Origin of the sequence: Streptomyces sp. NPDC092370, assembly GCF_044755265.1 — a bacterium.
Classification (GTDB): domain Bacteria; phylum Actinomycetota; class Actinomycetes; order Streptomycetales; family Streptomycetaceae; genus Streptomyces.
The window spans coordinates 110,705-165,353 of sequence record NZ_JBIVQO010000014.1; the positions used below are offsets into that span (position 1 = coordinate 110,705).

Genomic DNA, 54,649 nt, shown 5'->3' on the forward strand with positions numbered 1-54,649 from the left:
ACTGACCGTACCCGTCGGCCACCGCCTCCTCCCCTCACTCCCCCGCTGCCCCACACCGAACCCAAGGTAGGGAAACTTCGATGACGTCGACCCCCGAGGCCCCGGCCGCTCTGGCCGAGCTGCTGCCCACCCTGTTCACCGGGATGCCCGGCGCGTCCTTCTCCGAGCGGGAGCTGGTCTTCCAGCCCGTCAACGCCGACGGGCGCTCCCAGGCCGAGATGGTCCCGCTCTACACGGTCAAGGAGACCGGGGAGGGCGGACCGGCCGCAGCGATCATGCGATACCTCCCGGGCTGTGAGGCCCCCGCCCACCGGCACCCCGGCTACGAGATGATCTACGTGCTGAGCGGTGAACTGGAGACGGACGACGGCACGTACGGGGCCGGCAGCCTGCTGGTCATGCCGCCGGACAGCGTGCACGCGCCGCGCAGCCCCAAGGGTTGCCTCGGCCTCGTCGTCTGGGAGCGGCCCGTCCAGGTGGTGTGACCGCGCGGATGGTTTCCCGGATCCGAGGGGGGAGGCCGGCGGGAGGTTTTTCCGCCGGCCTCCCCGTTCAGGGTTCGTACGAGGGTCAGGCGTGATGGCGGGAGCGGTGAGCCGCGGCCTTGGCCCGGTTGCCGCAGCGCGTCATGTCGCACCAGCGGCGCGAGGAGCGGTGGGAGCGGTCGACGTACAGCCGGGTGCATCGGGGCGCTGCGCACTCCTTGACCTGCCCGGACGGCTGGGTGAGCAGTTCCACGGCGTCTCGGGCCAGCGTCGCCAGGACGGCGCCCATCGTGCCGTGCCGTACCACCGTGCCGTCGGGCTGCAGCTCGTGGCGGACCGGGACGCGGGTGGTGGCGCGGTTGAGCACGGCGCAGTCCTCCGCCCCGAGGGAGGAACCGCTGCCCGAGGCGAGCACCAGGCGGTAGATCGCCTCGCGCAGCTGCACGGCCGCGGCCAGGTCCGCCTTGGTCACCGATGCCGGTGCGTCCAGTACTCCCGAGGCGGCGGTCCAGTCGGCGAGGTCGGCCGGGGTGACAAGGAGGTCCAGCGGGTCGTCGCGTCGGCTCTGGACCGTGCCGACGAAGTCAAGGGCCACGCTGCCGCTGACGAATGCGAACTTCATCCCTAGAGAGTAACCCCCACAGCCCCGCTGCGATTAACCCCACAGTGCGGTTACCCTCCCGGCGCAAGTGACCACATTGACCAGTTACCCAAGTCATCTGTACCGTGCCGCATAACCCCTGCTGCCGGTTACTCCCGAGCGAGAGGCCACCTTTGCAATGGAACGCGACGACTTGAAACTCGCCGAGGCGGAAGGCGAAGTACCGCCAGCGGCGACGCCCGAGGCCACCGCGGCGCCGCCCTGGGTCTCCGCCACCGTCCCCGCCGTCTTCGTCGTCCTGTGGAGCAGCGCGTTCATCGCGGCGGTGATCGGCACCGACGCCGCACCGCCGCTGTTGCTGACCTTCTCCCGTTTCGCGATCGCCGGCGTCCTGCTCGCCGTCGTCGCCCTGGTCTCGAAGTCGCCCTGGCCCAAGGGCAAGCTGCTGCTGCACGTCGTCGTCACCGGTCTGCTGATGCAGGCCGTGCAGTTCGGCGCCTTCTACACGGCCATCGGCGCCGGGCTGCCCGGCGGCGTGGTCGCGCTGATCCAGGGCTTCAACCCCGTGCTGATCGCCCTGATGGCCGGCTTCTTCGTGGGTGAGGAGATCACCCGGCAGCAGTGGCTCGGCTTCGCCATCGGCGGTGCCGGTGTCGCGCTGGCCGTCGCCGGCGCGCTCGACTTCTCCACCAGCGCCATCGTGCTCTCCTTCGTCGGCCTGCTCGGCCTGAGCGCCGGCACGGTCTACCAGAAGCGCTTCACCCAGGGCGCGGACGTCCGCAGCAGCACCGCGGTGCACTTCCTGGCCAGCGCGCCGGTGATGCTCGTGATGACGCTCACCCTGGAGGACCCGAAGGTCACCGACTGGGGAGCGTTCGGCGGCTCATTGGCCTGGATCGTGCTGATCAACTCCGTGGGGACGTTCCTGCTGCTCAATTTCATGCTCAAGAAGCAGGCGGCGAGCCGGGTCGGCACCCTCTTCTTCCTCACCCCGGCCGTAACCGCCCTCCTGGCTTGGCTGGTCATCGGCCAGACACTGAACCTCTCGGCGATCATCGGCCTCGTCCTCGGCGGGGCCGGCGTCCTCCTCGCGGCGCGCAAGTAACCGACGGCCGGCGCGCGCCCGTAGCCGCTCGACTCGCCACCCCCGCGCTGACGTTCCGCCCGCACGACACGTTCGACGCATCCGACGATGCAGAGAAGAGAAGCAGCCATGACCATCAAGGTCGCCATCAACGGATTCGGCCGCATCGGGCGCGGCTTCCTGCGCGCCGCGCTCACCCATGGAGCGGATCTGGACGTCGTGGCCGTGAACGACCTCACGGATGCCGCGACACTCGCCCACCTGCTCACCTACGACAGCACCATGGGCAAGCTCGCAGCCGAGGTAGTGGCCGAGGGCGACGCGCTCGTGGTCGACGGCCGCCGGATCGCCGTCCACGGGGAGCGCGAGCCGGGCAAGCTGCCCTGGGGCGAGCTGGGCGTCGACGTGGTCGTGGAGTCCACGGGCATCTTCACCGACGCCAAGAAGGCCGCCGCGCACCTCGACGCGGGCGCCCGCAAGGTCCTCATCTCGGCCCCCGCCAAGAACGAAGACCTCACCCTCGCGTACGGCATCAACCACACGAGCTACGACCCCGCCGTCCACCACATCGTCTCCAACGCCTCCTGCACCACGAACTGCCTGGCCCCGCTCGCCAAGGTGCTGCACGAACGGATCGGCGTGGAACACGGGCTGATGACCACCGTGCACGCCTACACCCAGGACCAGAACCTGCAGGACGGCCCGCACAAGGACCCCCGGCGCGCCCGCTCCGCCGCGCTCAACATCGTGCCGACGTCCACCGGCGCCGCCCAGGCCATCGGCCTCGTCCTGCCGGAACTCAACGGCAAGCTGGCCGGCCTGTCGCTGCGGGTGCCGGTGCCGGTCGGCTCACTGACCGACCTCTCGGTCTACCTGTCGCGGCCGACCACCGTCAAGGAGGTCAACGAAGCCTTCGCCGAGGCGGCGGCCGGGGAGCTGGCCGAGGTGCTGCGCTACAGCGACGCCCCGCTCGTCTCCACCGACATCGTCGGCGACGCGGCGTCTTGCGTCTTCGACTCCAAGCTGACCACGGTGACGGGCGACGGCCGCCACGTGAAGGTGTTCGGCTGGTACGACAACGAGTCCGGTTTCTCGCATCGGGTCGTCAACGTCGTGCGCCTGCTGGGATCGCGGGGCTGACCACCCCCGTCGTCCACCACCACGGCCGCGTCCCGCGCGGGTGCCCTGACGCACCGCGCGGGGACGCGGCCGTGCGGCTGCATGCCGCGATCGTGTCCCGCGGCCGTGCATTCCTGTCCGCCCGTGCGGGGTCCGAAGCTCGTGGTCAGTCGGTCACGCGCCAGGCGACGCCCCGGCCCGCCCCGAGTTCACGCGAGAGCAGGGTCGCCACCTCGCGCACGGCCACGGCCTGCCCCTGCCGGCCGGCCTCGGTCAGGAGCCGCTCGGCGGGGCCGACGATGCCGATCGCGCCCGCCGGATCGCCGTACCGGTCGAACACCGGCGAGGCGATGCCGGCCTCGCCCAGCGTGCTCTCCTGGTCCTCCAACGCGTAACCGGTCTGCCGGATCTCCTCCAACTGGTCGGCGAGCACAGCGGGGTTCACCACGCTCTTCCCGGTCAGCCGGGCCAGGGGGCCCGCCAGCAGTTCCTTCTGCCGCTGCTGCGGCAGGAACGACACGAGGGACTTGCCGAGTGCGCAGGTGTTCCAGGGAATGGTGGCGCCGAGTTCCAGGATCTGCGCCCCGCTGCCGTGCCGGAAGGCATGGTGCACGACGAGCATGTGCCGGTCGTCGTCCAGCACGGCGACCCACACCGCCTCGCCGGTGCGCTCGGCCAGGGTTTCCGCCCAGGCGACCGAGCGGGACCGCAACTCCTGTGTCTCCAGGTAGGAGTGGCCGAGGCGGAGCAGGGCCGCCCCGAGGAGATACTTGTTGGTCTCCTTCTCCTGACGCACCAGGCCCTCGGCCTCGAGGGTGCGCAGCAGCGCGTGCACAGCCGGTTTCGAGACGCCGATCCGCTCAGCGAGCTCCGTGACGCCCAGGCGGGGGCCCGACGACGACAGTTCCCGCAGGATGCGTGCCGCACGCTGAACGGACTGCACCATTTTTTTACTCGCATTCAGTATTGCAGAGCACCGTTCAGAAAACATACCACTCCTGTAGCTGGCGCTCCCCCGGACTTCCGATGCGCACACATCTGCTTGCGGCCGCGACGAATGCGCACGTTCGCCGACCCCTTTGTGATCGGGATCAATGCGAGTGCCAGGGCAGCGGACGGTCTGTGGAGGTATGCGGTCCACGTGTGACCGACGGGTGCACCCTCGGCGACCGGACCACGCCGGACGCATCGGTGACCACCGCCGCGGCGGTCGGCCTGTTCCCGCGCCTCCGGTGTCGGCCCCGGCCACCGCCCCGTGCCGGTTCACGGATCGCACCGGAATTCCTGATTTCTCGATGGCGCGGATTTGCCCGGGAGTTGAGTTACTTGGCGAAAGACCCAAGGGGACCGTCGTACGCCTCGTCCTGAATTCCCGGCGACTTCACCTGGCCCGGGTCACACCGGCCCGTCGTCCGATGGTCGCGGCCAGCACCGACGGCAGCAGAAACGCCGCCGCGGCGATGACCGCGGACAGGTGCAACCCGCCGATCATGTCGCCCGCCGTGCCCATGAGCGTGCCGAAGAGGGCCACGCCCCAGGCGCTGCCCACCTGACGGGAGACGTCGAACACCACTGACGCCACCTGGGCCTTGTCCGCGGGACTCCCCGAGCCAAAAAAAACCCCAGGTCAGCGGCTATCTGACCTGAGGTTTCTCAGAGCCGCCTTCGGGATTCGAACCCGAGACCTACGCATTACGAGTGCGTTGCTCTGGCCATCTGAGCTAAGGCGGCGCGCTGTCCGCACTATGGTGCGATCAGCAACGACGGTAAGTCTACACAGTTTCCCAGGGTGCTCCGCACCAGCCCCGGAGGCAGGCCTTCCGGGGCTGGGATCACGGCTATGAGCAGCGCTTTCCGTCCGTGGGCGGGGTGCCGCGCAGGAGGTAGGCGTTGATCGTCCGGTCGATGCAGGAGCTACCGCGGCCGTAGGCCGTGTGGCCGTCGCCCTCGTAGGTGAGCAGGCGTCCCGAGGAGAGCTGGCCGGCCAGGGCCCGCGCCCAGCGGTACGGGGTCGCGGGGTCGCGGATCGTGCCGACCACGACGATCGGCGCCGCGCCCTTCGCTTCGATGCGGTGCGGCTCGCCCGTGGCGTGCACCGGCCAGTACGCACAGTTCAGGGCGGACCACGCCAGGCCCTCGCCGAAGACCGGCGACGCCTTCTCGAACTCGGGCAGCGCCCTGCGCACCTCCTCGGGGGTGGCGAAGGAGGGTGGCAGGTCCAGGCAGTTCACCGCCGCGTTGGCGAACATCAGGTTGCTGTAGGCGCCGTCGGCGTCCCGCTCGTAGTAGCCGTCGGACAGGACGAGGAGTCCGGAGCCGTCGTTCTCCTTCATCGCGCTCGTCAGCGCCTCGCGCAACTGGCCCCACGAGCCCTCGTCGTACATGGCCGCGATCACACCCGTGGTGGCGAGCGACTCGGTGAGCTTGCGGCCGCCGGCGTGGCCGGTGGCGGCGGGGCGGGTGTCCAGCTTGTCGAAGAACGCCTTGAGGTTCTCGCCCACTTGCTCGGGCGAGGTGCCCTTGCCGCCCAGCGGGCAGTCCGTGTGCCGCACGCAGTCCTTGGCGAACGACCGGAACGCCGTCTCGAAGCCCGCCGTCTGTTCGAGGTTCAGCCGCCGGGCCGGCAGCGACGGGTCCATCGCGCCGTCCAGCACCAGCCGGCCGGTCCGGTCCGGAAAGAGCCCGGCGTACGTCGCCCCCAGGAAGGTGCCGTACGAGGCGCCGACGAAGTTCAGCTTCTTGTCGCCGAGTGCCGCCCGCACGATGTCCATGTCCCGGGCCGCCTCCACCGTGGACACATGACGCAGCAGCCGGGGCGCGTCCGCGCCGCAGCCCTCGGCGAACGTCCGGTACGCCGTGACCAGCCCGTCCGCCTCCTTTCCGTCGTCGGGCGTGGTGTCCGTCTGCGTGTAGGTGTCCATGGCCGGTCCGTCCAGGCACTCGACCGGCTCGCTGCGGGCCACGCCGCGCGGGTCCACCGCCACCATGTCGTAGCGGGCGCGCACCTCGGCCGGGTAGCCGATGCCCGCGTACGCCTGCACGTAGCCGATCGCCGAGCCGCCCGGCCCGCCGGGGTTCACGAGCAGCGAGCCCAGCCGCTTTCCCGGGCCGGTGGCCTTCTTGCGGGTGACGGCGAGACGAATGTCGCCGGAGGACGGCTTGGCGTAGTCCAGCGGCGCCTTGAGGGTGGCGCACTCGAAGCCCGGGGCGCCGCAGCCGCGCCAGGCCGGCTTCTGCCCGTAGTACGACGACAGCGCCGCGGGGGTGGCCTGTGGCAGTGCGAGCAGCGCCGCCTCCGCCGCCGCGGAGGCGGAGGACCTCGTCGCGCTCCCGGAGGAGCACGCGGAGACGAGCAGCGCGGTTGCGGCGAGCAGACCGGCGGCGGTCTTGGCCCGGTTTCGTGTCCTGCGGTGGAGGCCGCCGGAGCCGGGGGCGGAGCGGGGGATGCGCCGTGTGTACATCCAGCGAGCGTAACTCTGGGCAACGGACTGAGCGCCCTGCGTGTACGCCGTGCCTCGTACGAGTTACGGCGTCAACCCGGCGTGCGGCTCGTGCGGCGGTCGGCGCTCTCGTCCTGCCGGCCCTCAGCCCGCTCTGAGCGCCATCGTCATCGCTTCCACCGCGAGCAGCGGCGCCACGTTGCGGTCGAGAGCGTCGCGGCAGGCGCCGATCGCCTCGATGCGGCGGAGTGTGGACTCCGGGGAACCGGAGCGGGCGAGGCGCTCCAGGGCGTCCTCGGCGTCCGCGTTGGCGATCGCCACGCGCGAGCCGAGCTGGAGGGCGAGGACATCCCGGTAGAAGGCCGTGAGATCGGTCAGGGCCAGGTCGAGGCTGTCACGCTGCGTGCGCGTTCTGCGGCGCTTCTGCTTGTCCTCCAGGTCCTTCATCACGCCCGCGGTGCCGCGGGGCATGCGCCCGCCCTGGACAGCGCCGAGGGCGGCCTTCAGCTCCTCGGTCTCCTTGGAGTCCATTTCCTCCGCGAGCTGCTTGGCGTCCTCGGCGGCCGCGTCGACGAGTTCCTGGGCGGCCTTGAGCGCACCGCCGATCTCCTCGACGCGCAGCGGCAGCCTGAGTACGGCGGCTCGGCGCTCCCGCGCGGCCGGGTCGGTGGCCAGGCGACGCGCCCGGTCGACATGGCCCTGGGTCGCGCGGGCAGCCGCGGCGGCGACCTCCGGCTCGATGCCTTCGCGGCGGACGAGCATGTCGGCGACGGCGTCGACCTTGGGCGTGCTCAGGTTCAGGTGGCGGCAACGGGAGCGGATGGTCGGCAGGACGTCTTCGATGGAGGGGGCGCACAGCAGCCAGACCGTGCGCGGAGCGGGCTCCTCGACGGCCTTGAGGACGGCGTTGGCCGACTTCTCGTTCAGCCGCTCGGCGTCCTCGACGAGGATGATCTGCCAGCGGCCGGTCGCCGGCGAGGTGAACGACTTGCGGACGGTGTCGCGCATGTCGTCGGCGAGGATCTGCGTGCCGACGGCGGCGACAGTGGTGACGTCGGCGTGCGTGCCGATCAGTGCCGTGTGGCAGCCGTCGCAGAAGCCGCAGCCCGGGGAGCCACCGAGGGCGCGGTCCGGGCTGACGCACTGGAGGGCCGCCGCGAACGCCCGCGCCGCCTGGTTGCGTCCGGCACCGGGCGGTCCTGTGAACAGCCACGCGTGCGTCATCTTCGACGCCTCTGGCGGCGGGGCGCCGGTGGTGGCCGCGGTGACCAGGGCGTCGGCGTCCCGAGCGGCGGCGGCCAGCTGCTCGCTCACCCTCTCCTGCCCGACGAGGTCGTCCCACACCGTCATGGGTCACACCGCCCTTCCGTCACGTTCCGCGTCGCGAGATCCATTGTGGGGGCGACCACTGACAACGCCTGCCGCCCCCCACCCGGCCCCGCGGTGGCGGAGTCCGGGCTCCCGCGTCCGTCCGCCGGAGGCGTCAGCGCCCCCGGCCGCCCCTGCCCCGTCGTCCACGCCCCTCGTCCGGCTCGTCGTCGTGCGGTCCGAGCAGCTCGTCCGCCAGCGAGGGCAGATCGTCCAGCGGCGTCTCCTCGGCCCAGTCGGACCGGCGGCGGCGCGGCGTCCCGTCGGCGTCGACCTGGGGCATCTCCCGCGTCCGGTCCTCGGTGCCGTCGGGCCGGGCGGCCGGGGTGTCCTCGCGGAAGTACCCGGGCGGCACCCGGTCCGCCGGCTCCTCACCTCGTACGGGCGGCAGTACGGCCGTCTCCTCGGCGTCCCCCGGGCGGACCGGAGGCAGTACCGCTGTCTCGTCGGCCGCAGCGGCGTCCCGGTCGCGCACCTGCGGCAGCACCTCGGTCTGGTCACCGGCCGACGGAACCGGCGGCTTCGGCAGCTCGGCGGTCACCTCCGCCTCGGATTCACCGGAGATCCGGTCCGCACCACGCTGTTCGTCCCGCACCGGGCGCAGCACCGTCGTGTCGTCACCCGCGCCGCCGGGGGCCACCACGGGCGTCGGCACGGTCGCCGCGTCCTGAGCCGGGGCCACCGAACCCGCAGTGCGCCTCGGGGCCGAGCTCTTGGGGCCGACCTCGGCCGCGGCGGCCGCCGCCTCCGCGAGCCGCCGTGCCTCCTCGGCCCGCAGCAGGGCCTGCTCGGCCTTGCGCTGCTTCTCCAGGCGGAGCGCCTCGGCCTCGGCACGCAGGCGGGCCTCCTCCTCGGCCTGCTTGCGGCGACGCTCCTCCTCGGCCTTGCGGCGGGCCTCCTCCTCGGCGCGGGCCTTCTCCTCCGCGAGAAGCCGGGCCCGCTCCTCCTCGGCCTTCCGACGGGCTTCCTCGGCGCGGCGCCGGGCTTCCTCCGCCTGCCGTTCGGCCTCGCGGCGCTGCGCCTCCTCCAGCTCGCGGCGCTTGCGCTCCTCCTCCTCGGCGCGCAGCTTGGCGAGCTGTTCCTGGCGCTCACGCTCCAGGCGCTCCTCCTCGGCCTTGCGGGCGGCCTCTTCCTCGGCCTTGCGGCGGGCTTCCTCCTCGGCCTTCCTGCGCGCCTCCTCCTGGGCCTTGATCTCGGCCTCGGACAGCGGCAGCACCTGGTCGAGCCGGTGCCGGATGACGGTCGTGACGGCTTCGGGCTCCTGGCCGGCGTCCACCACCAGGTACCGCCCGGCGTCTGCCGCGGCCAGGGTGAGGAATCCGGCGCGCACACGCGCGTGGAACTCGGCGGGCTCGGACTCCAGCCGGTCCGGCGCCTCGGTGAACCGCTCGCGGGCGGTCTCCGGCGCGACGTCCAGCAGCACGGTCAGATGCGGCACCAGCCCGTTCGTCGCCCAGCGGTTGATGCGGGCGATCTCGGTCGGCGACAGGTCGCGGCCGGCGCCCTGGTAGGCGACGGACGAGTCGATGTACCGGTCGGAGATGACGACGGCGCCGCGCTCCAGGGCGGGCCGTACGACGGTGTCGATGTGCTCCGCCCGGTCGGCCGCGTACAACAGCGCCTCCGCGCGGTGGGACAGGCCCGCGCTCGACACGTCCAGCAGGATCGACCGCAGCCGCTTGCCGACCGGCGTCGCCCCCGGCTCGCGTGTCAGCACGACCTCGTGGCCCTTGCCGCGGATCCACTCGGCGAGCGCCTCGGCCTGCGTGGACTTGCCGGCCCCGTCGCCGCCCTCCAGGGCGATGAAGAAGCCCGTGGCCGCCGTTTCAGGCTCCGGGTCGTCGCCGCCGAGCAGCGCGTCCTTCAGGTCCTGCCGCAGGGGCACGCCGGAACGGTCGTCGACCTTGGCCAGCACCAGCGCGGCGACCGGCAGCAGCAGGGCGCCGGCCAGCATCAGCGTGAAGGCCGCGCCGCCGTGTGCGAAGACGAACTTGCCGCTCTCCAGCCGGTGCGGGCCGATCGCCGCCGCCACCACCGGGGCGATCACCGCGCCGAGCGCCACGCAGACCCGCACGACCGCGTGCAGGTGCTCCGTCGTGCGGAGTCGGCGGTACTCCTCGGTCTCCTGGTCGAGCAGGGTGTGGCCGATGTTGGCGGACATGCCCGCGCCGACGCCGGCCAGGGCGAGGATCAGCAGCACGGTGGTGACGTCCGGGACCAGTCCGGCGGCCAGCAGGGCGACCCCGGTGAAGGCGATCGTCAGCGCGAGCAGCCTGCGGCGGGACAGGGCGGGCATGAGGGCGGGCGCTGTGCGGATCCCGACGACGACACCGCCGGTCAGCGCGGCCGCGAACAGGCCGTAGAGCACCGGGCCGCCGCCCAGGTCCTTGGCGTGCAGCACGGCGACGGCGACCGCGGCCGACACCGCCGCGGCGACGGCGGCGCAGGCCAGGACCAGCAGCGGCATCGCGCCGGTGCGGCCCTTGTCGGTGCCGGTGCCGGTCTTCGGGCGGCGCAGCCCCTCGAGCGGCGACCGCGCGCGCGGGGTGCGCGTGCCGGGCAGTTCCAGGAAGGTCAGCACGGACAGGGACGCGGCGAAGAGTCCGGCGGCCACGTAGGAGGCGAGGGCCGCCTGGTGCTGGCCGAACCAGTCGATGCCGGCGCCGAGAAGGTTGTTGAACAGGGACGCCACCACCAGCGTGACGGCCGCGAGGGGGATCGCCACGAAGCCGGTGCGCAGCGACAGGCGGCGCAGGGCGTCCATGTGGTCGGGCAGGGGCCGGACCGTCGCGCCCTCCGGCGGCGGGGCGGGCAGCAGCGCGGGAGCCGCGCTCTCGCGGCACACCGTCCACAACCGCTCGGCGACCCCGGTCACGAAGGCCGTGACGAGAAGGACGGCCAGGGCGTCCTCGGGCATCCAGTCGATCCACAGGGGCGCGACGATGAGCAGCGCCGCGCGCAGGCCGTCGGCGCCCACCATGGTCCAGCGGCGGTCCAGGGGGCCGTCCTGCGAGGTGAGGGCGGTGAGCGGGCCGAGCAGCACGGCGCCGAACAGGAGCGTCGCGAGGATGCGCACCCCGAAAACGGTCGCCACTGCGAACGCCACGCCCCGGTAGCCACCCCCGAACGAGCCTTCGGCGACGGCCGCCTGGAGTGCGAGGACGACCAGCACGAGAAGGGCGAGGGTGTCCCCCACACCCCCCACGAGTTGTGCGCTCCACAACCGCTTCAGCTGCGGTCGGCGCAGCAGGGCGCGGACGGCACGCTCGCGGGAGTCCGCGACCAGGGCATCGTCGGGGGCGGGCTGAGGGGCCGTTGGGTGGTCGGCTCGCGTCATGCGTTCAGCCTATCGGGAGCCACCGTCACCCTGGAGGGCGCGGCCTGGCATGCGCACGCCCCGACACCGAAGTGTTGCCGGGGCGTTCGCTTTCCGAACCCCGGGCGAAGATCCGGACGCAGTGGTCCGGATTCCGTACAGGGCCCGAACGGCCTCAGTCCTCCGTGGACTTGGCGGCCGTCGCCGTCTTGGCGGCCGTCTTCTTCGCGGCGGTGGTCTTCTTCGCGGTCGTGGTCTTCTTCGCCGCCGTCTTCTTGGCCGTCGTCGCCTTCTTCGCCGGCGCCTTCTTCGCGGTCTTCTTCGCCGGCCCCTTGGCACGCTTCTCGGCGAGCAGCTCGAAACCGCGCTCAGGAGTGATGTCCTCGACACTGTCGCCGGAACGCAGGGTCGCGTTGGTCTCCCCGTCGGTGACGTACGGACCGAAGCGGCCGTCCTTGACCACGACCGGCTTCTCGCTCACCGGATCGGTGCCCAGCTCCTTCAGCGGCGGCTTGGCGGCCGCCCGGCCGCGCTGCTTGGGCTGGGCGTAGATCGCCAGTGCCTCCTCCAGCGTGATCGTGAAGAGCTGCTCCTCGGCCTGGAGCGAACGCGAGTCGGTGCCCTTCTTCAGATACGGGCCGTAGCGGCCGTTCTGCGCGGTGATCTCCTGGCCCTCGGCGTCGACGCCGACGACACGCGGCAGCGACATCAGCTTCAGGGCGTCGTCGAGGGTCACCGTGTCCAGGGACATCGTCTTGAACAGGGACGCCGTGCGCGGCTTGACCGCGTTCTTGCCCGTCTTCGGGGTGCCCTCGGGGAGGATCTCCGTGACGTACGGGCCGTACCGGCCGTCCTTGGCGACGATCGTGTGGCCGGTGGCGGGGTCCGTGCCCAGCTCGTAGTCACCGCTCGGCTTGGCGAGCAGTTCCTCCGCGAGGTCGACGGTCAGCTCGTCCGGCGCGAGGTCCTCGGGGATGTCGGCGCGCTGGTGCTGCTCGGTGTCCTTCTCGCCACGCTCGATGTACGGACCGTAGCGGCCGACCCGCAGCATGATGTCGTTGGCCACCGGGAACGACGACACCTCGCGCGCGTCGATCGCGCCCAGGTCCGTCACCAGCTCCTTGAGGCCGCCGAGGTGGTCGCCGTCGCCGTTGCCGGCGTCGGCCGCGACGCCGCTGACCGTGCCCTCGCCGAAGTAGAACCGCTTCAGCCACGGCACGGACTGCGCCTCACCGCGGGCGATGCGGTCGAGGTCGTCCTCCATCTTGGCGGTGAAGTCGTAGTCGACGAGCCGCCCGAAGTGCTTCTCCAGGAGGTTGACCACGGCGAAGGACAGGAAGGACGGCACCAGGGCCGTGCCCTTCTTGAAGACGTAGCCGCGGTCGAGGATCGTGCCGATGATCGACGCGTACGTCGACGGGCGGCCGATCTCTCGCTCTTCGAGCTCCTTGACCAGGGACGCCTCGGTGTAGCGGGCCGGGGGCTTGGTGGCGTGCCCGTCGACCGTGATCTCCTCGGCGCTCAGGGCGTCGCCCTCGAGGACCTGCGGCAACCGGCGCTCGCGGTCGTCCAGCTCGGCGTTCGGGTCGTCAGCGCCCTCGACGTAGGCCTTCAGGAAGCCGTGGAAGGTGATCGTCTTGCCGGACGCGCTGAACTCGACGTCCCGGCCGTCGGCCGCGGTGCCGCCGATCTTCACCGTGACGCTGTTGCCGGTGGCGTCCTTCATCTGGGAAGCGACGGTCCGCTTCCAGATCAGCTCGTACAGCTTGAACTGGTCACCGGTCAGGCCGGTCTCGGCGGGAGTGCGGAAACGATCACCCGAGGGGCGGATCGCCTCGTGCGCCTCCTGCGCGTTCTTGACCTTCCCGGCGTACGTCCTCGGCTGCGGCGGCAGGTATTCGGCGCCGTACAGCTGCGTGACCTGGGCGCGGGCGGCGGAGACCGCCGTGTCGCTCAGGGTCGTGGAGTCCGTACGCATGTAGGTGATGTAGCCGTTCTCGTACAGCTTCTGCGCGACCTGCATCGTGGCCTTCGCGCCGAAGCCGAGCTTGCGGCTGGCCTCCTGCTGCAGCGTCGTCGTACGGAACGGGGCGTACGGCGAGCGGCGGTACGGCTTGGACTCGACGGAGCGGACGGCGAACCGCGTCCGCTCCAGGGCGGCGGCCAGAGCGCGGGCGTTCGCCTCGTCGAGGTGGAGGGTGTTCGGGCTCTTCAGTTGTCCCAGGGAGTCGAAGTCGCGGCCCTGCGCGACCCGCCTGCCGTCGACGGTCTGCAGGCGCGCGACCAGCGACGACGGGTCCGACGAGTCTCCGGCGCGGCCGGTCGCGAAGGTGCCCGTCAGGTCCCAGTACTCAGCCGAACGAAACGCGATGCGCTCGCGTTCCCGCTCCACGACGAGTCGTGTGGCCACCGACTGGACACGGCCCGCGGACAGCCGCGGCATGACCTTCTTCCACAGGACCGGCGAGACCTCGTAGCCGTAGAGGCGGTCGAGGATGCGGCGGGTCTCCTGGGCGTCGACGAGCTTCTGGTTGAGCTCGCGCGGATTGGCGACGGCGGCCTGGATCGCGGCCTTGGTGATCTCGTGGAAGACCATCCGCTTGACCGGGACCTTGGGCTTGAGCACCTCCTGGAGGTGCCAGGCGATGGCCTCGCCCTCGCGGTCCTCATCGGTGGCGAGGAAGAGTTCGTCGGACTCCTTCAGCAGGTCCTTGAGCTTCTTGACCTGCGCCTTCTTGTCTGCGTTGACCACATAGATCGGCTGGAAGTCGTGTTCGACATCCACACCGAGGCGGCGAACCTCGCCGGTGTACTTCTCGGGCACCTCGGCGGCGCCGTTGGGAAGGTCGCGGATGTGCCCGACGCTCGCCTCGACAATGTATCCGGGACCGAGATAGCCCTTGATCGTCTTCGCCTTGGCAGGCGACTCGACGATGACGAGTCGGCGGCCGCCCTTCGCGGTCTCGCTGGTCGGGGACAACTTCGCTCTTCTCTCCGGTCGACGCTGGGGCCTCCCCGGAGTCGCTCACCGGGGCTGGGTACGTGGTGACGCTGCGGAGTGTGACGGTACATCCCGTCCCCGTGTCAAACGGGAAAAGCCCGCAACGGCCACTCGAACGGTAACCCGACTACCACCAATCCTGCCGCCCGGAGTGCCCGGAGCAGGCCGGGCCCCATGCGGAGTGCTACCGACCGGTCACCGGCGGGCACGCCTGCGGTGCCCGCCTCAGAGGCGGCTGAAGCACCACGTTCCGATCGCCAGGGCGAGCACCGACACGACCCCCGAGAGGGCCGCGGACGGGACGGGCCTCACCCCGTGGGCGACGGGCCTGTGCCGACCCACACAGATCGCGGTCCACACCAGCAGCCCGCCTCCGAACAGGGAGAACACCACTCCCGCGAAGATCGCCGGTTCGCTCTCCATGGCCCGCCAGTGCCCCTTTCCTCCGGTCCGCCCAGTGTCAGCCCCGGGAGGCTGACACGGGCGGGCGGCGGGCAGGCGAACCCGAGGTGAACACGGGCGCGGCACAGCAGTGGATCAAGGGCGTCCGGTTCCTCACGGTCGTCTCGGACGAGGTGTCCAAATCGACTCGAATTTGTTGGCGAGCCTCCTCTACCGACCCGATGAAGCGGCTCTGGCGAGGGATCTCCTCGGGGTGGAGGCGGCGCGGGCGCGGCGGGCGACGCTCGCGGTCCAGGACACCTGGGCGCCCCGGCCGCCCTCTCAGCGCACCGGCTCCAGGTACCCCTGCTCGACCAGCAGCCGGATCTGGGCCGGTGTGCGGTCGCGCAGCAGCACCGGGTCCTCCCCGATCAGCTGGGCGATGGCGTCGAGGATGCGGCCCGCGCTCATCGTGCCGTCGCAGACACCCGCGAAGCCCGCGCCGACCGTGTCCACCCGGGTCGCCCGGCGCATGCCGCGGTTCTGGCGCAGTACGACGTGCTCGGGGTCCTCGGCCCCCGGCAGCCCGACCTGTTCCTGCACGACCTCCGCGGCGAGCCGGAAATGCCCTTCGAGCAGCGCGGCGTCGTCGTGGTCGCGCAGGTGGTCGAGCCGGTCGAAGTGGGCCCGGATCGTGTCACCGAGCGGCTGCTCGACCGGGTGCGGCCACTCCTCCACCGTGATCGAGGGCACGGCCGCGTCCGTCCTGCGCAGGGTGATCCAGCCGAAGCCGACGGCCTTCACCTTGCGCGCCTCGAACTCGTCGAGCCATGCGTCGTACCGCGCCTGGTACTCCGCCGCGTCGCCCCGGTGGTCGCCGGCGTCACGCAGCCACAGCTCGGCGTACTGGTTGATGTCCTGCACCTCGCGCTGCACGATCCACGCGTCGCAGCCGCGGGGCACCCATGACCTGAGCCGGTCCTGCCAGTCCTCCCCTTCCACGTGCTGCCAGTTGGCGAGGAACTGCGCGAAACCGCCCTCGGTCAGGCGATCGCCCGCTCCGTGAACGAGCGTGCGACACAGATCGTCCCCGCCCATCCCGCCGTCACGGTAGGTGAGCCGCGCACCGGGAGAGATCACGAAGGGCGGGTTCGAGACGATCAGGTCGAACGTCTCGTCGCTGCGCACCGGCTCGAAGAGGGATCCCTCGCGCAACTCGGCGGCCGCGCTGCCGGACAGCGCCAGCGTGAGGACGGTGATGTGCAGGGCACGCGGGTTGAGGTCGGTGGCCGCGACGCGCGTGGCGTGCTGCGCCGCGTGCAGGGCCTGGATGCCGGATCCGGTGCCGAGGTCGAGCGCGGCGGCGACGGGCGTGCGGACGGTGATGCCGGCGAGGGTCGTGGAGGCGCCGCCGACCCCGAGGACGACCCCTTCCTCACGCCGGCCGATGCCGCCGGCGCCGCCGACCGCGCAGCCGAGGTCCGAGACGATGAACCAGTCCTCGCCGCCGGGTCCGCCGTAAGGCCGGACATCCACCGTGGCGGCGAGTTCGCCCCCGCCGGCCCGGGCCAGCCAGCCGCTCTCCAGGCAGGTGTCGACGGGCAGGACGTCCGCCGCGCGCGCGTGCGGCACGGGCTGCTGGAGCAGGAACAGCCGGACGAGCATCTCCAGCGGTGTGTCCCCGCGGGTCGCCCGGAGCGCGGGCACGGTCTCGCTCCGGGCGAGCGCCGCGTACGCGGGGGCGCCGAGCAGGTCGAGCAGTCCGTCGGCGGTGAAGGAGGCCGCGAGCAGGGCGTCCCGGAGCCGGGCGGCGACATCGGGGCGGTCGGAGGCGGGCAGCGGGGGCAGGGGTGATGGGCTGGCGTTACTCACGCCCCCATTGTGGCCGCCGTTACGGGAGTCGCACATGCCCGTGCCGGGGTATCGCACGGAGTCGCACATGCCCGTGCCGGGGTATCGCACGGGTGCTTGCGGGAACACGCGGACACCGTCCGCGGCGAGCACGACGGTGTCGGGTCTGCCGTGCGTGCTCTCGTGCGGCCGGGCACGTACGTGCACCCGGCACATCAGCCGCCGCCGGTGCGGTCGCCACCGGGCCAGCCGCCGGGCTCCCGTCGCCCCGGCGCGACTGCTCCGTCCCTCAGCTCTGGGTGGCTCCCGCCGACGCCGTGGCCGCCTTGCAGCTGGACTGCCGGGCCATGGCCTGGCCGACCTCGCCCTCCTCCAGGTTCCTGAGGGCGTCGTTCCCGCTCTGGCTCAGCTTGTCCAGCTCGGTGGCGATGTCCTTCAGGCCGTCGGCGAACTTGCCCTGGTCCTTGGTGTCGAGCCCGTCGACCTGCTTCTTCAGGGAGGCGTACGAGGTGGAGATCGCGTTGAGCTCCTTCACCGCGTCCTGCTGCTTCTTCTCGCCGTTCTCGACGTCCGGCGCCCCGGCCTTGTTCACGGCGGTTCCGATCGCCTTGTAGGCGTCGGACATGTCCTGGAAGGCCTGCGCGTCGGTCTTCTGGACGTCCTCCGGCGTGCTGTTGTCGGAGGTCTCCTTCTGGATCGCGGCATTGGCCGACTCGATCTTCTTGGCCTGCGGCTGCACGGCGTCACAGACCTGCTTGGCCCAGGAGTCCAGCTTGTCGTTGCCGTCGTCGCCGCCGCAGCCCGACAGCGCCAGTACCAGTACCGCACCGCCGGACAGTGCGGCCGCGAGCTTCTTGTTCACCGGTTTGGTCCCTTCCATGGCTCTCGGCCCCGGAACATACACGCCGGATGCACGGCAACCACACGGCGAACGTCTATTAAGACCGTTTTGTAACCTTTTGCACCAAGCGAGAGAAGGCTCACGCGTGATCGTGTACCCACAAAGTGAGGGCGGGCGACGCGTCAACCCGCGCCGCCCGCCCGCACCTTGAGCTGGGGCTCGAAGGACCTCCCTACGAAACCACCGCCGGATCGGCTGACTTCGGTTCCGTCCCGGCGTTGTCTTCGTCACCCATGGCGATTCCCCGCCGCTTCGACACGTACACCGCCCCGACGATCACGACGAACGCGAGGGCGGCGATCAGGATCCGCACCCCGATGCTCTTGTCCGGGCCGTAGGAGAACTTGATCACCGCAGGCGCGATGAGCAGGGCCACCAGGTTCATGACCTTCAGCAGCGGGTTGATCGCGGGCCCCGCTGTGTCCTTGAACGGGTCGCCGACCGTGTCGCCGATCACGGTCGCCGCATGAGCCTCCCCACCCTTGCCTCCGTGGTGGCCGTCCTCGACGAGTTTCTTGGCGTTGTCCCAGGCGCCACCGGAGTTGGCGAGGAACACCGCCATCAGCGTGCCCGCGCCGATCGCGCCCGCGAGGAACGCGCCGAGCGGGCCGACGCCGAGCGTGAACCCGATGAAGATGGGCGCCAGCACGGCCAGCAGACCGGGGGTTGCGAGCTCGCGCAAGGCGTCCTTGGTGCAGATGTCGACGACCTTGCCGTACTCCGGAGTCTCGCTGTAGTCCATGATCCCGGGCTTCTCACGGAACTGCCGCCGCACCTCGTAGACCACGGAACCCGCCGACCGTGACACGGCGTTGATCGCCAGCCCCGAGAAGAGGAAGACGACCGCCGCGCCGGCGATGAGACCCACGAGGTTGTTGGGCTGCGAGATGTCCATCATCAGACTCATCGGGGCGCCGTCCCCGCTGAGTCTCTCGCCCACGTCCCGTGCGCCGGTGAAGATCGCGTCGCGGTACGACCCGAACAGCGCCGCCGCCGCGAGCACGGCCGTGGCGATGGCGATGCCCTTGGTGATCGCCTTGGTGGTGTTGCCGACCGCGTCCAGGTTGGTGAGCACCTGCGCGCCCGCGCCCTCGACGTCACCGGACATCTCCGCGATGCCTTGCGCGTTGTCGGAGACCGGGCCGAAGGTGTCCATCGCGACGATCACACCGACCGTGGTGAGCAGGCCGGTGCCGGCCAGTGCCACCGCGAACAGCGCCAGCATGATGGACGTGCCGCCGAGCAGGAAGGCCCCGTACACCCCGAGGCCGATCAACAGGGCGGTGTAGACGGCGGATTCGAGACCGACGGAGATACCCGCGAGGACGACGGTGGCCGGGCCGGTGAGCGAGCTCTTGCCGATGTCCCTGACGGGGCGGCGGGTGGTCTCGGTGAAATAGCCGGTCAGTTGCTGGATCAGGGCAGCGAGCACGATGCCGATGGCCACCGCGACCAGCGCGAGGACCCGCGGATCGCCGTCCTTGCTCAGGATCGCGGTGTCGGTGACCCCGTCGAGCTCGGAGAACTTCCCGGGCAGGTAGACGAAGACGGCCACCGCCACCAGCACCAGCGAGATCAGCGCGGAGATGAAGAACCCGCGGTTGATGGCGCTCATGCCGCTGCGGTCGGCGCGCCTGGGCGCCACCGCGAAGATGCCGATCATGGCGGTGATCACGCCGATCGCCGGCACCAGCAGCGGGAAGCCGAGCCCGGCGTCGCCGAAGGCGGCCGAGCCCAGGATCAGCGCGGCCACGAGCGTCACGGCGTACGACTCGAAGAGGTCGGCCGCCATGCCCGCGCAGTCGCCGACGTTGTCGCCCACATTGTCGGCGATGGTCGCGGCATTGCGCGGGTCGTCCTCCGGAATGCCCTGCTCGACCTTGCCGACCAGGTCGGCGCCGACGTCGGCGGCCTTGGTGAAGATGCCGCCGCCGACACGCATGAACATCGCGATCAGCGCGGCCCCGAGGCCGAAGCCCTCGAGCACCTTCGGCGCGTCGGCCGCGTACACCAGCACCACGCAGGAGGCGCCGAGCAGGCCGAGACCCACCGTGAACATGCCGACCACGCCGCCCGTGCGAAAGGCGATCTTCATCGCCTTGTGCGAGACGGTGGTCAGATCCTTTTCCGGCTCCCCTTGTGCGGGGGTGGCTTCACGCGCCGCCGCGGCGACACGCACATTGCTGCGTACGGCGAGCCACATGCCGATATAGCCGGTGGCTGCCGAGAACGCCGCTCCGATCAGGAAGAACACCGAACGTCCGGCACGCTGATTCCAGTCGTCCGCGGGCAGCAGCATGAGCAGGAAGAACACGACCACGGCGAATACGCCGAGCGTGCGCAGCTGACGGGCCAGATAGGCGTTCGCGCCTTCCTGGACCGCTGCCGCGATCTTCTTCATGCTGTCGGTGCCCTCGCCGGCCGCGAGTACCTGGCGCACCAGGACGCCCGCGACCGCCAGTGCCGCCAGTGCCACGACCGCGATGACCACGATGAGAACGCGGTTGCCATCAGTCAGTACGGCGGCTGCGAGGTCGGTGGGATGGCCCGACTGTTGTGAGAGGGAAAGCCCCGCCATTCGTCCTCCTTGACGCTTGGGCTGAGCTCAAGATGTGGACGGGATTGTAGGTACCGGAACCTGATCAAAACAGAGCGCGATAAAGGGAATTGGTCTTCCGAGGTAATGCCTTGAAAGCATTCTGAGCCGCCGTGGAGCACGCGAATGATCGTGAACGAATTCACGCGATGAACGGCACAGGAACCACTGTAAGTGCGAGCACTGACACCCGCACATGACGAAGGGCCCCACGGGTGGGGCCCTTCGTCAAGAACAGGGGTTGCGGTGGCGGGGTCAGACCAGAATCGTCGGCGGCGGTGTGGTCGGCCAGGTCATCTTGATCAGCCCGCCGTGCTCGCCCGCGCTGACCTCGACGTCGTCGACGAGTCCACTGATGACCGCGAGGCCCATCTCGTCCTCGTCGGCCTCCCCGCCGGAGTCGCCGGGTCCGCGCTCGCCGGAGACCGCGTGCGGGGCCTCGTCGCCGACCTCGATGGAGAACTGCTTCTCCTCCTCGATCAGCAGCACCTTCACCGGTGCCGAGATCCCGCCGGTCTGGTGCAGCCCGACGGCTCGGGTGCACGCCTCGCCGACGGCGAGCCTGACCTCGTCGAGGACGGCCTCGTCCACTCCGGCCCTGCGCGCCACCGCTGCCGCCACCAGCCGGGCGGTCCTGACGTGCTCGGGCAGCGCGCTGAAGCGGAGCTCAACGGTGGCCATGCATCCCCCTCGCAACTACGGGCGTGCTGTCGGGAGGCTCCGGGCCGGCGAAACCCGGGCCCCCTCGCTTGTCACTTCTGCCGAATGCCGGCCGGCCCGGGCACAGGGCCCGGGACCGGTGTCAGTCGGTGGCCGCAACCGCTTCCTCGACCGAGGTGTGAATCGGGAACACCTTGGTGAGACCGGTGATGCGGAAGATCTTCAAAATGCGCTCCTGGTTGCAGACCAGGCGCAGGGAGCCCTCATGGGCCCGCACACGCTTCAGGCCGCCGACCAGCACGCCGAGCCCGGTGGAGTCGAGGAAGTCCACGCCCTCCATGTCGACGACAAGGTGGAAACTGCCGTCGTTCACCAGCTCGACCAACTGCTCGCGCAGCTTGGGCGCGGTATATACGTCGATTTCGCCACCGACCCTGACGATCGTGCGATCGCCCATGGTTTCGGTCGACAGGGACAGGTCCACGGATCCTCCAGCACCTTGCTATCGAGCGGTCGCCCTAGGGGCATTCGGCTTCAGCCCCTGGACGCTTCGCCAGCCGCGATGGCATTCAATCACTTACCGGCAGGCGTGCACGACGCCTTGGCTCCATTGTCCGTCACGCCAGTGACACACTCGGTGCCGATGGCCAAGAATCACCGATCCGATCGGACCCCGACGGACCCCGCCTCCCGTCCCGCGCCGGGCGCGGTCCTGGACCGGCTCGCGTCCGGCCCGGGCAGGGCTTCGCGCATTACTCATACGGAGCACTTGCCCCCGCGCGCGGGTCGGCATGCCGTCTGGCCGGACCGGATCCGCGCGGAGGTCGTCGCCGCCGTGCGAGCCGCGGGCATCGAACATCCCTGGGCCCACCAGGCACGCGCCGCCGAGCACGCTCTCGACGGCGACTCGGTCGTCGTGGCCACCGGCACGGCCTCGGGCAAGTCCCTGGCCTACCTCGTGCCGGTCCTGTCCACCCTTCTGGAGGGCACGCAGGCCCCGAACGGCCGCGGCGCGACCACTCTCTACCTGGCTCCGACCAAGGCCCTCGCGGCGGACCAGTGCCGCTCCGTGAAGGAACTTTCACATCCCCTGGGCAATTCGGTACGCGCAGCCGTGTACGACGGCGATACTCCGTTCGAGGAACGCGAGTGGATCCGTCAGTACGCCAACTACGTCCTGACCAACCCGGACATGCTGCACCGCGGCATCCTGCCCTCCCACCCCCGCTGGTCCTCCTTCTTGAAGTCGCTGAAGTACGTCGTCATCGACGAGTGCCACACCTACCGCGGCGTCTTCGGCTCCCACGTCGCCCAGGTGTTGCGCCGATTGCGCCGCCTGTGTGCCCGCTACGGCGCGTCGCCGGTGTTCCTGCTGGCCTCCGCGACCGCCGCCGAGCCCGCGGTGGCCGCCCGCCGCCTCACCGGCGTGCCGGTGCTGGAGGTGGCCGACGACGCCTCCCCACGTGGTGAACTGGTGTTCGCCCTCTGGGAACCGCCGCTGACCGAACTGCACGGGGAAAGGGGCGCCCCCGTCCGCCGCACGGCCACCGCCGAGGCCGCCGACCTGCTGACCGACCTCACCGTGCAGGGCGTGCGCTCGGTGACATTCGTCCGCTCCCGGCGTGGCGCCGAGTTGATCTCGGTCATCTCCCAGGAGCGACTGGCCGAGGTCGACCGGTCGCTGGCCCGGCGTGTCGCGGCGTACCGGGGTGGCTATCTGCCGGAGGAGCGCCGCGCACTCGAACAAGCCCTCCATTCGGGTGAACTGCTGGGCCTCGCGGCGACGAACGCCCTCGAACTCGGCATCGACATCTCCGGCCTCGACGCGGTCGTCATCGCCGGCTATCCGGGCACGCGCGCCTCCCTGTGGCAGCAGGCGGGCCGGGCCGGACGGTCCGGGCAGGGAGCGCTGGCCGTTCTGGTCGCCCGTGACGACCCGCTGGACACCTTCCTCGTCCACCACCCCGAAGCCTTGTTCGACCAGCCCGTCGAATCGACCGTCCTCGACCCCGACAACCCCTACGTGCTGGCTCCGCACCTGTGCGCTGCCGCCGCGGAGCTGCCCCTGACGGACGAGGACCTCGATCTGTTCGGCCCCGCCAGCGAGGGCCTGCTGCCCCAGTTGGAGGCCGCGAAGCTGCTGCGCCGCCGCACCAAGGCCTGGCACTGGACCCGCCGGGAGCGTGCCGCCGATCTGACGGACATCCGCGGCGAGGGCGGACGCCCGGTCCAGGTCGTCGAGACCGGCACGGGCCGGCTGCTCGGCACGGTGGACGCCGGCGCCGCGCACTCGACGGTGCACGAGGGGGCGGTCCACCTCCACCAGGGCCGCACCTACCTGGTGCGATCGCTGGACCTGGAGGACTCCGTCGCCCTCGTCGAGGAGGCCGCCCCGCCGTACTCCACGGTTGCCCGGGACACGACGTCGATCTCCGTCCTGGCGACGGACGTCGAGGTCCCCTGGGGTGATGGCCGCCTCTGCTACGGCTCCGTCGAGGTCACCAACCAGGTCGTCTCCTTCCTGCGCAGACGGCTCATCACCGGCGAAGTGCTCGGCGAGACCAAACTCGACCTCCCTCCCCGTACGCTGCGCACCCGCGCCGTGTGGTGGACCGTCACCGAGGACCAGCTGGACCGGGCGCGGATCAACCCGGAGATCCTCGGCGGCTCCCTGCACGCGGCCGAACACGCGTCGATCGGCCTGCTGCCCCTCTTCGCGACCTGCGACCGCTGGGACATCGGCGGCGTGTCGATCCCGCTCCACCCCGATACGCTCCTGCCCACGGTCTTCGTCTACGACGGCCATCCGGGCGGCGCGGGCTTCGCGGAGCGCGCCTTCCACACCGCCCGCACCTGGCTGTCCGCCACCCGCCAGGCCATCGCCTCCTGCGAGTGCGAGGCCGGCTGTCCGTCCTGCATCCAGTCCCCCAAGTGCGGCAACGGCAACGATCCGCTGCACAAGAGGGGGGCGGTGCGCCTCCTCACGGTGCTCCTGGAGGGAGCTCCCGAGGAGAAGGCGGGCGCTTCGCAGGAGGCGGAGACGGCGGGTGGAGCAGCTGAGCAGCCGACGGGAGGCCCGGCAGAGCCGTCGCAGGCCCCGCCCGCGCCCTGACCTGAGCCGTGAACGGCCCCCGTCCCGACGCCGCCGTGACGTCCGAGATCTGGCCGGTGATCTCGCACCGCACGAGCCGCACGCCCTGTGCCCGGGCCACCCGGCCGGCCCGGGCACAGGCGGCCGCACCGCCCTCGGCCCAGTGGTCCGCCGCGGCGAGCGCCGCGAGATCCGCACCGCCCGCCGCACGATGCCGGATCACCACGGCCTGCCCGAGCGCGAGGACCACACCGAACACCACGCACAGGACGGCGATCGCCCCCACGCTCCAGACAGTGGCGGACCCGCGGTCCGAACCGGCGCGCCGGCCCATGGCCGCCGTCCTCCGGCCGGATCCGGCCCTCCCCCGGCGGCGCCTCACGTGCCCACCGCCTCCTCCACCGACGCCACGGCCTCCTCGCGCACGGCGAAGGACAGACCACCCAGCACCGGCGGCTCGGCCACGACGACCACCCGGACCTGCTCCGCATCCCGGCTGACGGTCACCTTCGCCCCGGGCGGCGCCGCCTCACGGGTCAGCTTCACGACCGCGTCGGGCGGGTCCTGACGGGCCGCCGCACGCGCTCCCGTCCGCGCCGCGTCCACACACTGGATCTGCGCGGCCACGGCCAGCAGCCCCCACACCAGAGCCATCGCGAACATCACCAGCACGGGCAGCACCACGGCCGACTCCGCCGTGACGAACCCGCGGTCGGTGCCCCGCTCACATCCGCGCATTGAGGGCTCCCTTCACGATGGCTTGCAGCTCAGCGCTGACCGGCCCGCTCGTGACGACCTTGTAGAGCACCACCGCGAACGCCACCGCGGCGATGATTCCCATCGCGTACTCGGAGGTGACCATCCCCCTGTCGCTCCGCGCCGTGCGCATCCCGCTCACCAGGGCACGCAGCCGTGCCCGTACCAGCTGATACATCTCAACCCCCGTAGGAAAGAGTCCGAACTTCTGCCTTTTGTCGCTCACTTGCTTCCGGCCCGTCTTCGCGTCATCCACCACCCCCTGCGAGGACCCCGCCCGCGAGCCCGATCACGACGGGCAGCACGCCGACCGCGATGAACGCGGGCAGGAAGCACAGCCCGACCGGCGCACTGACCATCACGCCCGCCCGGCGGGCCCTGACCGTCGCGGCGCGGCCCCAGTCGGCACGGGTCTCGGCGGCGAGCCGTGCGACCGGCACGGCGGCGGGCAGCCCGGACACATCGGCCCGTTCCAGCAGCCCGGCCAGGCCTCCGGCGCCCGGGAGGGCACCCAACCTCCGCCAGGCCGCACCCGGTTCCCCACCCAGTCGCACCTCCGCCGCACCCCGGGCGAGGGCGTCACCGACGGGGCCGCCGAGGGCCTCACCCACCGCCTGCGCCGCGATCACCGGGCCGGCGCCCGCCGCGATGCAGGCCGCCAGCAGGTCTGCGGCGAGGGGCAGTTGCCGCGCCGCCTCGGCGAGGTCGGATGCGCCTGGGTCCGCGCCGGCCACCTCCCGCCGCAGCCGCCACCGCCACACACCCACCGCGCCGGCCAGCCCCACGGCGACCCCGGCGGGACCCCCGATCAGCGCCCATCCGGCGCATGCCACGCCCGCCGGGGGCAGCCAAGCGCGGGCGATCCCGCGCACGGCCGCGCGTGGGGCAGGCGCCGGCGCCTCCCGGGCCCTCGACAGCCCGGCCAGTCGCCGGCGCGTCCTCCGGCGGCGCCGGGACGTGATCAGCCACCGCGCCAACCCTGCGCAGGCCGCCACGATCCCCACGGCCACCCCCAGCCTGTGGACAACTTCTCCGCTCATGCCACTCCCTCCGCGCTCCGTACGATCCGTCCCACCCACCACAGCCCCAGCCCCTCCAGCACCCCGCCGGTCGCCAGGCAGCCCAGCCCCGCCCCCGTGTGCAGCAGGACATGGAGGGGATCGGCGCCCAGCGCGGTGCCGATGGCGAGGCCCAGGGCAGGCAGCCCGGCGAGCATCACCGCCGTGGCCCGGGCGCCCGCCAACTGGGCACGCAGATCGGACCGTTGATCACGTTCGGCGCGCAGGGCGGCGGCGAGCCGGTCGAGTCCGGCCGCCAGTCCCGCGCCTTGGTCCACGGCGACCCGCCAGCACGCCGCCAGGCCGAGCAGTCCCTCGGCACCCGGTTGCCGTGCCGCCGTCGCGAGCGCGTCCGGCACGTCACCGCCGAACCGCGCCGCCGCCAGCACCGTCACCTGGGCGTCCGCGAGTCCGCCGCAGTCCCGCGCGGCCCGCAGCAGTGCCTCGCCCGGCTGGCGTCCGGCCCGCACCTCCCCGGCGAGCGTCCCGCACAAGGCGATCACCGCGTCGGCCCGCTGTTCCCGGTCCCTGCGCGCCCCGCCGGCCAGCCGGGCCCGCCTCATCAACGGCACCCCGGCCGCCCCCAGGACGACCGGCAGCACCGACGCCCCGGGCACCGCCAGCACCAGCCCGGCCACCGCCGACCACCACTCGGCCCCCAGCCGCCCGCGGACGCGCCGCAGCCGACCGGTCAGCCGCCGCCACCCGGGCGGCCCGTGCGCGACGGCCCCGCCATCCGCGAGCAGCAACCGCGCCCGCCGCGCCGCCTCTTCCCGCTCGCCCAGCAGCCAGACGGCCGCCCCCATGCACACCACCGCCGCACCCGTCGACATCTCAGGCACCCCCGTCATGACCGGCCTCCTCCATCGCGGCCTCGTCCGGCACGCTCCCGCTCGCCACACCCCGCAGCAGCCCCCGCAGCCGCTCCCAGCCCCGCTCCCGCACGAACGCCTGCGCTCCCCACCGAAGCGCCGGCACCGTCCGCACCAACCCCGACGGGTCGCGCTCCAGGACGTGCACCTCGGCGATCCGCCGCCGCCCGGAGCGGTCGCGCACCAGATGCAGCACCACGGAGAGGGCGGCCGCCAGTTGGCTGTGCAGCGCGGCCCGGTCGAGCCCGGCGGCCGTGCCGAGCGCCTCCAGCCGGGCCGGTACATCGGCGGCGGCGTTGGCGTGCACGGTCCCGCACCCGCCCTCGTGCCCGGTGTTCAACGCGGCCAGCAGATGCACCACTTCGGGCCCGCGCACCTCGCCCACGACCAGCCGGTCGGGCCGCATCCGCAGCGCCTGACGCACCAGATCCTCGAGGGTGACGAGGCCCGCGCCCTCCTGGTTGGCGGGTCTGGTCTCCAGCCGCACGACGTGTGGATGATCGGGTCGCAGTTCCGCCGAGTCCTCGGCGAGGACGATCCGCTCGTCCGGCCCGACCAGTCCCAGCAGGGCGCTCAGCAGTGTGGTCTTGCCCGTGCCGGTTCCACCGCTGACCAGGAAGGACAGCCGGGCGTCGAGCAGCGCCCGCAGCACGCGGTCCCCGCCCGGCGGCACCGTGCCCGCCGCGACCAGCTCGCCCAGGGTGAAGGCACGGGGCCGTACGACCCGCAGCGACAGGCAGGCGCAGCCGACGGCCACCGGCGGCAGCACCGCGTGCAGCCGCGTCCCGTCGGGCAGCCGGGCGTCGACCCAGGGCCGGGCGTCGTCCAGACGGCGTCCGGCCACGGCGGCCAGACGCTGGGCGAGCCGTCGTACGGCCGCCGCGTCCGGGAACCGCACCGGCGTCAGCTCCAGTCCGCCGCCCCGGTCCACCCAGACCCGGTCCGGGGCCGACACCAGCACGTCCGTCACCGCCGGATCGGCGAGGAGCGGCTCCAACGGTCCGCTGCCGACCAGTTCGGACCGCAACTGTGCGGCGGCCCCCAGGACCTCGGCGTCCCCGAGGACCCGCCCCTGCTCCCGCAGGGCCTGCGCCACGCGTGCGGGGGTCGGCTCGGCCCCGCTCTCGGCCAGCCACCGCCGCACCCCGTCGAGCAGCGCCGCGCCCTCGGGTGCGGCCAGGGAGCTCATGCCGCACCCGCCTCGACGAGCGCCCGCTCCCAGAACCCCTTGCAGAACCGGGCCAGCGGTCCCCGGGGAGCGGCACCCGGTGGCACCGTGCCCTCGTCCGGGCGCGCCAGCCCCGGATCGTGCGGTACCTCGCCGACCAGGGGCAGTCCGAGCAGCCGGGCCACCTCACGGTCGTCGAGCCCAGGCGGGTATGGCCCGCGGACCGCCACCCGCAGGTCCCGCAGGATCATGCCGACCGCGGAGGCCACCCGTCCCGCGGCGGCGACGGCCCGCAGCTCGGCGGGCACCACCAGCACGCCCAGGTCCAGCTGTGTCAGGACCTCGGCGACACCGTCGTCGATCCGGCGGGGCAGGTCGACCACGACCGCGCCTCCCCGGCGCCGGGCCGCCGCGAGCACCGCGCGCACCGCCCGCGGCGGGACGGCGATCCGGTCGCCGCGGTCCCAGCTGAGCACCCGAAGCGAGTGCAGTTCGGGCAGCGACTCCTCCAGGGCGCCCCCGCCGACCCGTCCGCGTGAGGAGGCGAATGCGGGCCAGCGCAGCCCTTCGGCCGTCTCGCCGCCGAGCAGTACGTCGAGTCCACCGCCCAGCGGATCGGCGTCCACGAGGAGGGTGCGCAGTCCCTCCCGCGCGGAGGTGACGGCGAGGGCGCAGGAGAGCGTGGAGGCTCCGGCCCCGCCCCGGCCGCCGATGACACCCACGGTGAGGGCGGGCCTGCCGACGCCCTCGGCCATGTCGGCGATCCGGTCGACCAGCCACTGCTCGCCGTCGGGCAGCATCAGGACGTGCTCGGCGCCGATCTCGACGGCCCGGCGCCACACCCCTGAGTCGTCCTGGTCCCGGCCGACGAGGACGACGCCCCTTCTGCGCGCGGCCCCGCGCACCCTCCGGGCGGCGTCGTCGCCCACCAGGACCAGCGGCGCGGCCTCCCAGCTGCCTCTGCGCTCCGGCACCCCGTGGTGCACCTCGGGTGTGGCGCCCGCCGCCGCGCACAGGCGGAGCAGATCGTCGAGGAGTTCGGTGTCCTCGGTGACGATCAGCGGTCCGCCCTGCCGGCCTCCGGCGGTCGGCGGCGGGTCGTGTGTGACGGTTCCGGCCACGGTTTCCATCCCCCTTCGCTGCGTGAGTCGCGCGGGCCCCTGCGGCTCCGCGATTCCAACGTGGGAAGAACCGGCAAGCGGCCTCCCTGTGAACGGCCGACAGAAACCGGCCAAACGCTCCCGGGTACTCGGAACCGGCCATGAACTCGCCGCGAGCGGGACGCGCAGGAATCACGGTGCAGCGATCCCGGAAATCGTGTGGATCTTGGTGGAAAACTGTGGACGTGCCGGGGGTTGTGAATATCGCCTTCACCCGTACCGGTGAGCCACTCAGACCGCCCGTGCGACTTCCACAGAGCAGTCCGGCCACTACACGGCGTGACAGATCATGCACATGTCAATTCCATGCCCGCGACCCTGCCGGACCGGCTGTCAGGCCGTGAGAAGGAGGAGAAAACCCACCCGGACATGCGACGACCCCCGCCGGGGGGGAGAGCGGGGGTCGTCCCCCAGGCCGACTCGGGGGGGAGGAGTCGGGCCGGGTTAGCACGGTCGCGAACGATCCGTGACTTCCATGGTGTACCCGAGAGCCTTCTCAGGCAAACCCACACGCCCCACCTTACGCCGAATGGGCTGCCCCTATGCTCTGGGGCGTGGAAAACCACTCGTTGCCCCGCACAGCCGCCTTCTTTGACCTGGACAAGACGGTCATTGCGAAGTCGAGCACGCTCACGTTCAGCAAGTCGTTCTACCAAGGCGGTCTGATCAACCGCAGGGCCGTCTTGCGTACCGCATATGCCCAGTTCGTCTTCCTCGCCGGCGGCGCCGACCACGACCAGATGGAGCGCATGCGCGCATATCTGTCCGCCCTGTGCCGCGGCTGGAACGTGCAGCAGGTCAAGGAGATCGTCGCCGAGACGCTGCACGACCTGATCGACCCGATCATCTACGACGAGGCGGCCTCCCTGATCGAGGAGCACCACACCGCCGGACGCGACGTCGTCATCGTGTCCACGTCGGGCGCCGAAGTGGTCGAGCCGATCGGCGATCTGCTCGGCGCGGACCGCGTGGTCGCCACCCGCATGGTCGTGGGCGAGGACGGCTGCTTCACCGGCGAGGTGGAGTACTACGCTTACGGCCCGACCAAGGCCGAGGCCGTCAGGGAACTGGCCGAGTCCGAGGGGTACGACCTCAGCCGCTGCTACGCCTACAGCGACTCGGCGACCGATGTGCCGATGCTGGAGTCCGTCGGTCATCCGCACGCCGTGAACCCGGACCGGGCGCTGCGCCGCGAGGCCCTCACGCGCGGATGGCCGATCCTGGACTTCCACCGCCCCGTCCGGCTCAAGCAGCGCATCCCGGCGTTCGCCGTACCGCCGCGTCCGGCGCTCGTCGCGGTCGCCGCCATAGGCGCCGCGGCGGCCACCGCGGGACTCGTCTGGTACGCGAACAGGCGCCGGACGACGGTCGCTTGACCTGGAGCGACGCACCGTCCCCTTTGAACCCAAAAGTAAAGAAGTGCAGTCTGGACTTCCGCTCACTGCGGGGCAGGAGTACAAAGGACTCAACGGCCCGCGAGACCAAGGACATCCGAGAGGATCACCTTTTCAACGCATTCGGCCCCACGGACCGAGCATGAACACCGGGCACCCACGCGACGTCGACCCGTCGAATACGGGCCAGCCGCACCAGGTGACGGGCAAAGCTCCCGACCTGATGGGCATATATCGAGGACGCTTGGTAACCCGATGCTCATGCCAGCGGCGGTACGAGGACTCGTACCGCCGCATCACTTTTTCCGCCGGGCGATATCAGGCCGCTCCGCGTTGCAGCGCCTCGCACACCGCCATCGACTCACGGGCCCCCAGTTCGACGGCCCTGCCGCAGTGGGCGATCCAGGCGGCCACGCCCTCGGGAGTACCGGAGACGTACCCTCCCAAGGCCGTCAGGTAGGCGTCGCGTCCCAGCTCGGCGTGGCCGACCTCAGCCGCGCAGACCGACTTCGGGTCCAATCCGCTGCCCACCAGGACGATGCGCTCGGCCGTGCGCGCGACCAGGCCGTTGTGGGACGTGAAGGGGCGCAGCGCCAGGAGTTCGCCGTGCACGACAGCGGCCGTCACCAGCGCCGGTGCCAAGCCGCCGGCGATGATCAGTCCGGCCAGTCCGTCCAGCCGGCCGTGCGTCTCCGCGGCGCTCGGCAGCGGCAGCCCCACGACCGGTTCGTCGACCGGCTCGCCCTCCTTGCGGGGCCGCCCCACCTCATCGCCCTTGCCGGCGGCCGCCACCAGGTGCAGCCGGGCCAGCACACGCAGGGGTGACTGCCGCCAGATCGACAGCAGCTGGCCCGCCTCCGCGGTGAGCCGTAGGGCGGCGCCCACGGTGCGGGCCTCGTCGTCGCCACTGAAGTCCGTACGCCGGCGCACTTCCTCCAGGGCCCAGTCGGCGCCGGACAGCGCGGCCGAGCCACGGGCGCCGCGCAGGGCGGCCTCGGAGGTGATCGCGTTGCTGCGCCGCCGCATGACCCGGTGTCCGTAGACCCGGTCGACGGCCTTGCGTACGGACTCCACGGAATCGGCCACTCCGGGCAGCGCCCCCAGGGCCGCGAGGGGATCGGCGGTCGCGCCTGCTGTACTCATGAGTACGACCCTACGCACCCCGGGGCCCCGTCCCACGGCGGAGTGGCCTTCTTCACGCGCGCGTGCGCCCGGCCACGTCCGCCGCAGGACTACCCCTTGGCCGCGGGTACGCCCTTGGGGGCCGGGGCGGGACGGTCCGACAGGAAGGCCGCCCAGCCCTCCTTGGGCGCCTGGCCGACCGGCAGGCCGCGCAGCTTCTCCAGCGTCTTCGGGTCCTGCGCGTCCAGCCAGTCAACGAGCTGCCGGAACGACACGCAGCGCACCTCCTTCTTGGTGCACACCGTCTCGATGACCTCCTCGACGGCCCGCATGTAGGTGCCGCCGTTCCAGGACTCGAAGTGGTTGCCGATGATCAGGGGGGCGCGGTTGCCGTCGTAGGCCCGCGCGAAGCCCTTGAGCAGGGCGTCGCGCATCTGGTCGCCCCAGTAGTCGAACTTGGCGGGGTCGCCCTGGGTGGTGGTGCCCGACTGGTTGACCATGAAGTTGTAGTCCATGGTGAGCTGCTCGAAGGAGTGGCCCGGGAACGGCACGAGCTGCATGGACACGTCCCACAGGCCCTGCTTCTTCTGCGGCCACACCTGGTTGTTGACACCACTGGTGTCATACCGGAAGCCCAGGTCACGGGCGGCCTTCATGAAGTTGCGCTGGCCTTCGAGGCAGGGGGTGCGGGCGCCGATGAGCTCCTTGTCGTAGTCGAAGGGGAGTGGGGAGGCGTCCTTCAGGCCGGTGTTGGTCTTCCAGGTCTTCACGAACTGCTTGGCCTGGGAGATCTCGTCCTTCCAGTCCTGCACGGACCACTCTCCGACACCGCCGCCGCTGCCACAGAAGTGGCCGTTGAAGTGGGTGCCGATCTCGTTGCCCTCCAGCCACGCCAGGCGCAGCTGCTCCGCGGTGGCGGCGATGCCCCGGCGGTCGTTGAAGCCGATGTCGGAGCGGCCCGGGGAGTGCTGGGGCGGGCGGTACTGGTCACGCTCGTCGTCCGGCAGCATGTACACGCCGCTCAGGAAGTACGTCATGGTCGCGTTGTTCTTCTTGGCGACCTTGCGGAAGTGGGAGAACAGCTTCTGGCCGTCCTCGCCCGCGCCGTCCCAGGAGAAGACGACGAACTGGGGGGGCTTCTGTCCGGGCCGCAGCCGTTCGGGCCTGGGCAGGTGGGGCTGGGCGCCGGTGTAGGCGGTGGAGCCGTCTCCGATCAGCCGGACCGCGCTCTTCGGCGCCTGCGCCGGCGTCGCCTTCGGCGGGTCGGGCTTCTCTTGCCGGGGGCTGCCGGTCGCGCAACCGGCGAGCGATGCGGCGCAGACCGCGGCGATCACGGAGCCCGCGGCGATCCTGGGGGTGGCGGCCATGTTCCGCCCACCTTCTTCCTTCTCTCGGGTGCGGACAGCGCCGCCACATTCACACGAGACCGAGAAGGAACTAGTACGACAAGCCGATCAAATGCGCACTTCACTCTTCTGGGCGATCTATTCACCCATTTGCCCGGAAAGTCTATGCTCGCCCTTTACTCTGAATTACGATCCGTTTACCGAGCGTTGATTCATCCCGCCGATCTACGCCGTGACCGCCGCGACCGAACCCGCCTTGAGCGGGCCCACCATGACGCGACCGCCGCAGCCCCGGAGGAGACGGGAAACCATGTCAGCCTGCGTCCCCACACGCGCCGCCGACCCGAACCGAACCGAGCACACGCATCCGCCCCACAGTCCGCCGCCGACCGAGCCCCGCCGATTCCGCATCGCGGGTGCCGATGTGTCGGCCTCGATCGCGGTCTTCCTGATCGCCCTGCCGCTGTCCTTGGGTATCGCCCTCGCGACCGGCGCCCCTCTGCAAGCCGGCCTCGTCGCCGCCGCCGTCGGCGGACTGGTCGCCGGGCGGCTCGGCGGCTCCCCGCTCCAGGTGAGCGGACCCGCCGCCGGACTCACCGTGGTGACCGCCGACCTCATCCAGCGCTACGGCTGGCGGACGACCTGCGCCATCACCGTCCTCGCCGGTCTCGCGCAACTCGGCCTGGGTTGCCTGCGGGTGGCCCGCGGCGCTCTCGCTGTCAGCCCCGCCATCGTGCACGGAATGCTCGCCGGGATCGGCGTCACGATCGCCGTCGCCCAACTGCACATCGTGCTCGGCGGCACACCGCAGAGCTCCGTCCCGGACAACCTCCGCGCGTTGCCCGCCCAGTTGGCGGACATGCGCCCCGCGGCCGTGTCGGTCAGCGTGCTGACCCTGGCGCTGCTCCTGCTCTGGCCGAGACTGCCCGGACGGGCCGGACACCTGCTGCGCAAGATCCCGGCCGCGCTCGTCGCCGTCGCCGGGGCCACCGCGGTCGCCGCCCTCGCCGGTCTCCGGCTGCCCAAGGTCGACCTGCCGTCCTGGAGCAACCACGCCTTGGCCGGGCTGCCCGAGGGCCCCGTGCTCGGCCTGGTCGCCGCCGTGCTCACGACCACGCTGGTGTGCAGCGTGCAGTCGCTGCTCGGCGCGGTCGCCGTGGACAAGCTGGTGGCCGGCCGCCCGGGCCTGTCCGCCCGCGTCGGGCGCTCCCACCTCGACCGCGAACTGCTCGGGCAAGGTGCGGCCAACATCGTCTCCGGCTCACTCGGCGGACTGCCCATCGCCGGTGTGGCCGTGCGGAGTTCGGCCAATGTGCACGCGGGAGCGGTCAGCCGGAACTCCACGATGCTGCACGGCGTTCTCGTAGTGATCGCCACGCTGCTGATGGTCCCGATCCTGGAGCTTATTCCGCTCGCCTCGCTCGCCGCCCTGGTGATGGCCGTCGGCATCCAGATGGTGTCCCTGAACCACATCCGCACGGTGACGCGCCACCGGGAAGTGTGGGTCTACGCCGCCACCACCCTCGGTGTGGTCTCCTTCGGCGTCCTGGAGGGCGTGGCGCTCGGCATCGCCATGGCCGTCGGCGTCGCCCTGCACCGCCTCACCCGTACTCGCATCACGCACGAAGAAAGGGAAGGAGTCCATCACGTTCACGTCAGAGGACAGTTGACGTTCCTCGCGGTGCCACGGCTCAGCCGGGCCCTGCACCTCGTGCCCCACGGTGCCGACACCGTCGTCGAACTGGACGGGTCGTTCATGGACCACGCGGCATACGAGACCTTGCAGGACTGGCAGAAGACACACACCGCGCAGGGCGGCAACGTGGAGATCACCGGCCGGCACCCCGGCACCCGCGTCTCCGAGCCCCAGGCCCTCACCGGCTGCCGCTGCCGGCCCTGGACACCCTGGCGCAACCACCAGTGCGACGGTCCGCAGTCCGTGTCCCCCACCGAGAAGAACCCGGCCGGGTCGGACCGCTCCGAGCCGGACCCGTCGGGCACCGGCGGAGCCAGCGGGCACGAACTGGCGCGTGGCATCAGCGCGTTCCAGCGCAACACCGCCCCCCTGGTGCGCGGCGAGCTGGCCCGGCTGGCGCGTGAGGGGCAGCGGCCCTCGCAGCTCTTCCTGACCTGCGCCGACTCGCGACTGGTCACATCGATGATCACCTCCAGTGGCCCGGGTGACCTGTTCGTCGTGCGCAACGTGGGCAACCTCGTCCCGCGGCCCGGCGAGGAGAGCGGCGACGACTCGGTGGCGGCCGCGATCGAGTACGCCGTGGACGTCCTGCGGGTGCGGTCCATCACGGTGTGCGGGCACTCGGGGTGCGGCGCCATGCAGGCCCTGCTCAACTCCGAGCCCGGAGGCGCCCGGACCCCGTTGAAGCGATGGCTGCGGCACGGGCTGCCGAGCCTGGAGCGCATGGCCGACGACACCACGTCCTGGGGCAGGCTCGCCGGGCGCTCCCCGGAGGACGCGGTCGAGCAGCTCTGCCTCACGAACGTGGTCCAGCAGCTGGAGCACCTGCGTGCCCACGACTCGGTGGCCCGGGCCCTCGGCGAAGGCACCCTGGAGCTGCACGGGATGTACTTCCACGTGGGCGAGGCCGAGGCGTATCTGCTCACCGAGACGGACACCGGCGCTGTCTTCGACCGGGTACGGGAGTCGGACCTGACGGTGTGAGCCCGGCGCCGGGTGGGGCTCTGTCCCGGCCCGGCACCGGATGCGGGTGTGCCCCCGATCGGCAGCGGGGGCACACCCGTGGCCCACCCGGGCCCGACCGCACCGCCTCGGCTCTCCCATGGCTGCGCCCCCCCTCCGGCCCGGCCGCCGCTCGCAGGATTACCGCCACGGCTCCTCCCGCTCCGTCGCGCTCAGATGACGGGCAGCAGACGCGGTGAACTTTCCCTGGTCGGCGTCCGTGGCTACGGATGACCCCCGCCGCCGACAGCAGCCCTCAACAGGTCTAAACCAATCGGCGGTCGGCCCTTGTCATCGCACCCCCGGGTCTGATGAGCTGTGGCCTGGGACACAACGGACACCCTGGGAAAGGCAGATGCCGTGAGCAACGAGAGCCTGGCCAACCTGCTCAACATAGAGAGGGACGGACGCTCGTTGCGGACATACCTTTGACCTGTGGTTATGCGTTGGCGCGCGGGCCGAGGAGCTGCGGCGCGTCCTCCCACATCGCTACCGGCACGACGCGGGCGGCAACTTCGGTGCCATCCGGCGCGGTGTACTTCGGGTACGCCCACACCCCCCGCAGCACGGATCGTAGGAGTGCTCGGCGCGTCTCGACGGGGGTGATGTCCCACCGTTCGATCAGGCCGTGGATGATCGGCTGGTAGTCGGCCGGCCGTGCCTCTTCCTCCTCGGTGCGCTGGTCGAGTTGGGCGAGTTCGGCCGTCACGCCCGTCTGATCCTTGGTCAGCCGTTCCCGCTCGCGCTTGTAGGAGTCCTCGGGAATCACGCCGCGCGTGAGCAGATCGGTTTGCCGGTCGAGCTGCTGCTCAATTTCCTTGAGCCTGGCGCGTAGCTGATCGCGGGCAGCGTCGAGCCGTTCGCGGGGTGTGCCTACTGCTTCGGTGCGCTGCTGCGGGATGGTGGCGGCCTCTGCTTCGATCATTGCCGACCACTCGCGAAGACGCTTCTTGACGGCGTCCTCGGCGACGCTGCGCAGTACGTACACGCCGTCGCACGTGCCGTTGTCTTTCATCGCCGAGCACCGGAACATGTAGCCCGGTTTCCGGATGAGGACTTTGCCGGCGCCGTAGGTGGAACCCCCCGCGGCTGATGCGGTGCCGCCGCAGCGTCCGCACCGCATGTTGCCGGACAGGGCGTAGGCCGGTTTCCGGTTGCCGCTGGGGGTGTTGCGGGCCCGTTCGCGCTTCTCCTTGTACGCCTCCCATACGTCTTCGGGAACGATCGGTTCATGCGCTCCCGGCACCCATATGCGGTTCGGACAGTTCATGCCGCGTGAGCGGTTGCTGTCGGGGTCCTTGGGGGGACAGTCGCAGTCGTCGGGGTGGTACCGAATCCAACCGGCGGCCCATCCGCTGTCCATGTAGCGGGTGAGGCCGGATTGCAGCCAGGGCTTACCGCGGGTGCCGAGATAGCCGTTCACGCCGCACCACTGGGTGACAGAACCCATGGACTCGCCGTCGGCCACGCGTTCGTACAGCCTGGTAACGACGCGGCCGACGTCGTCGGGCTCGTACCACTCGCGGTGAATCACGCCGGCGTCTTCGTCGAGTTGGCGCCGGTGCCAGATGTACCCCCACCGCTTCCCGCCGGTCGCGGGCAGGCCAGCGGCGCGGCGGTGTTCGCGGGTCTCGGCCCACTGCTCGCCGATCCTGTCTGACTCGTACTCGGCGAACTTGAAGGCCATGCCCATTTGCAGTCGGCCGAACGCGGTTCGGGTGTCGGCTGCCTCGGTGGCGGAAGCGAGCCGGCCGCCAGCCGCTTCGAGTTTGGCCAGATAGACCGCGTTGGCGTGGCGCGAGCGGCCGAACCGCGAGTACCGCCAGACGGCGACGCCGCGGGCGACGCGGTCCTCGACCACCTTGATAGCGGTACTGATCTTGCGCTTCATCTTCCGGCCGGACACGTCGAGATCTTCAATCCAGTCGACGATTTCGGCGTTGTTGCGTTCGGCCCATGCGCTGATGGATGAACGCTGAATCTCGGGACTGATCTTCTCCTCGTAGTAGGTCGACACTCGGATGTATCCGACGAAGGGCTCACGCTTGGTGATGATGCGTGAGCCCTTCGCACGGTCGAGCGTTTGCGTCACGTAGTGGACTCCCGATTCAGGCGCCGCACCTGCGCTCCGTCCAACGGCACGACTTTCGCGTCCGGCGGTTCGGCAGCGAGTCGGGCGTCGTGCGCAACGATGTTGCGAACGAGGGCAGCGGCGACGCGGTTGGTTTGTTCGGTGACGTAGTGCCGTACGGCGCGGTAGCCAGTGACCAGGCTTGCCAGTACTCCGGTCGTGGTGGTGATGGTGCCGGTGATAATGGCGGGCCCTACCTCAGCCGTCGTGAGAACTCCGGTGATCAGGATGGTGAGCCCGACAACGAGAGTGATCACGGCGGCGACGGCGGTGAGGTAGACATCGGTACGGCTGGTCACTTGCGGCCCTTTCCTAGCTGGTGCCCTCCCGCCTGTGTTTGGCAGTGAGAGCAGCGATCACGCCGCGTACGGCGGCGCGGTCGGTTTCGTCGACTACTCCGAGCGCGGTAAGCGCTTGCTCTTCAGTTGTGGGAGTGCGGGGCCGCTCAGCGGGTGGAGGCTCTTTCTCAAGTGCCTCCGGTGGGAGGTGGCCGGCCCTTACGAGGAGTGGCATCACGGGGATGCCGAAGGTGACGCCGAGCGCGTAGCACGTGCCGACGTCGGGTTGCCCCTTGTCGCGCAGCAGTCGCGAGACTGTGGCTACGGGGATGCCGGAGGCGTCAGCGAAGCGCCGCTGTACGCCGCGTTCCTCTGGGTCGTACCCGTTGCGGGCGAATGCCCATTTGAGCCACTCGCCGAACGTTGCGTCGAGTGGTGGTTCCGGTTGCGAGCCGTGTGTCATGAGCGCAATGTATCGCGCACGCGAGATTCATGGTGGGCGGTGCACAACTCTTTGACTCATTCATGTGTCGTCCCCCGTTTGTGCTGGCTGCATCCCACCCTCACGTTATCGAACACGTGAGCGGTTCTCCATCACTCGATCACAAACGGTAGCACCAGCACCACTGGTTACCGACGTACCGGTCCGTTTCTTCCCACATACGTTCCACGCGTGAGCGAAACCATGTTACGTTCCACTCGTGAGCGACATGCGCTCACGAGTGATCGAACGAGGTACGTCCCGCGATGCGTTTTGACCCCATCCCGCTGCGTACGGCCGCCGCCGCCAAGGGCGACAACACCACCGCCGCGATATCCCGTCGGCTCAACGCCCCGTATCAGACGGTCATTCGGTGGACGAGCGGTCGCAGCACCCCGGCCGGCCCTGCCCTCGCGGACATCGAGCGGACCTACGGCGTGACCGCCGCCGCCCTGTTTCCGGGCGACGCATGAACGCGCCGTCGCTCGCCGCCGCCCGCGACCGCGCCGCCGCCGTCAAGGCCGCAGCCCGCACATGGCGGCACGGCCTCGACGCCATGGACCGCATGAGCCCGGCCGCCGCCGCCCGCGCCTGCTATCAGCCCGGGGGCCCGTCGCTCGTCGAGCTGGAGGCACGCATCAAGGCCGACCGCGCCGCCCGCACCCGCAGCCACCGCGCCGCCGCCTGAACACGACGAAGGGCCGCCCGGATGCGACCCGGACGGCCCTGCTCGACCAACCCTCGAAGGGATCGACCATGAACACCCCCCAGCGTACCGAGCGCCCCGCGCTCCGCGCCGCACTCGGCATCAAGGGCGCCCGCGCCGCCCGTCGCCGCACGCAGTTCGTCGCCGTCGTCGCCCGCCAGCTCGACGAGATCACCCCCGGCACCGTCCGCGTACACACCGCGCCGACCACACACCAGGGCCGCAAAAACAGGCTAGTCGTCCTGTTTTCCGCGTCCGGCAGTGCCCTGCCGACGACGCGCGAGCAGCGCAGCGCCGCTTACGGCCTGCTCGGTCGAGCGTTCCCCGGCGCCGATTGGAGCCGGCCCCGCACGTACGACGCCGCTACCGGCGTCCTCGCCGTCGACGAGCCGATCGCCCCGGCCGAGCTCGGCCTCGACACCGCGCCGGGGGCCCGCCAGTGATCCGCCCCCAGCTCAGCGCCGACGGCCTCGCCGTCCGCCTCCCGCTCGCCGAGCACGTCGACCCCCTGCTCGACGAACTGGCCCTCGCGTACGCCCAGGACCCGGACGCCGTCGGCCGCCTGCTCGCCGCCCACGCCGCGAGCGTCGTCGCCCTCGACATCGCCGCGTGCAGCGACGACGCCACCGACTACGGCCGCGCTATGCGCGCCGCCGAGGCCGACGCCACCCGCGAGGCCCTGCTCGACGACTGCCCGGCCGCCGCCGCCCTCGACCCCCTGCTCGACCCCGACGACGCGATCAGCCTCGCCGGCCGCATCACCCGGACCGCCGCCCACATTCGCCACCGCACCGCACAGAACAGGAACGCCCGCCCGTGACCGTGACCACCCTCCCCACCGCCCACGCCCCGGCCGCCGTCGCCCCGGCCCGCGGGGGCGCCCTGTCCCTCTCCCACATGTCCCCCTATGAGGCGTGGCAGTTCTGCGAGTCCCTGGCCAACACGCCTCTACTGCCCGACGCCTACCGCAAGCAGCCCGCATCCGTCCTGTGGGCGATGGAGTACGGCCGGGCACTCGGCCTCGACGTCGTGACGACGATCACGACCATTCACGTGATCAAGGGCAAGCCGTGCCAGTCGGCCGACCTGATGCTCGGCCGCGCCCGCAACGCTGGTCACCGCGTACGGATCAAGTCGGAGCGCACCCGGTGCGAGGTGCGCATCATGCGCCACGACGACCCCGACGACGAGACCGTTATCGAGTGGACCCTCGACGACGCGGTGATCGCGGGTCTGTGCACGCTCCGCGACGGCCGCCCGTACGCCCGCGACCAGAAGAACCAGCCGCAGCCGTGGGAGAAGTTCCCCCGGGCGATGCTGCGGGCCCGTGCGATCGCCGAGGCCGTACGTATCGCGTGCCCCGAAGTGCTGCACGGCGCCATCTACACGCCCGAGGAACTTGGGGCCGTCGTCGACCAGGAGGGGAACCCCGTCGTCGTCGAGCGCGTCGACGCCCCGCCCATGCAGCAGGGCGTGACCGTCGTGCAGTCGACGCCGAACGGCCCGCCGACCGCGCCGGCCGAGCCGACCGCGCCGTCACGTGACTACCTCGCCGAGGCCGCCGAGACGGCCGACGCCGACCAGCTCGCCGCCATCCTTGCCGACGCCCAGGCCGCCGGCGCCCCCGCGGAGTACATGACGTGCCTCGCCGAACTCCGCGACGCGCACGCCGCCGTGACCGTCGGCCCCGTGCGCGAGATGCACGCCGCGGCTCAGGCCCGGGGCGTACACCCCGACCACCTCGCCCGCCTCGCCGCCATCGGCGCCACCAAGCCGGGCGCCAAGCAGCAGCAGGCCGACGGGGGCAAGGAGCAGCCGACGCCCGCCGAGCAGGGCACGCCGGCCGGACCCGCGCCGCACTCGGTTTCTGACGCGGTCGCCGCCGAGGCAGCGATACCCGCCAGCGTCGCCACCGCCGAGCAGGCCGCCGCCGAGGCCGAGAACCTACTCAGGCTCGCCGCGAGCCGCGCCCACCTCGCCACCCTCGACGCCGATTTCGAGCGCGTCTACGGCCTGCCCATCGAGCAGGCGACCGCCGCTCAGCTCGACCAGTTCCGCGCCAAGATCGAGGCCGCCGGGGGTGCCCAGTGACCGACGTCGAGAAGAAGGTCGAGGCGCCCGACCCGGCGTACCTCGCCGCCGTTCTGCGCCGCCGTCAGGCGATGCGGGCCCAGCTCGACCAGGCCGAAGTGTTGTACGAGGACGTCGACCGCGAGGCCAAGAAGTTGCTTGACCAGCAGTACAAGGCGACCCGCAGCGTCAAGGCCGACGTAACCCTCGACGACGACACGAAGTTCGCCAGCGTGACCCGCGTCGGGGGCGAGGCCGAAGCGCAGGTAAGCGACCGCGAGGCGTTCGCCGCATGGGTGCGCGACCACTACCCGGAACACTGGGATTTCCGGATCATCCCGGCCCGGACCGAGACCGTCGTCGACGAGACGTTCGCCGCGACCGTCCTCGCCGCCGTCGACGCCGCGGGCGTGCCCCAGTGGGCCGACCCCGAGTCGGGCGAGCTGCACGAAGTGCCGGGCGTGATGATCAAGCCGACGCGTAGCCGCTACTACCGGTGGACGTTCACCCGCGAGTCGAAGCGTCAGCCGCTCGACGGCCGCGCCCTGGTCACCAACGCAGTCAAGGCCGGCGCCCTCGACCTCGACACGCCCCTCGCCATCGAGGCCGCACCCGCCGAGGTCGAGCAGTGACGGCCGCCGTCCTCGACCGTCCGGGCACCGTCCACGTGCCCGGACAGCTCGACCACTCCCAGGCGTCGAGCCGTACCGGTTTCCCGCTCCCCGCCCGCCCGTGGAACGGCCTTACCGTCCTCGACGCGTGTTGCTGCGCGGGGGGCGCCGGTATGGGTTGGTACCTCGCCGGGTGGGACGTCGTGGGCATCGACAAGGACGACCAGCCCCGTTACCCGTTCCCGTTCATCCGCGGCGACGCGATCGAGTACATACGGGCCCACGGCCACGAGTACGACCTGATACACGCGTCGTGGCCGTGCCAGTACGGCGCCGCGATCAGCAAGGGCACCAATCGGCACTTGCGCGACCGGTACCCGAACCTGACCCCGCCCGGCCGCGAGGCCATGCTCGCCGCCGGCCGGCCGTTCGTGATCGAGAACCCGGACGCGCGCCCCGACGTCGTGCTGTGCGGCACGATGTTCGGTTTGCCGATCCTGCGGCACCGCAAGTTCGAGACGCACGGATGGTTCCCCCTCGCACTGCCCCACACCCCGCACCGGGGCCGCGTCCGCGGACACCGGCACGGCAAGCACTACGACGGCCCGTACGTCGCCGCGTACGGCAACGGGGGCGGTAAGGCCACCGTCGCCGAGATGCAGGCCGCAATGGGGATCACGTGGACCGACGTACGCCACGAACTCACCGAGGCCATACCGCCGGCCTACACGCAGTTTCTCGGCGAGCAGGCCGCCGAGCAGATCCTCGCCGAGCGCTACGGCACAGCCGCATGACCGCGCCGCCCCGCGAGGAGAAGCCGCCGCCGTCGTGCGAGTACGGCAACCCCCGATGCCACGCCCAGCCCGCCCGGTTCTACCCGTGCGGCTGGAAGTGCGACGAGCACCAGCCGGCCCGCACCCACCGCCGCAAGAGCCCGTGACCGGCCCCCGGGGCGAGGAGACGACCGCGCCCTCGCCCCGGGCGCCCCACCCCCGACAGGAGCGACACCCCGTGACCCTCGACGCCATGGATTGGGTGTGGACCCGTGCGAAGTCGCGCGGGAACGCCCGCCTAGTCCTGCTCGCCGTCGCCGACGCCACCACCGGGCCGGACGCAACCGCCCGCATGGGTACGGCCGAGTTCATGCGCCGGCTCGCTGCGTCCCGCTCGACGACGCGAGCCGCCGTCGACGCCGCCCTCGCCAGTGGCGAACTGGTCGAGGAGGAGCCCGCCCAGGGCAGCCGCGCGACCCGTTACAAGATCCCCGGGGCCGTCGGGTACGTCCGTACCCACCGCGCTACCGGGCCGGAATCCGGCCCCGTAGCCGAGACGACCCCCGGGCCGGAATCCGGCCCCCTCCCCGCTGCCGGGCCGAATCCCGGCCCCTCTACCGGGCCGGAGTCCGGTCCCCCCGCCGGTATCCCCGACACCCTGTTTGGGACCGAGATTCGGCCCCCTATGGGACCGGATTTCGGCCCCCATCACTCACCCATAGAGGGAGTGAGTGAAGGAGTGAGGGAGCGCGGGCGCGAGGTCGCAGTGATCCCGGAATTCGCCCGCCCCCTGGTCGACCAGATCACGGCCGCCCAGATCTACCCCGCGTGGACCCTCGCCCCGGCCGAATGGGTCATCGTTCACGCCCTGATCAAGCGCAGCGGGCCCGACATGCTCGCCGCCGCCGCCGTGCAGGCCGCCCAGCGCGCCCGGAACGGCGTCGCCCACGCCCGCTACTTCCTGCGGGCGTGGCAGGCCCTACCGCCCGCCCCCGCGCCCGGCACCATCCCGGCCGCCGCCCCGGCCCGGCCCGCCTCGAACGTGATCCCCCTCGACCGCGCCGCGCCCCGTGGACGCGTCGCCCAGTCCGCCGACTACCTCGCCGAAGCCCTCGCCGCCATGGAGGCCCAGCAGTGACCCCCCGCGAAGTCGCCGCCCTGATTGCGTACGTCGTCAAGCTCGACCCCCGCCTCGCCCTCGACGACCAGGCCGCCGCCGCCGAACGGCTCGCCCAGTGGTGCGACCTGCTCAGCGACGTACCCGCCCAGGCGCACGGGTGGGACGCCGCCCGCACGGCCCGCGACTACATCGCCCGCAACCCCTACCGCATCCAGCCGTCGGACATCTCCCGCCCGTGGCACACCCATAAGGCCGACGTGATGAGCCGTCACGTGGGCACGTTCGAGCCGACCGCGCACCCGGAGATCAACCCCGACGACGAGACCGGTAACGCCTACGTCGCCGCACTGCGAGCCGAGCGCCAGGCCGTCGCCGCCGGCCGGCTCGCACCCGTCACACACCGCGCCATCACCGCGGGCCCGGCCGCCGCCGAGGTCGCGCGCCGACTCGCCGCACTCGGCGAGTACATGCCGCCCAGCGTGAAACAGGCCCTCGCCCATCACCGACCGCGCCGCGCCCAGCGCGAGCAGGCCGCCGCCGCGAACCTCCCCGACGCCCTCGACGTCGCGTGCCCTTACGAGCACTGCCTCGCCCCCGCCGGCGACCCGTGCCGCAACGCACGCCGCGCCCAGCGCAGCACCCCGCACCCCTCCCGCACCGAACTTGCCACCGCCCGGCACTACGCCAAGGAGAGCGCAGCATGAGCCCGACCCCGAAGCAGGCCCGCCAGCACCGCCGTAAGGCCGTGCCCACCGACCGGACGAAGAACGTCACGTCGTGGCGCGTCGAAGCGTCGTGGGACCACCGCCCCGACGCTCCGGTCGTGATCCGTACGCCGGACAAGAAGCGCGCCCGCCGCAAGGTGACCGAGCTCGCCGACAAGGGCGCATACGTGATCTTCCAGGAACACGAGGGGTGGGACCGGTGGCGCACGCTCCGCGAGGTCGACGGCGCCGCCCTGCTCGCCGAGCGCGACGCCGAGCAGCAGCTCGCCGCGGCCGGCCACCCGTGGACGCCGCCCGCGTACCGGCCGGACGCCGACGACCGCCACCGGACGTGGCTTGCACGGATGGATGCCCGCGCCGAGGTCGAGCAGCAGCTCGCCGAGCAGGCCGCCCGCGAGCAGGCCGAGCAGGGCGCCCGCCGCCGTCGACTCGCCGCCGAGGCCGCCCGCGACGCCCGCGCCCTCATGTCGCCGCCCGCGATCGTCCGGCCCGAGAACCGGCAGCGCGCCCGGCACATCACCGGGGCGCAGCGATGATCCCCCGCGCCGCCCTCGCCGTCGTCCTCGCCGCCGTCGAGGACGCCCAACGTCAGCACGACGACCCCGAGGCCGCCGTCGTCCGCATCGTGGCCGACCTACGCGCCGAGGGATGGACGCTCGCCCCGCTCGACCAGGTCGAGCAGCCGGCCGCCTAACCCCACAGCAGGGGGGCGCCACACGAAGAAACCCAGGGCGCCCCCTCCCTGCTATATTTCACGCGCGAGTGATTCTCACTCGCTCACGCGTGAATGCACGCCTACATCCCGCCCGGAGGTACGTCCCCGATGGCTCGCACCACCTCGACGCCGGCCGAACGGTTCGCCGCCAAGACGACCCCCGGGCCCATCCCCGCCGGCCTCAACGCCCCCGATACCCCGTGCCTGTTGTGGCCCGAGACGGCCCTCGACCGCGACGGATACGGCCGCTTCTGGGTTGACGGCCGGTACGTCTCCGCCCACCGATGGGCGTTCGAGCAGGCCCGCGGACCCGTCCCCGACGGCCTCGACCTCGACCACCTGTGCAGCGTCCGCCGATGCGTCGCCGACGACCACCTCGACCCCGTCGACCACCGCACCAACGTTCTTCGCTCGACAGGGCCCAGCGCGATCAACGCGCGCCGCACACGGTGCGTGAACGGCCACGACCTCACCGACCCGGCCGTCGTGCACGTCAGCTACCCCCCGTCGCACCCGCACGGGATGCGCAAGTGCCGCGTATGCGCCCGCGACCGCGCCCGCCGCACCCGCGAGCCCCAGCTCGCCCCCGTCGCCCCCATGCCCACCCACACGACCCCCGAGAGGACCGCCGCCTAATGGCTGGAGAGACCCCGATCACCGTCGTTGGCAACGTCGTTGCCGACCCCGAGTTGCGATTCACCCCGTCCGGCGCCCCCGTGGCGAACTTCCGTATCGCCTCGACGCCCCGCACGTTCGACCGCGTCACGAACGAGTGGAAGGACGGCGACACCCTGTTTCTGTCCGTCAGCGTGTGGCGCCAGCAGGCCGAGAACGTCGCCGAGTCCCTCAGCCGCGGCGACCGCGTGATCGTCGTGGGCCGGCTCGGTCAGCGCCAGTACGAGAAGGACGGCGAGCGTAAGTCGTCGTACGAGATTCAGGCCGAGGACGTCGGGCCCGCGCTCAAGAACGCGACCGCCCAGGTCGCCAAGAACGGCACCCAGAACGGCCACCAGCAGCGCGCCCAGGGATACGGCCAGCAGGCCCCGCAGAACGGTTACGGAGCCCCCCAGGGCGATCCGTGGAACCAGCAGCAGCGCCCCCAGGGATACAGCGCCGAGCCCCCGTTCTGAGCATGAAGGGGCAGCTAGTCGCCTTGAGCGCCCTCAATGATCTTGTCCATAACCTGTCCAATGGCGATATAGGCCAAGGCCATTTGTGCGTCCGCCGCAGCAGTCTTTCCACCCGCCGTGGCCGACATGCGGTGACGATCTGCCTCCCGTTGGGCCCAGGTCCGGCCCTCACGAATGCCGTTAAGCAAGCGCTCTACGTCAGTCATGTACCGACGCTCTCACCGTCATTCCGAACGTCGACCGCGACAGGCCGCAGAGCCCCACGCATTCACCCCTTTCCACCACTCCGCGACCGGACGCGGGCCCGCTCACGCGCGGGCGCGCACGCGAGTACCGACCACCACTGACACAGGAGCGACCCCGCCATGCCCCGCATTCCCGACGCCGTCGCCGTTGCCTCCCTCGACACGCACCGTCTGATCGTCGCCGTACCGAACGAGGGACCCGCGGAGATCACGTGCAACCTCCCCCGTCCCGTCGCCGCGTCCGTATTGCGCCAGCTCGCCGACGGCCTCGACAGCCCGGCCGGCCGTTGCGACACCGCCCTCGCCACCGGCCGCCCGTGCCCCGTGCACGACGTGCCCGCCTCCCTGTCCGAGGGCATGCTCGCCGCCGGCCAGCAGGCCGCCGAAGGGTTCGCCCGCGGCATAGCCCAGGCGCAGCGCCCGGCCGGCCTCGACGCCCTGCTCGACCACGTCGCCGCCGCCATGACCCCGGACGACGACGAGCACCGGGCCGCCGAGGAGCCGCCCGCGCTCACCGCCGACGACGTGCGCGACGCCCTCGCGTTCAACGCCGACGACCGCGACCAGGTGCTCGCCACACTCCGCGACGTCCTGCTCGACACCACCGCCACGCGCACCCCCGAGCAGGCCCTCGCCGCCGCCCGCGTCCTGCTCGAAGCCCACGCCCGCCAGGTCGCCGCCCTGGTCGAGGCGCACTACCGCGCCACCCGGACCCGATGGGGGCTGTCCCGCTCGACTCGCGGCCTGCTCACCGGTTATGAGGGCGCCCGGAAGATCGTCACCGCGTACGCCGACGGCCTCGCCGACGAGCAGGCCCTCGCCGAGGGCGCAGCGAACGAGCAGGTCGAGCCGTGACCCCGGCCGTCGCCGTCGCGGCGAACCTCGCCGTCGCCGTCGTCCTGCTCGCCGCCAGTGTCCGCCTGATCGTGTGGGCACTGTCCGGCGAGCCCGGCCGCGCTCACCACGCCGACCGCCCCCTCGACCAGGAGCAGCCGCCCGCATGAGCCCCCGCACCGCCCAGCGCGCCCCCAAGGGCCGCGACCGCGACCGCGCCGACCGGCGGACCGTCGTCGACGTCCTGCTCGCCCGCGCCACCCGTGGCGTCATGTCCTCGACCGAGGGCGCCCTACTCGCCGAGCACGTACGCGAAGAACAGCGCCTCGCCGACGAGAACCGCCGCGCCCTGGCAGGCACTACGCAGGCCCTCGAACGGCACCGCAAGGCCGCCGACGCCGCCATACGCGAGGCCGAGCAGCGCGCCGAGCAGGCCGAGCACCGCGTCGAGCAGGTCGAGGAACGCCTCGCCGCGTACGTCGACGCGTTCGGCCCCGAGGCCGTCGAGGACTCCCACGCCATGCAGCACCGGGCAGCAACCGCCGAGGCCGCCGTTTCCCGCGTGCGCGTCCTCGCACAGCAGATGCGCGCCGGATCGCCCCAGGGCGCAGCAGCGATCTATGCCGACCGCATCGAGCAGGCCCTCGACAACGACCGCCGCGCCCTCGACCCCGACACGGCGATACGTGCCCAGTTCCTCGCCGCCGCCGACTCGACGACGGCCCGCCTCGCCGAGAAGCAGCGCGACCACGACATCGCCCTCGCCACCGCCCGCCGTAACACCGTGGCCGCCGCCGAGGAGGCCAGGGAGCAGCGACGCCGGGCCGGCCGGTACCGCCTCGCGTGGCTCGCCGCCCGCCGCGACCGCAAGGCCGACCGCGCCGCCATGGCCGCCGACCTCGCCACCATGCGCGCCGCCGAGCAGCAGCTCGCCGCCCTCCGGGCCGCACTGCCCGACGAACCCCGACCGTGTCTCGGCCTACCGAACGACCTCGCGTACGCCAACGGCCGGCACGACCTCGCCGAATGCGTCCGGTACGCCCTCGACCATGCGGGCCGGACGTGACCGAGCAGGCCGTCGACGCCGAGCAGGTGCGCGCCGCTGTCGAGCAGATGCGCGCCGCACTCAGGGCGTGGGCCGAGGCCGTCGCCCCCGCCGTGCGCGCCCTGGTCGCCGAGTTCGCCCGCCTCGCCGAGCAGATACGCGAGGCCGGCGTCGTCGACGACCAGGGCTGCCCCGCCCCCCGTGATCGCCCCGCATGGCAGAGCCCCTACGGCCCGCCGCCCCGCCGCCGCCAGCACTGAGCACCAGGAGCAGCACGACATGACGACCAGCCCCGGCCAGCAGGCCGCCGCCGACCTCGCCGCCGTCCGCGAGCAGTGGGGCGACCTGCTCGCCGCAATATCCGAGCCGCCGCGCCCGGCCGCATGGATGCCGTACGAGCGCCGCGGATTCCTCGACCAGCTCGCCGCCGAGGACCGCGCCGCCGACGAGCCGACCGTCGGCCGTCTGCCCCTGGTCGTCCGCGAGCACCCGGCACCGGCGAACTTGCGCGCCCTCGACGCCGCCCTCGCCGTCGAGCGAGACGTGTTCGACATGTGCGACGCCGTCGCCGAGCGCGTACAGCGCACCGTCGACCGCACCGACGCCCGGCTGTGGGCCCTGCCCACCGTGCGGGCCGCGGAGTGGAGGCACGACGCCGACCGGATCGCCGACCGCATCGGTTCCCGCGCGCATGGGCTGCATTGGGCGTGCGTCTACCTTGCAGGCCGCGCCCTGTCCGAGCCCGACGGCGAACTGTTCCGGATCACTCCCGCCCCCCTGCTCGACCAGGTCGCCGCCATGGCCCGCAGCGCACGCCGCAGCGTCGAGGCCGCGCTCGGCCGCGAGGGACGAACGCTCACACTCGACGACCCGTGCCCCTTCTGCAAGGGCGGACGGATCGTCGTGCACAACGGCGGAGGAGACCCACGGGCCGCCGTGGCGACCTGCTCGACGGGCCCCGTATGCCCGGCACCCGTGGACACCGAACGGGGCCGTAGGGCGTGGCGAGGCGCCGACCTGGTCGCGTTGTGGGTGGCGATCAACGCCCGGCGCACCGTGCCCGCATAAGGCCCGCTCACAGCCGTACATGCCCTCAACTCCCTTTCATAGTAAGGGAGTTAGGGGCAACTTTCTTTCCGCAACCCCTTGTGTACTCAGTACAGTACCGAGTACAGTAGTGATCACAAGGAACGGACAGGGGGTGAGAAACACACAATGACCAGGGAAGATGCGGCATTCATCGCCACCATCGCGGGAGCGGTACTCACCGGGATCGGGGCGATTGGCTCGCTGATCGGCGCATGGTTCGCCCGCGAGGCGACCAAGCGACGCGGTCGGCACCGCCGCTAAGAACCGGAGGGCGCAAGTGATAGTTGCGCCCTCCGGGGTCCCCCATCTTCCCAGACCACCGACACATCCGACCAGCACAGGAAGGAACGCAATGTTCATCGTTCGATACGGCGACGCGATCGCCGTCGTGGCAGGGGGCGTGACCCTCGCCGCGGCCGGCGTGCTCGGCGACGTCGCGCCGGCGTGGTGGATCGTGTGGGCCGCCGGCGCCGCCATCGTGGCCGGCGCCCGCGTCTACCGCAGCCGGCTCGACCGGCGCTGATCCGCCGGCGGGCCCCGGACGTCACCCGGGGCCCGCCGTCCACCGGCCGGACGTCACCCGGCCCGACACCCCAGGGAGCAACCCCCGATGCGCGTCACCATCCCCGGCGCCCTCGCCGACCACCTCGCCGCCGCCGACCTCGCCACCGGCCCCGCGTCCGTCGACCCGGCCGCGCCCGCAGCGCGCGCCACCCTCGACGCCGGACGCCGCGGACGTGGCCGCACGCTGGAGATCACCCCCCGGTCGACCGCCGTACTCCAGTTCATCAGCGCGTTTGCCGAGGCGATCCTGATCAACCGCACCTTGCACACCACGGCCGAGGTGCGCGCCGCCCGCACGTGGCTCGACCGCGCCGGCCGCGCCACGACCACGCTGGCCGCCGACCTCGCCGCCGCGGAGGACGCCGCCTCCCTGGTCACGGAGGCCGAAGCCACCGCGGGCACATGGCGGGGCGAGTGGATCGGCGAGCACGCCACGGCCGCCGCGCCCGCCCTGTTCCCCCTCGACCGCGAACAGGGCGCCCTGTTCGCGTAGCCACCGGCCCGCCCACCCGGGCACGCCCGACCACCACCAGGAGCACCACACATGGGCATCGACGAGCACAACCGCCGCGCCACCTCACGGCAGGGACTCACGCCCCCCACGGCCGCGGACCGTTTCAAAGAGCAGATGCTCACGATCATGAACGAGTACGAGCAGGCCCGCCGCGACGAGATCACCGCAGCCGGCGGAGACGCGGACGAGGACCGCGACCCGCTCGAATTCGTGCGCGACCTCGCCGACGGGTACGAGCAGCGCCGGGGCGACGAAACCGCCCTGGTCCGCTACCTCGACCAGGTGGCCCGGCAGCTCAACCCCGAGGACGTGCGCGCACTGCGCGTCGCCGCCGAGGCCGTCAAAAAGGTCACGCCCCTGATCATCCGCATTGCCGCGGACGAGGACGGCATGACGCCCGCGCAGATCGCTGAAGATCTCGGCATGACCGAGTCGTACGTCTACCGGATCTTGCGCGAGCACCGCGCCAATTTCGAGCAGTAGCCCGCACACAGGTGCGGCCCGCACACGGTGACGTCACCACCGGGCGGGCCGACTGACCACGATGGGAGCAACCCCCAGCATGACCACCAGCAACCCTACCCAGCGCCGTGCCCAGCCCGTCGCGGGCACCCGACCGAGTGTCCGCCTCGACGAGCAGTTCGCCCGAGACCTCGCCGTTCTAATGCAGACCGGCGACGATCTGACGACCGCCATGCGGACGGCCGTCGGCATCGTGGCCAACCTCTATCGGACTGCGTGGCACCACCAGGTGACGCCCGTCGGCACCGCGCCGACGCTCGGTTCATACAGGTTCATCGAGAAGCCGCCGTTCGTCGGCCCGGCGTCCCTGCCGCAGGTCGACCACAACGGTCCCATGTGGACGCCCAGCAGCAGGCAGACCAGTACGGATGACGCCCGTCGGCAGGAGCAGCCGCCCCGACCGCCGCAGCGTCAGCAGGCTCGCCGACCGGTCGGCCGCCCGTAGTCGACAGCACAGCAGCAGCACCGCGCCCCGTCCGCCGAATCGTCGGCAGACGGGGCGCCATTGGCTCCGCCTCAGCGATGAAGCGCGGGATCCTCGCGCGTGAGGATGACCGGCAACGTTCCGCCCAGCAGGGCGCAGAGCACCGCGCGTCTGCCCGTTGAGCCAGGGGGCAGCAGCCAGAATCACGATGACGACGACGATTACATACGGCCAGCCAGGAGCCAGCGCACCCGGCAAACCACTACCACCACACACTCGCTGACCTGTCTCCGACATGCGAACTCCTCCTGGTTTCGGGCCATTTGAGTCAAGCCTGGCACGCGATTATGGGTCGCTCCTCCCCTTCACATGGCCGCGATGCGCCATTTGGAGCGAGACCTGTCGGATACGTCTGGGGCTTGCCGGACTTCTTAACGCCCGCGTGCCCAAGTCGTTATGCGGGAGACCGCCACCACGTTGTGGAGTCGAAGCCGTTGACGTTGGTCTTGCGATCGGTCGCCGGCCGTCCCGGCACGCGAGTTGCACCGTGACCGGTCCGTGAAGGGCGAGGCACTGCCCGAGTGGGACGCCCCCACGCGCCCCGTACAGAACTCGTGGTCGCTCGCCGCCGAGGCCGCACGGCACCGCGTCGAGCTGAACGCGATGGGAAGCCAGAAGTGGCCGAACCGACCGACGTACCCGCCTTGCGACCGGTCGCGGGCCCGCTCGCGCGCGCGAGTTGCGCCGTGACCTTTCTGTGACCTAAAGTTGGCCGCGTCTTCGGCGTGCCCAAAACCTGGCGCATCATCGCCAGAGTCGCACCGCCGAATGGGCGCTCACCCCTCGCCACCCATCCCAGCCTCAGGCTCCACAGGCCTAAGGTGCTCATTCGTAGTCAAGTGCCACCGCTGCCCAGCGCTGTCCGTGAAGTACGCATGCGGATCTAGCAACATAGGAACGTCGTAGATAATGAATTCTGCCACCTCAAAGGGCGCGAGAAATACGGGCGCAGACAGTGACTCTCGCGACCCATCGATGCGGCGCACGTCTACTTTCGACATCCAATGAGGTCCATATTGCGCAGTCACCGCATGCAACTCGGCGGGGCTGTGATTGCCGACTTCCACGTGAACGTTGCTGCCGTTCGTTCCTGCCACTCCGGCGAAGTAGCGATAGTTCAAATCAACCTTACGCGCCTGTTCCCATCGGCGCTCCAAAAGGAATGCTGAGAGTTGCTCATGCTGCAACGCCAAGACATCGGCCTGCTTCGCGATGAACTCACGCTGTTCCCTTGCCTCCCTCTTTTGACTTCTCAGAGTGGCCCAGGCGCCATAGGCCGCCACGCCCGCGAAGACGCCAGCCACCCAGGCCGGCGCGCTTCCCCAATCAACCCACGAAAGGTCGATCGACGGGTTAGGCATAGAGAATTCAGGTAGCGACACTGGCATACATGACAATATAGACGAAACCGGTGATATCTTGCCGCGTCCCATTGACGACAAGGATCGCGCCGCCGTCCGCCGCCTGCACGCCGCGGGCAAGTCCCGTAACGACATCGCCCGCGCCATCAAGCGCAGCCCCTCGACCGTGTCGAAGATCGCCGCATCGTTCGACCCGCCCCTGTCGTTCGACCGCGCCCCGCAGGTCGAGGCCGCGACCCGCGTCCGTACCGCCGACCTCGCCGCCCGCCGCGCCGCCCTCGCCCTCGACCTACAGGGCGACGCCGAACGGCTACGGGCGCAACTATGGGCGCCCACCGTGCACGGCGAGTTCGCCGGCCGCGAGGGCGATTGGCACGAGACCCACCTACCGCAACCCCGGTTCGGCGACCAACGGGCGATCATCGCGTCGGTACAGACCGCCGTCGGCACCTCGCTACGCCTTGCCCCGGCCGAGGGCGGAGAGGACGCCGGAAAGGTGCGCAGCATGTTGGGCGCCCTCGGCGAGGCCCTGACGCAGGCCGCCAACGACGACCGGGCCCACGACGACGACGGGGGCGCCGCCGGGGGGTGAGCCTCAGTGCTCGACCTCGACGGGTTGCCCCTGTCCCGGAAGCAACTCCGCAGCATCGGGCAGGCCACGGCCCGTATCAACCTGTGGCACGGTTCCGTCCGGTCCGGGAAGACGGTCGCCTCGCTGCTGGCGTTCGTGATCGCCGTCGCCACGGCCGGACCGTCGGGCCTGATCATCGTGGTCGGTCGGTCGTTGCAGACCATCGAGCGCAACGTGTTGGAGCCCCTACAGGACCGCGCGTTGTTCGGGCCCCTCGCACGGCACGTCGTGCACACCCGCGGGGCGACCACGGCAACGATCCTGGGGCGCACCGTCCACCTGATCGGCGCCGCGGACGCCCGCGCCGAGGGCCGGCTACGCGGCCTTACCGCACAGCTCGCCTACGTCGACGAGGCAACCCTGTTGCCCGAGGCGTTTTGGACCCAGCTACTCGCCAGGTTGAGTGTCCCGGGCGCCCGCCTGTACGCCACGACGAACCCCGACTCGCCGCGCCACTGGTTGAAGGTCGGATACGTCGACCGCATCGGCGAACTCGACATGCGGGCGTGGCACTTCCGCCTCGCCGATAACCCGTCCCTGTCCGCCGAGTACGTCGCGTCGCTCGCCGCCGAGTACACCGGCCTATGGCGTAAACGCATGATCGACGGCGCATGGGTTGTCGCCGAGGGCGCCATCTACAGCGAGTGGGACGAAGACCGGCACGTCGTCGACGAGTTGCCCGCCATGCGCCGCCACTGGTTGGGCGTCGACTACGGCACGACGAACCCCTTCTCGGCCGTCCTGCTCGGTCTCGGCGCCGACGACCGCCTGTACGCGGTCGCCGAGTGGCGATTCGACTCGCGCGCCGCCCACCGCGCCATGACCGACGCGCAGTACAGCGCCGCCGTCCGGGCGTGGCTCGCCGACATGGACGTCGCCCCCGAGTGGACGTTCATTGACCCGAGCGCGAAGTCGTTCAGCACCCAGCTTTGGCAGGACGGGCACCCGGGCGTCGCCCGCGCCGACAACACGGTCGCCGACGGCATTCGATCCGTGGCCGCCCTGCTCGCCGCCGGCCGCCTGTTCGTGCATCGGTCGTGCGACGGCCTGCTCGGCGAGCTCCCCGGTTACGCATGGGACCCCAAGGCCACCGAGCGGGGCGAGGACGCCCCGTTGAAGATCAACGACCACAGCGTCGACGCGTTGCGCTAC

At 71.4% G+C, this 54,649-nt stretch carries 59 protein-coding genes, 1 tRNA gene and 1 pseudogene (2 of these 61 cut by a window edge); 33 read left to right on the forward strand and 28 right to left on the reverse strand.

Going from position 1 to position 54,649, the window contains the following annotated elements; genetic code table 11:
• A protein-coding gene (locus tag ACIQHQ_RS32415) for a TauD/TfdA family dioxygenase (protein WP_402618837.1) crosses the window boundary here: on the forward strand, positions 1–5 show its 3' portion. 1,000 nt of this gene lie to the left of the window's left edge; the window shows 5 of its 1,005 coding nt (coding positions 1,001–1,005); the start codon falls outside the window, past its left edge; its stop codon occupies positions 3–5.
• 75 nt (positions 6–80) lie between these two features.
• On the forward strand, positions 81–485 hold the full coding sequence (locus ACIQHQ_RS32420; protein ID WP_402618840.1) for a cupin domain-containing protein: 405 nt from the start codon (positions 81–83) through the stop codon (positions 483–485).
• A gap of 85 nt (positions 486–570) precedes the next feature.
• Here ACIQHQ_RS32420 and ACIQHQ_RS32425 read toward each other — a convergent pair whose 3' ends face one another.
• Positions 571–1,107, reverse strand: a complete 537-nt coding sequence (locus ACIQHQ_RS32425) for a CGNR zinc finger domain-containing protein (RefSeq protein WP_402618843.1) — start codon at positions 1,105–1,107, stop codon at positions 571–573.
• A 157-nt stretch (positions 1,108–1,264) separates the two neighbouring features.
• On the opposite strand from ACIQHQ_RS32425, the gene ACIQHQ_RS32430 reads away from it, so the two are divergent.
• A complete protein-coding gene (locus ACIQHQ_RS32430) occupies positions 1,265–2,191 on the forward strand; it encodes a DMT family transporter (RefSeq protein ID WP_402618845.1) in 927 nt (308 codons plus the stop codon).
• A gap of 108 nt (positions 2,192–2,299) precedes the next feature.
• Positions 2,300–3,310 (forward strand): type I glyceraldehyde-3-phosphate dehydrogenase, encoded by a 1,011-nt coding sequence (gene gap / locus ACIQHQ_RS32435; RefSeq protein WP_402618848.1) that lies wholly within the window; start codon positions 2,300–2,302, stop codon positions 3,308–3,310.
• Positions 3,311–3,455: 145 nt separating this feature from the next.
• Here the strand turns inward: gap and ACIQHQ_RS32440 are convergent, their stop codons facing one another.
• From ACIQHQ_RS32440 to bldG, 13 genes are all read right to left on the reverse strand, one after another.
• The gene (locus ACIQHQ_RS32440) at positions 3,456–4,235 is read right to left on the reverse strand and encodes an IclR family transcriptional regulator (protein WP_402618850.1); all 780 of its coding nucleotides are present in this window, start codon (positions 4,233–4,235) and stop codon (positions 3,456–3,458) included.
• Positions 4,236–4,670: 435 nt separating this feature from the next.
• On the reverse strand, positions 4,671–4,871 hold the full coding sequence (locus tag ACIQHQ_RS32445; protein ID WP_402618853.1) for a hypothetical protein: 201 nt from the start codon (positions 4,869–4,871) through the stop codon (positions 4,671–4,673).
• Positions 4,872–4,946: 75 nt separating this feature from the next.
• Positions 4,947–5,020 (reverse strand) — tRNA-Thr (locus ACIQHQ_RS32450).
• Positions 5,021–5,127: 107 nt separating this feature from the next.
• A complete protein-coding gene (locus tag ACIQHQ_RS32455) occupies positions 5,128–6,750 on the reverse strand; it encodes an alpha/beta hydrolase (RefSeq protein ID WP_402618856.1) in 1,623 nt (540 codons plus the stop codon).
• A gap of 123 nt (positions 6,751–6,873) precedes the next feature.
• Complete coding sequence (locus tag ACIQHQ_RS32460) at positions 6,874–8,079, reverse strand: DNA polymerase III subunit delta' (protein ID WP_402618858.1); 1,206 nt, start codon at positions 8,077–8,079, stop codon at positions 6,874–6,876.
• A 133-nt stretch (positions 8,080–8,212) separates the two neighbouring features.
• Positions 8,213–11,434, reverse strand: coding sequence for a dTMP kinase (tmk, locus tag ACIQHQ_RS32465; RefSeq protein ID WP_402618861.1), 3,222 nt, complete (start codon positions 11,432–11,434; stop codon positions 8,213–8,215).
• A gap of 154 nt (positions 11,435–11,588) precedes the next feature.
• Positions 11,589–14,393 (reverse strand): type I DNA topoisomerase, encoded by a 2,805-nt coding sequence (gene topA, locus ACIQHQ_RS32470; RefSeq protein ID WP_402618863.1) that lies wholly within the window; start codon positions 14,391–14,393, stop codon positions 11,589–11,591.
• A 246-nt stretch (positions 14,394–14,639) separates the two neighbouring features.
• On the reverse strand, positions 14,640–14,837 hold the full coding sequence (locus ACIQHQ_RS32475; RefSeq protein WP_402618865.1) for a hypothetical protein: 198 nt from the start codon (positions 14,835–14,837) through the stop codon (positions 14,640–14,642).
• Positions 14,838–15,137: 300 nt separating this feature from the next.
• The gene (locus ACIQHQ_RS32480; RefSeq protein WP_402618868.1) at positions 15,138–16,703 is read right to left on the reverse strand and encodes a methyltransferase; all 1,566 of its coding nucleotides are present in this window, start codon (positions 16,701–16,703) and stop codon (positions 15,138–15,140) included.
• A 232-nt stretch (positions 16,704–16,935) separates the two neighbouring features.
• Positions 16,936–17,526, reverse strand: coding sequence for a small secreted protein (locus ACIQHQ_RS32485; protein ID WP_402618870.1), 591 nt, complete (start codon positions 17,524–17,526; stop codon positions 16,936–16,938).
• 193 nt (positions 17,527–17,719) lie between these two features.
• Positions 17,720–20,125, reverse strand: coding sequence for a sodium-translocating pyrophosphatase (locus ACIQHQ_RS32490; protein WP_402618873.1), 2,406 nt, complete (start codon positions 20,123–20,125; stop codon positions 17,720–17,722).
• A 273-nt stretch (positions 20,126–20,398) separates the two neighbouring features.
• Positions 20,399–20,824, reverse strand: coding sequence for an ATP-binding protein (locus ACIQHQ_RS32495; RefSeq protein ID WP_402618876.1), 426 nt, complete (start codon positions 20,822–20,824; stop codon positions 20,399–20,401).
• A 121-nt stretch (positions 20,825–20,945) separates the two neighbouring features.
• A complete protein-coding gene (gene bldG / locus ACIQHQ_RS32500; protein ID WP_003991900.1) occupies positions 20,946–21,287 on the reverse strand; it encodes an anti-sigma factor antagonist BldG in 342 nt (113 codons plus the stop codon).
• A 78-nt stretch (positions 21,288–21,365) separates the two neighbouring features.
• Here bldG and ACIQHQ_RS32505 point away from each other — a divergent pair, with 78 nt between their 5' ends.
• Positions 21,366–23,915 carry a DEAD/DEAH box helicase gene (locus ACIQHQ_RS32505; protein WP_402618879.1) on the forward strand — a complete coding sequence of 850 codons (2,550 nt, stop codon included), beginning with the start codon at positions 21,366–21,368 and terminating at the stop codon, positions 23,913–23,915.
• Between the two features lie 40 nt (positions 23,916–23,955).
• Here the strand turns inward: ACIQHQ_RS32505 and ACIQHQ_RS32510 are convergent.
• The 7 genes and pseudogenes from ACIQHQ_RS32510 to ssd all read right to left on the reverse strand — a co-directional run.
• Positions 23,956–24,228 (reverse strand): annotated as a pseudogene (locus tag ACIQHQ_RS32510) (Rv3654c family TadE-like protein); the annotation flags it as partial.
• A gap of 44 nt (positions 24,229–24,272) precedes the next feature.
• A complete protein-coding gene (locus ACIQHQ_RS32515; protein WP_402618882.1) occupies positions 24,273–24,632 on the reverse strand; it encodes a TadE family type IV pilus minor pilin in 360 nt (119 codons plus the stop codon).
• Entirely contained in the window at positions 24,619–24,828 is a 210-nt protein-coding gene (locus ACIQHQ_RS32520) for a DUF4244 domain-containing protein (protein ID WP_402618885.1), read from the reverse strand. The genes ACIQHQ_RS32515 and ACIQHQ_RS32520 overlap by 14 nt, the downstream gene beginning before the upstream one ends.
• Before the next feature lie 70 nt (positions 24,829–24,898).
• Positions 24,899–25,690 (reverse strand): type II secretion system F family protein, encoded by a 792-nt coding sequence (locus tag ACIQHQ_RS32525; protein ID WP_402618888.1) that lies wholly within the window; start codon positions 25,688–25,690, stop codon positions 24,899–24,901.
• Positions 25,687–26,559 carry a type II secretion system F family protein gene (locus ACIQHQ_RS32530; RefSeq protein WP_402618891.1) on the reverse strand — a complete coding sequence of 291 codons (873 nt, stop codon included), beginning with the start codon at positions 26,557–26,559 and terminating at the stop codon, positions 25,687–25,689. The genes ACIQHQ_RS32525 and ACIQHQ_RS32530 overlap by 4 nt, the downstream gene beginning before the upstream one ends.
• Positions 26,543–27,769: a TadA family conjugal transfer-associated ATPase gene (locus tag ACIQHQ_RS32535; RefSeq protein WP_402618894.1), complete on the reverse strand. Its 1,227-nt coding sequence runs from the start codon at positions 27,767–27,769 to the stop codon at positions 26,543–26,545. Before ACIQHQ_RS32535 ends, ACIQHQ_RS32530 begins: the two co-directional genes overlap by 17 nt.
• Entirely contained in the window at positions 27,766–28,878 is a 1,113-nt protein-coding gene (gene ssd / locus ACIQHQ_RS32540) for a septum site-determining protein Ssd (RefSeq protein ID WP_402618897.1), read from the reverse strand. The genes ACIQHQ_RS32535 and ssd overlap by 4 nt, the downstream gene beginning before the upstream one ends.
• 572 nt (positions 28,879–29,450) lie before the next feature.
• On the opposite strand from ssd, the gene ACIQHQ_RS32545 reads away from it, so the two are divergent.
• Complete coding sequence (locus ACIQHQ_RS32545; RefSeq protein ID WP_402618900.1) at positions 29,451–30,284, forward strand: HAD family hydrolase; 834 nt, start codon at positions 29,451–29,453, stop codon at positions 30,282–30,284.
• A 336-nt stretch (positions 30,285–30,620) separates the two neighbouring features.
• On the opposite strand, the gene ACIQHQ_RS32550 is transcribed toward ACIQHQ_RS32545, so the two are convergent.
• Both ACIQHQ_RS32550 and ACIQHQ_RS32555 read right to left on the reverse strand, forming a co-directional pair.
• Positions 30,621–31,445: an oxidoreductase gene (locus tag ACIQHQ_RS32550; RefSeq protein ID WP_402618903.1), complete on the reverse strand. Its 825-nt coding sequence runs from the start codon at positions 31,443–31,445 to the stop codon at positions 30,621–30,623.
• Between the two features lie 89 nt (positions 31,446–31,534).
• On the reverse strand, positions 31,535–32,791 hold the full coding sequence (locus ACIQHQ_RS32555; protein WP_402618906.1) for a hypothetical protein: 1,257 nt from the start codon (positions 32,789–32,791) through the stop codon (positions 31,535–31,537).
• 289 nt (positions 32,792–33,080) lie between these two features.
• On the opposite strand from ACIQHQ_RS32555, the gene ACIQHQ_RS32560 reads away from it, so the two are divergent.
• Complete coding sequence (locus tag ACIQHQ_RS32560) at positions 33,081–35,450, forward strand: bifunctional SulP family inorganic anion transporter/carbonic anhydrase (RefSeq protein WP_402618909.1); 2,370 nt, start codon at positions 33,081–33,083, stop codon at positions 35,448–35,450.
• Between the two features lie 457 nt (positions 35,451–35,907).
• On the opposite strand, the gene ACIQHQ_RS32565 is transcribed toward ACIQHQ_RS32560, so the two are convergent.
• The 3 genes from ACIQHQ_RS32565 to ACIQHQ_RS32575 are packed head-to-tail and all read right to left on the reverse strand — an operon-like array spanning position 35,908 to position 38,340.
• Complete coding sequence (locus ACIQHQ_RS32565) at positions 35,908–37,560, reverse strand: recombinase family protein (protein WP_402618912.1); 1,653 nt, start codon at positions 37,558–37,560, stop codon at positions 35,908–35,910.
• Complete coding sequence (locus tag ACIQHQ_RS32570) at positions 37,557–37,898, reverse strand: hypothetical protein (protein WP_402618914.1); 342 nt, start codon at positions 37,896–37,898, stop codon at positions 37,557–37,559. Before ACIQHQ_RS32570 ends, ACIQHQ_RS32565 begins: the two co-directional genes overlap by 4 nt.
• A gap of 13 nt (positions 37,899–37,911) precedes the next feature.
• Complete coding sequence (locus ACIQHQ_RS32575) at positions 37,912–38,340, reverse strand: helix-turn-helix domain-containing protein (RefSeq protein WP_402618917.1); 429 nt, start codon at positions 38,338–38,340, stop codon at positions 37,912–37,914.
• 284 nt (positions 38,341–38,624) lie between these two features.
• Between ACIQHQ_RS32575 and ACIQHQ_RS32580 the strand changes: the two genes are divergently transcribed.
• The 14 genes from ACIQHQ_RS32580 (at position 38,625) to ACIQHQ_RS32645 (ending at position 46,208) form a co-directional block, all read left to right on the forward strand.
• On the forward strand, positions 38,625–38,831 hold the full coding sequence (locus ACIQHQ_RS32580; RefSeq protein ID WP_402618920.1) for a helix-turn-helix domain-containing protein: 207 nt from the start codon (positions 38,625–38,627) through the stop codon (positions 38,829–38,831).
• Positions 38,828–39,046, forward strand: coding sequence for a hypothetical protein (locus tag ACIQHQ_RS32585; RefSeq protein WP_402618923.1), 219 nt, complete (start codon positions 38,828–38,830; stop codon positions 39,044–39,046). Before ACIQHQ_RS32580 ends, ACIQHQ_RS32585 begins: the two co-directional genes overlap by 4 nt.
• A 68-nt stretch (positions 39,047–39,114) precedes the next feature.
• Entirely contained in the window at positions 39,115–39,507 is a 393-nt protein-coding gene (locus tag ACIQHQ_RS32590; RefSeq protein WP_402618925.1) for a hypothetical protein, read from the forward strand.
• A complete protein-coding gene (locus ACIQHQ_RS32595) occupies positions 39,504–39,884 on the forward strand; it encodes a hypothetical protein (RefSeq protein WP_402618928.1) in 381 nt (126 codons plus the stop codon). Before ACIQHQ_RS32590 ends, ACIQHQ_RS32595 begins: the two co-directional genes overlap by 4 nt.
• The gene (locus ACIQHQ_RS32600) at positions 39,881–41,155 is read left to right on the forward strand and encodes a recombinase RecT (RefSeq protein ID WP_402618931.1); all 1,275 of its coding nucleotides are present in this window, start codon (positions 39,881–39,883) and stop codon (positions 41,153–41,155) included. The genes ACIQHQ_RS32595 and ACIQHQ_RS32600 overlap by 4 nt, the downstream gene beginning before the upstream one ends.
• On the forward strand, positions 41,152–41,766 hold the full coding sequence (locus ACIQHQ_RS32605; protein ID WP_402618934.1) for a hypothetical protein: 615 nt from the start codon (positions 41,152–41,154) through the stop codon (positions 41,764–41,766). Before ACIQHQ_RS32600 ends, ACIQHQ_RS32605 begins: the two co-directional genes overlap by 4 nt.
• Positions 41,763–42,539 carry a DNA methylase gene (locus ACIQHQ_RS32610; RefSeq protein ID WP_402618937.1) on the forward strand — a complete coding sequence of 259 codons (777 nt, stop codon included), beginning with the start codon at positions 41,763–41,765 and terminating at the stop codon, positions 42,537–42,539. The genes ACIQHQ_RS32605 and ACIQHQ_RS32610 overlap by 4 nt, the downstream gene beginning before the upstream one ends.
• A complete protein-coding gene (locus ACIQHQ_RS32615; RefSeq protein ID WP_402618940.1) occupies positions 42,536–42,685 on the forward strand; it encodes a hypothetical protein in 150 nt (49 codons plus the stop codon). The genes ACIQHQ_RS32610 and ACIQHQ_RS32615 overlap by 4 nt, the downstream gene beginning before the upstream one ends.
• A 71-nt stretch (positions 42,686–42,756) precedes the next feature.
• Positions 42,757–43,656 (forward strand): hypothetical protein, encoded by a 900-nt coding sequence (locus ACIQHQ_RS32620; RefSeq protein ID WP_402618943.1) that lies wholly within the window; start codon positions 42,757–42,759, stop codon positions 43,654–43,656.
• A complete protein-coding gene (locus tag ACIQHQ_RS32625) occupies positions 43,653–44,342 on the forward strand; it encodes a cell surface glycoprotein (protein WP_402618946.1) in 690 nt (229 codons plus the stop codon). The genes ACIQHQ_RS32620 and ACIQHQ_RS32625 overlap by 4 nt, the downstream gene beginning before the upstream one ends.
• The gene (locus ACIQHQ_RS32630; RefSeq protein WP_402618949.1) at positions 44,339–44,899 is read left to right on the forward strand and encodes a hypothetical protein; all 561 of its coding nucleotides are present in this window, start codon (positions 44,339–44,341) and stop codon (positions 44,897–44,899) included. Before ACIQHQ_RS32625 ends, ACIQHQ_RS32630 begins: the two co-directional genes overlap by 4 nt.
• Complete coding sequence (locus ACIQHQ_RS32635; RefSeq protein ID WP_402618952.1) at positions 44,896–45,057, forward strand: hypothetical protein; 162 nt, start codon at positions 44,896–44,898, stop codon at positions 45,055–45,057. The genes ACIQHQ_RS32630 and ACIQHQ_RS32635 overlap by 4 nt, the downstream gene beginning before the upstream one ends.
• 129 nt (positions 45,058–45,186) lie before the next feature.
• Positions 45,187–45,714 (forward strand): HNH endonuclease signature motif containing protein, encoded by a 528-nt coding sequence (locus tag ACIQHQ_RS32640; RefSeq protein ID WP_402618955.1) that lies wholly within the window; start codon positions 45,187–45,189, stop codon positions 45,712–45,714.
• Positions 45,714–46,208 carry a single-stranded DNA-binding protein gene (locus ACIQHQ_RS32645; protein ID WP_402618958.1) on the forward strand — a complete coding sequence of 165 codons (495 nt, stop codon included), beginning with the start codon at positions 45,714–45,716 and terminating at the stop codon, positions 46,206–46,208. The genes ACIQHQ_RS32640 and ACIQHQ_RS32645 overlap by 1 nt, the downstream gene beginning before the upstream one ends.
• Positions 46,209–46,222: 14 nt before the next feature.
• Here the strand turns inward: ACIQHQ_RS32645 and ACIQHQ_RS32650 are convergent, their stop codons facing one another.
• Positions 46,223–46,414: a hypothetical protein gene (locus tag ACIQHQ_RS32650; protein ID WP_402618961.1), complete on the reverse strand. Its 192-nt coding sequence runs from the start codon at positions 46,412–46,414 to the stop codon at positions 46,223–46,225.
• A gap of 159 nt (positions 46,415–46,573) precedes the next feature.
• On the opposite strand from ACIQHQ_RS32650, the gene ACIQHQ_RS32655 reads away from it, so the two are divergent.
• From ACIQHQ_RS32655 to ACIQHQ_RS32700, 10 genes are all read left to right on the forward strand, one after another.
• Positions 46,574–47,308, forward strand: coding sequence for a hypothetical protein (locus ACIQHQ_RS32655; RefSeq protein WP_402618964.1), 735 nt, complete (start codon positions 46,574–46,576; stop codon positions 47,306–47,308).
• Complete coding sequence (locus ACIQHQ_RS32660; protein WP_402618967.1) at positions 47,305–47,457, forward strand: hypothetical protein; 153 nt, start codon at positions 47,305–47,307, stop codon at positions 47,455–47,457. Before ACIQHQ_RS32655 ends, ACIQHQ_RS32660 begins: the two co-directional genes overlap by 4 nt.
• Positions 47,454–48,353 (forward strand): hypothetical protein, encoded by a 900-nt coding sequence (locus ACIQHQ_RS32665; protein WP_402618970.1) that lies wholly within the window; start codon positions 47,454–47,456, stop codon positions 48,351–48,353. Before ACIQHQ_RS32660 ends, ACIQHQ_RS32665 begins: the two co-directional genes overlap by 4 nt.
• Positions 48,350–48,592 (forward strand): hypothetical protein, encoded by a 243-nt coding sequence (locus ACIQHQ_RS32670; RefSeq protein WP_402618973.1) that lies wholly within the window; start codon positions 48,350–48,352, stop codon positions 48,590–48,592. The genes ACIQHQ_RS32665 and ACIQHQ_RS32670 overlap by 4 nt, the downstream gene beginning before the upstream one ends.
• A 19-nt stretch (positions 48,593–48,611) precedes the next feature.
• Complete coding sequence (locus tag ACIQHQ_RS32675; protein WP_402618976.1) at positions 48,612–49,400, forward strand: hypothetical protein; 789 nt, start codon at positions 48,612–48,614, stop codon at positions 49,398–49,400.
• Positions 49,401–49,547: 147 nt separating this feature from the next.
• A complete protein-coding gene (locus ACIQHQ_RS32680; protein ID WP_402618978.1) occupies positions 49,548–49,682 on the forward strand; it encodes a hypothetical protein in 135 nt (44 codons plus the stop codon).
• Between the two features lie 91 nt (positions 49,683–49,773).
• Positions 49,774–49,944 (forward strand): hypothetical protein, encoded by a 171-nt coding sequence (locus tag ACIQHQ_RS32685; RefSeq protein ID WP_402618981.1) that lies wholly within the window; start codon positions 49,774–49,776, stop codon positions 49,942–49,944.
• 87 nt (positions 49,945–50,031) lie between these two features.
• The gene (locus ACIQHQ_RS32690) at positions 50,032–50,478 is read left to right on the forward strand and encodes a hypothetical protein (protein WP_402618984.1); all 447 of its coding nucleotides are present in this window, start codon (positions 50,032–50,034) and stop codon (positions 50,476–50,478) included.
• 51 nt (positions 50,479–50,529) lie between these two features.
• Positions 50,530–50,982, forward strand: a complete 453-nt coding sequence (locus ACIQHQ_RS32695) for a helix-turn-helix domain-containing protein (RefSeq protein ID WP_402618987.1) — start codon at positions 50,530–50,532, stop codon at positions 50,980–50,982.
• Positions 50,983–51,061: 79 nt separating this feature from the next.
• Complete coding sequence (locus tag ACIQHQ_RS32700; RefSeq protein ID WP_402618990.1) at positions 51,062–51,466, forward strand: hypothetical protein; 405 nt, start codon at positions 51,062–51,064, stop codon at positions 51,464–51,466.
• Between the two features lie 815 nt (positions 51,467–52,281).
• On the opposite strand, the gene ACIQHQ_RS32705 is transcribed toward ACIQHQ_RS32700, so the two are convergent.
• The gene (locus ACIQHQ_RS32705) at positions 52,282–52,893 is read right to left on the reverse strand and encodes a hypothetical protein (protein ID WP_402618993.1); all 612 of its coding nucleotides are present in this window, start codon (positions 52,891–52,893) and stop codon (positions 52,282–52,284) included.
• A gap of 31 nt (positions 52,894–52,924) precedes the next feature.
• On the opposite strand from ACIQHQ_RS32705, the gene ACIQHQ_RS32710 reads away from it, so the two are divergent.
• Both ACIQHQ_RS32710 and ACIQHQ_RS32715 read left to right on the forward strand, forming a co-directional pair.
• Entirely contained in the window at positions 52,925–53,458 is a 534-nt protein-coding gene (locus ACIQHQ_RS32710; protein ID WP_402618996.1) for a helix-turn-helix domain-containing protein, read from the forward strand.
• 6 nt (positions 53,459–53,464) lie between these two features.
• Positions 53,465–54,649 carry the 5' portion of a PBSX family phage terminase large subunit gene (locus ACIQHQ_RS32715; RefSeq protein ID WP_402618999.1) on the forward strand. The gene runs 75 nt beyond the window's last position, so only the first 1,185 of its 1,260 coding nucleotides appear in the window; the start codon lies at positions 53,465–53,467; its stop codon lies beyond the right edge, outside the window.

What these genes read in the sequence shown, in the direction of transcription:
- ACIQHQ_RS32420 (WP_402618840.1), top strand. Translation starts at nt 81, where the DNA reads ATGACGTCGACCCCCGAGGCCCCGGCCGCTCTGGCCGAGCTGCTGCCC.
- ACIQHQ_RS32425 (WP_402618843.1), bottom strand. Translation starts at nt 1,107, where the DNA reads ATGAAGTTCGCATTCGTCAGCGGCAGCGTGGCCCTTGACTTCGTCGGC.
- ACIQHQ_RS32430 (WP_402618845.1), top strand. Translation starts at nt 1,265, where the DNA reads ATGGAACGCGACGACTTGAAACTCGCCGAGGCGGAAGGCGAAGTACCG.
- gap (WP_402618848.1), top strand. Translation starts at nt 2,300, where the DNA reads ATGACCATCAAGGTCGCCATCAACGGATTCGGCCGCATCGGGCGCGGC.
- ACIQHQ_RS32440 (WP_402618850.1), bottom strand. Translation starts at nt 4,235, where the DNA reads ATGGTGCAGTCCGTTCAGCGTGCGGCACGCATCCTGCGGGAACTGTCG.
- ACIQHQ_RS32455 (WP_402618856.1), bottom strand. Translation starts at nt 6,750, where the DNA reads ATGTACACACGGCGCATCCCCCGCTCCGCCCCCGGCTCCGGCGGCCTC.
- ACIQHQ_RS32460 (WP_402618858.1), bottom strand. Translation starts at nt 8,079, where the DNA reads ATGACGGTGTGGGACGACCTCGTCGGGCAGGAGAGGGTGAGCGAGCAG.
- tmk (WP_402618861.1), bottom strand. Translation starts at nt 11,434, where the DNA reads ATGACGCGAGCCGACCACCCAACGGCCCCTCAGCCCGCCCCCGACGAT.
- ACIQHQ_RS32475 (WP_402618865.1), bottom strand. Translation starts at nt 14,837, where the DNA reads ATGGAGAGCGAACCGGCGATCTTCGCGGGAGTGGTGTTCTCCCTGTTC.
- ACIQHQ_RS32480 (WP_402618868.1), bottom strand. Translation starts at nt 16,703, where the DNA reads ATGTGCGACTCCCGTAACGGCGGCCACAATGGGGGCGTGAGTAACGCC.
- ACIQHQ_RS32485 (WP_402618870.1), bottom strand. Translation starts at nt 17,526, where the DNA reads ATGGAAGGGACCAAACCGGTGAACAAGAAGCTCGCGGCCGCACTGTCC.
- ACIQHQ_RS32490 (WP_402618873.1), bottom strand. Translation starts at nt 20,125, where the DNA reads ATGGCGGGGCTTTCCCTCTCACAACAGTCGGGCCATCCCACCGACCTC.
- ACIQHQ_RS32495 (WP_402618876.1), bottom strand. Translation starts at nt 20,824, where the DNA reads ATGGCCACCGTTGAGCTCCGCTTCAGCGCGCTGCCCGAGCACGTCAGG.
- ACIQHQ_RS32505 (WP_402618879.1), top strand. Translation starts at nt 21,366, where the DNA reads ATGGCATTCAATCACTTACCGGCAGGCGTGCACGACGCCTTGGCTCCA.
- ACIQHQ_RS32515 (WP_402618882.1), bottom strand. Translation starts at nt 24,632, where the DNA reads ATGCGCGGATGTGAGCGGGGCACCGACCGCGGGTTCGTCACGGCGGAG.
- ACIQHQ_RS32520 (WP_402618885.1), bottom strand. Translation starts at nt 24,828, where the DNA reads ATGTATCAGCTGGTACGGGCACGGCTGCGTGCCCTGGTGAGCGGGATG.
- ACIQHQ_RS32525 (WP_402618888.1), bottom strand. Translation starts at nt 25,690, where the DNA reads ATGAGCGGAGAAGTTGTCCACAGGCTGGGGGTGGCCGTGGGGATCGTG.
- ACIQHQ_RS32530 (WP_402618891.1), bottom strand. Translation starts at nt 26,559, where the DNA reads ATGACGGGGGTGCCTGAGATGTCGACGGGTGCGGCGGTGGTGTGCATG.
- ACIQHQ_RS32535 (WP_402618894.1), bottom strand. Translation starts at nt 27,769, where the DNA reads ATGAGCTCCCTGGCCGCACCCGAGGGCGCGGCGCTGCTCGACGGGGTG.
- ssd (WP_402618897.1), bottom strand. Translation starts at nt 28,878, where the DNA reads ATGGAAACCGTGGCCGGAACCGTCACACACGACCCGCCGCCGACCGCC.
- ACIQHQ_RS32545 (WP_402618900.1), top strand. Translation starts at nt 29,451, where the DNA reads ATGCTCTGGGGCGTGGAAAACCACTCGTTGCCCCGCACAGCCGCCTTC.
- ACIQHQ_RS32550 (WP_402618903.1), bottom strand. Translation starts at nt 31,445, where the DNA reads ATGAGTACAGCAGGCGCGACCGCCGATCCCCTCGCGGCCCTGGGGGCG.
- ACIQHQ_RS32555 (WP_402618906.1), bottom strand. Translation starts at nt 32,791, where the DNA reads ATGGCCGCCACCCCCAGGATCGCCGCGGGCTCCGTGATCGCCGCGGTC.
- ACIQHQ_RS32560 (WP_402618909.1), top strand. Translation starts at nt 33,081, where the DNA reads ATGTCAGCCTGCGTCCCCACACGCGCCGCCGACCCGAACCGAACCGAG.
- ACIQHQ_RS32575 (WP_402618917.1), bottom strand. Translation starts at nt 38,340, where the DNA reads ATGACACACGGCTCGCAACCGGAACCACCACTCGACGCAACGTTCGGC.
- ACIQHQ_RS32580 (WP_402618920.1), top strand. Translation starts at nt 38,625, where the DNA reads ATGCGTTTTGACCCCATCCCGCTGCGTACGGCCGCCGCCGCCAAGGGC.
- ACIQHQ_RS32585 (WP_402618923.1), top strand. Translation starts at nt 38,828, where the DNA reads ATGAACGCGCCGTCGCTCGCCGCCGCCCGCGACCGCGCCGCCGCCGTC.
- ACIQHQ_RS32590 (WP_402618925.1), top strand. Translation starts at nt 39,115, where the DNA reads ATGAACACCCCCCAGCGTACCGAGCGCCCCGCGCTCCGCGCCGCACTC.
- ACIQHQ_RS32615 (WP_402618940.1), top strand. Translation starts at nt 42,536, where the DNA reads ATGACCGCGCCGCCCCGCGAGGAGAAGCCGCCGCCGTCGTGCGAGTAC.
- ACIQHQ_RS32630 (WP_402618949.1), top strand. Translation starts at nt 44,339, where the DNA reads ATGAGCCCGACCCCGAAGCAGGCCCGCCAGCACCGCCGTAAGGCCGTG.
- ACIQHQ_RS32635 (WP_402618952.1), top strand. Translation starts at nt 44,896, where the DNA reads ATGATCCCCCGCGCCGCCCTCGCCGTCGTCCTCGCCGCCGTCGAGGAC.
- ACIQHQ_RS32640 (WP_402618955.1), top strand. Translation starts at nt 45,187, where the DNA reads ATGGCTCGCACCACCTCGACGCCGGCCGAACGGTTCGCCGCCAAGACG.
- ACIQHQ_RS32645 (WP_402618958.1), top strand. Translation starts at nt 45,714, where the DNA reads ATGGCTGGAGAGACCCCGATCACCGTCGTTGGCAACGTCGTTGCCGAC.
- ACIQHQ_RS32650 (WP_402618961.1), bottom strand. Translation starts at nt 46,414, where the DNA reads ATGACTGACGTAGAGCGCTTGCTTAACGGCATTCGTGAGGGCCGGACC.
- ACIQHQ_RS32655 (WP_402618964.1), top strand. Translation starts at nt 46,574, where the DNA reads ATGCCCCGCATTCCCGACGCCGTCGCCGTTGCCTCCCTCGACACGCAC.
- ACIQHQ_RS32665 (WP_402618970.1), top strand. Translation starts at nt 47,454, where the DNA reads ATGAGCCCCCGCACCGCCCAGCGCGCCCCCAAGGGCCGCGACCGCGAC.
- ACIQHQ_RS32675 (WP_402618976.1), top strand. Translation starts at nt 48,612, where the DNA reads ATGACGACCAGCCCCGGCCAGCAGGCCGCCGCCGACCTCGCCGCCGTC.
- ACIQHQ_RS32680 (WP_402618978.1), top strand. Translation starts at nt 49,548, where the DNA reads ATGACCAGGGAAGATGCGGCATTCATCGCCACCATCGCGGGAGCGGTA.
- ACIQHQ_RS32685 (WP_402618981.1), top strand. Translation starts at nt 49,774, where the DNA reads ATGTTCATCGTTCGATACGGCGACGCGATCGCCGTCGTGGCAGGGGGC.
- ACIQHQ_RS32690 (WP_402618984.1), top strand. Translation starts at nt 50,032, where the DNA reads ATGCGCGTCACCATCCCCGGCGCCCTCGCCGACCACCTCGCCGCCGCC.
- ACIQHQ_RS32695 (WP_402618987.1), top strand. Translation starts at nt 50,530, where the DNA reads ATGGGCATCGACGAGCACAACCGCCGCGCCACCTCACGGCAGGGACTC.
- ACIQHQ_RS32700 (WP_402618990.1), top strand. Translation starts at nt 51,062, where the DNA reads ATGACCACCAGCAACCCTACCCAGCGCCGTGCCCAGCCCGTCGCGGGC.
- ACIQHQ_RS32705 (WP_402618993.1), bottom strand. Translation starts at nt 52,893, where the DNA reads ATGCCAGTGTCGCTACCTGAATTCTCTATGCCTAACCCGTCGATCGAC.